The organism is Variovorax sp. P4_B11, assembly GCF_056402355.1.
Genome location: NZ_JBFUHO010000055.1, coordinates 1 through 46,531, shown reverse-complemented (window position 1 = coordinate 46,531; position 46,531 = coordinate 1). Strand labels below are relative to the sequence as shown.

The following is a 46,531-nucleotide window of genomic DNA, read 5'->3' as shown; positions in this document are numbered from 1 at the left end:
GCCCCTTGGCCCGGCAACGCGATCCCCGGAAATAGTGCGAACAGGCCCTAACGGTACAACAAGACGACGGCACGCGCTTCCATCGCCTTGCCCTCGCCCACCGGGCCCAGCTTCTCGGCGGTCTTGGCCTTGACGTTGACCTGCTCGACCGCGACGGCCAGCGCCGCGGCGACGCCCCGGCACATCGCCGGGATGTGCGGCGCGAGCTTCGGCGCCTGCGCGATCACGGTGCTGTCGACATTGCCGATCTGCCAGCCCGCAGCCCGCACGCGGCGCGCCGCCTCGGCCAGCAGCACCGACGAGTCGGCGCCGCGGAACTGCGGATCGGTGTCGGGGAAATGACGGCCGATGTCGCCCAGGGCGGCGGCGCCCAGCAAGGCATCGGTGATGGCGTGCAGCAGCACGTCGGCGTCCGAGTGGCCCAGCAGGCCGGTGCTGTGCGGGATCTCGACGCCGCCGAGGATCAGCTTGCGGCCGGCGACCAGCTGATGGACGTCCCAGCCCTCGCCGATGCGGAAGGAGCAGCCGCTCATGGCGCGCTCCTGCGGCTGCGAAGCACCGCCTCGGCCAGCGCGAAATCCTCGGCATAGGTGAGCTTGAAATTCTGCGCGCTGCCCGGCACCAGCAGCGGCGCCAGGCCGATCGCCTCGATCGCGCTGGCCTCGTCGGTCACGGCGTCGCCGCTGCGCTCCAGCGCATCGAGCAGCATGCCGATGCGGAACATCTGGGGCGTCTGCGCCAGCCACTTGTCGGCGCGGGTCGGGCTGCTCGCGACCCGGCCCTCGGGCGTGGCGACCTTCAGCGTGTCCGCCAGCCGGTGCGCCAGCAGGCCGCCGACGGCGTCGTGCTCGCAGGCCGCGATCAGCGCCTCGATCTGGCTTGGCGTGACCAGGCAGCGTGCGGCGTCGTGCACCAGCACCCAGTCGTGCGGGCCGGCGCCCAACTGCCGCAAGGCGCGCAGGCCATTGCGCACGGTCGCGGCGCGGCTGGCGCCGCCGACCCGCAGCAGGTGTTCGCCCTTGGCCGGGAAGCGCGGCAGCACGATGCCGACATCGGCATCGTCGGGCGCCACCGCGAGCGCCAGGCCGGCGAAGGTTCCGGTCAGCGCGCGAAAGGCCTCCAGCGTGTGCTCGACCATCGGCCGGCCGGCGATGCGCCGGTATTGCTTGGGGCCGGCGCTGCCGGCACGGCTGCCGGACCCCGCACAAGGGATCAGGACGTAAAGACGGGAAACGGGCATGGAGGAGCGACGAAGGCCAGCGGCAAAAGGTGAGCCATTCTAGAATCGGCCTATCGCACACCCCTCGCCAACCGGCGCGGGGTGTTCTGCATTTCCCGGGCACCTCATGGACCTCCCCCAACTCACGGCGGGCAAGCGCTTCACGCTGCCGCGCCCCCCGCTGTCGGCCGACGCGCTGATGCTGGCGCAACTGGCCGAGCGCGAGAAGGCGGCCGGCCGCGCGACCGCGATCTTCACGGCCGATGCCAACGACGCCCAGCGGCTGATCGATGAAATCGCGTTCTTCGCGCCGGAACTGCGCTGCGCGCTGTTTCCCGATTGGGAAACGCTGCCCTACGACAGTTTCTCGCCACACCAGGACTTGATCAGCGAACGGCTCGCGACGCTCTGGCGCATCAGCCAGAAGGAAGCCGACGTGGTGCTGGTCCCCGCCACCACCGCCCTCTACCGGCTGGCGCCGCCGGCCTTCCTGGCCGGCTACACCTTCCAGTTCAAGAGCGGCCAGAAGCTGCAGGATTCGAAGCTCAAGGCCCAGCTCACGCTGGCCGGCTACACCCACGTGACGCAGGTCGTGAGCCCGGGCGAGTACGCGGTGCGCGGCGGCCTGATCGACCTGTTCCCGATGGGCTCGCCGGTGCCTTTCCGCGTCGACCTGTTCGACGACGAGATCGACTCGATCCGCACCTTCGACCCCGACACCCAGCGCAGCCTGTACCCGGTGCCCGAAGTGCGCCTGCTGCCGGGCCGCGAGTTCCCGATGGACGACGATGCGCGGGCGCGCTTTCGCAGCCGCTGGCGCGAGCTGCTGGAAGGCGACCCGACGCGCAGCCGGATCTACAAGGACATGGGGCAGGCGGTCGCCACCGCCGGCATCGAGTACTACCTGCCGCTGTTCTTCGAAGAGACCGCGACCGTCTTCGACTACCTCGGGTCCGATGCCACGGTGGTGCTGCACGGTGACCTGGAGCCGGCCTTCCAGCATTTCTGGCAGGACACCGGCGAGCGCTTCCGGCTGGTGCAGGGCGACCCCGAGCGGCCGGCGCTGCCGCCCGAGGCGCTGTTCCTGAATGCCGAGCAGTTCTACCAGCGGGCCAAGCCGCACGCGCAGCTGGCGATCCGCGGCGAGGCCGCCGCCGATGCGCCGCCCTACGCCGAGTTCGACACCTTGCCGCCCTTCGCGGTGGTGCGCGGCGCCGACGACCCGCTGGTCAAGCTCAAGGAGCATATCCGCAGCACGCCGCATCGGGTGCTCGTGATCGCCGAGAGCAACGGCCGGCGCGAGAGCCTGCTCGACTTCCTGCGCGCCAGCGGCGTCGGTCCGCCCGCCTTCGACTCACTGGCCGAATTCGAGGCGCAGCCCGGCGAGAAGATCGGCATCGCCACCGCGGCGCTGGTGGCCGGCTTCGCCTGGCGCGAACAAGGCATCGACTTCGTCACCGAGACCGAGCTCTTCGCGACCGCGCCGGCCACGCGCCGGCGCAACAGGAAGCAGGAGCAGGTCAGCGACGTCGAGGCCCTGATCAAGGACCTGAGCGAACTGGCGATCGGCGATCCGGTGGTGCATTCGGCGCACGGCATCGGCCGCTATCGCGGGCTGGTCAACATGGACCTGGGCCAGGGCAAGGACGCCGAGGGCAAGCCCCTGCTGCAGGAGATGCTGCACCTGGAATACGCCGACAAGGCGACGCTCTACGTGCCGGTGTCGCAACTGCACCTGGTGAGCCGCTACACCGGCGTCAGCGCCGACGAGGCGCCGCTGCACAAGCTCGGTTCGGGCCAGTGGGAGAAGGCCAAGCGGCGTGCCGCCGAGCAGGTGCGCGACTCGGCCGCCGAACTGCTCAACATCTATGCCCGCCGCGCGGCGCGCGAAGGCCATGCCTTCCGCTTCTCGGCCGCCGACTACGAGGTCTTCGCCAACGACTTCGGCTTCGACGAGACCGCCGACCAGAAAGGCGCGATCCACGCGGTGATCCAGGACATGATCTCGCCGCAGCCGATGGACCGGCTGGTCTGCGGCGACGTCGGCTTCGGCAAGACCGAGGTCGCGCTGCGCGCCGCCTTCGTGGCGGTCACCGGCGGCAAGCAGGTCGCCTTCCTGGCGCCGACCACGCTGCTGGCCGAGCAGCACTACCAGACGCTGGTCGACCGCTTCGCCAAGTGGCCGGTGAAGGTCGCCGAGATGAGCCGCTTCCGCTCCGCCAAGGAGATCACCGCCGCCGCCAAGGGGCTGGCCGACGGCGGCGTGGACATCGTGGTGGGCACGCACAAGCTGCTTTCGCAGTCGGTCAAGTTCAAGAACCTGGGCCTCTTGATCATCGACGAGGAGCATCGCTTCGGCGTCCGCCACAAGGAGGCGATGAAGGCGATGCGCGCCGAGGTCGACGTGCTGACGCTGACGGCCACGCCGATCCCGCGCACGCTGGGCATGGCGCTCGAGGGCCTGCGCGACCTCAGCGTGATCGCCACCGCGCCGCAGCGGCGGCTGGCGATCAAGACCTTCGTGCGCAACGAGGGCACCGGCGTGATCCGCGAGGCGGTGCTGCGCGAACTCAAGCGCGGCGGCCAGGTCTACTTCCTGCACAACGAGGTCGAGACCATCGAGAACCGGCGCCAGAAGCTCGAGCAGATCCTGCCCGAGGCCCACATCGCGGTGGCGCACGGCCAAATGCCCGAGCGCGAACTCGAGCGCGTGATGCGCGACTTCGTGGCCCAGCGCTACAACCTGCTGCTGTGCTCGACCATCATCGAGACCGGCATCGACGTGCCGACCGCCAACACCATCGTGATGAGCCGCGCCGACAAGTTCGGCCTGGCGCAGCTGCACCAGCTGCGCGGGCGGGTCGGCCGCAGCCATCACCAGGCCTATGCGTACCTGATGGTGCCGGATATCGATGGCCTGACCAAGCAGGCGGCGCAGCGGCTCGATGCCATCCAGCAGATGGAAGAACTGGGCTCCGGCTTCTACCTCGCGATGCACGACCTGGAAATCCGCGGTGCCGGCGAAGTGCTGGGCGAGAACCAGAGCGGCAACATGATGGAGATCGGCTTCCAGCTCTACAACGAGATGCTGGCCGAGGCGGTGCGTTCGCTGAAGGCCGGCCAGGAGCCGGACCTGCTGGCGCCGCTCAGCGTGACGACCGAGATCAACCTGCATGCGCCCGCACTGTTGCCCGACGACTACTGCGGCGACGTGCACCTGCGGCTGTCCTTCTACAAGAAGCTGGCGACAGCCAAGACGCCGGACCAGATCGACACGCTGCTGGAAGAGATCGTCGACCGTTTCGGCAAGCTGCCGCCGCAGGGGCAGACGCTGATCGACGTGCATCGGCTGCGCGTGCTGGCGCGGCCCTATGGCGTGATCAAGGTCGATGCCGCGCCGGGGGTGATCCACATCACTTTCAAGAAAGACCCGCCGATCGACTCGATGAACATCATCCACCTGATCCAGAAGAACAAGCACATCAAGCTGGCGGGCAACGAGAAACTGCGCATCGAGCGCGAGCTCAAGGAACCGAAGGAGCGCGCGCAGATGGTGCGCGATGTGCTGCGCGCGCTGGGACAGCCGAAGCAGCACGAGGCGGCGGCCGCATGACCACGGCGGGCGCCCGCGCATGGACAGGCTCGCGCCGCGGTGCGCGCAGCGCGAAGGCGCTCCCGTGAACGGATCGCCCTGAACGCAATCGACGAGGCCGCCGATGCAATTCCTGAAACTCGCCCTCCTCGTGCTCGCGCTGGCCGTGGCGTTGTCGCTGCGGCCCTGGCGAATGCTGGCCGCCGGACGGCTGCTGGGGCCCGCATTGGCGACGCTGGCGCTGCTGCCCTGGGTGTGGGCGCTGCCGGCACTGCTGCATCCGATGCCGCTGTCGCTGCGCTGGTCGGGCGCCTGCCTGGTGCTGCTGATGCTGGGCTGGCCGCTCGCCGTGCCGGTGCTGCTCGCGGTCGCGCTGCTCGCCGGGCTGGTCGGCGAACTCGCGCCGGCCGACATGCTCTCGCTGGCCTTCTGGCAGGGGGTGTTGCCCGCGACCTTTGCGCTGGCGGTGGGTGGGGCGGTGCGCCGCTGGCTGCCGCGCAATCCCTTCGTCTACATCCTCGTGCGGGCCTTCATCGGCACCGTGCTGTGCGCCTTCGCGACGGCCTGGCTCTCGCAGCTTGCGCCTTCGGCCCGGCCGGCGGCACAGATGATCGATACCATGGCGACCAACGTCGCGCTGTGGCTCATGGCCTGGAGCGACGGCATCGTCACCGGCATGCTGGCGGCGGTGTTCGTCGCCTACCGCCCCGAATGGCTCGCCACCTGGTCCGACCGACACTATCTCTCCCGATCATGAACCCCGCCTCCGCCCCGTCCCTGCCGCCCGGCCTCACGATCCAGCGCTTCACGCCCCCGCTGGCGCTGGCCGACTTCAAGCTGATCGCGTTCGACATGGACTCGACCCTGATCAACATCGAGTGCATCGACGAGATCGCCGACGCGGTCGGAAAGAAAGCCGAGGTCGCGGCCATCACCGAGGCCACGATGCGCGGCGAGATCAAGGACTTCAAGGAAAGCCTGCGGCGCCGCGCGGCCCTGCTCAAGGGCGTTCCGGTCGACGCGCTGCAGCAGGTCTACGACCAGCGCCTGCGACTCAATCCGGGCGCCGAACGGTTGGTGGCGGCCTGCAAGGCCGCCGGGCTCAAGGTGCTGCTGGTGTCGGGCGGCTTCACCTTCTTCGCCAATCGCGTGAAGGAGCGCTTGGGGCTGGACTTCGCGCGCTCGAACCTGCTCGACGAGGCCGATGGCAAGCTCACGGGCCGCGTCGTGCAGCAGTCCTGGGGCGACATTTGCGACGGCGCGGAAAAGCGCCGCACCCTGCTCGAGGTGGCCTCGCTGCTCGGCATCTCCGCCGCCGAGACGATCGCCGTCGGCGACGGGGCCAACGACCTGCCGATGATGGCCGAGGCCGGCCTCTCGGTGGCCTTCCACGCGAAACCGAAGGTGCGCGAGCAGGCGATGGTGGCGATCGACGAAGGCGGGCTCGACCGCCTGCTCGAAGTGCTTCGGTAGACGACATGGCCGACGACAAGTCTCCTCTCCCCATCTCCGCGGTGCTGCATGCCGATCGCCGCGGCGGCGCCGAGCATGGCGCGATCCACAAGCCGATCCATACCTCGGTGCAATACGGCTTCGACCGGGTCGAGGACCTGATCGGCGTCTTCCAGGGCACGCGCAAGAACAGCTTCAGCTATGCGCGGCAAGGCACGCCGACCACGGCTGCGCTCGAAGCCAAGATCAGCCAGCTCGAACAGGGCCTCGGCAGCATCTGCTTCGCCAGCGGCATGGCCGCCCTGAGCGCCCTCTTCCTGACGCTGCTGCGTGCCGGCGACCACCTGGTGGCCAGCCGCTTCGTCTTCGGCAACACCAACAGCCTGTTCGGCACGCTGGGCGACCTGGGCGTGGCGGTCAGCAAGGTCGATGCCGGCTCGGTGGAGAAGGTTCGCGCGGCACTGCGGCCCGAGACCCGCATGGTGTTCGTCGAGACGATCGCGAACCCCGGCACGCAGATCCCCGACCTGGAGGCCATCGGCGCACTGTGCCGCGAGTGCGGACTGCTCTATGTGGTCGACAACACGATCACCTCGCCCGCCCTGTTCCGGCCGAAGAGCGTCGGCGCCGGCCTGGTCGTGAATTCGCTGACGAAGACCATCGCGGGACACGGCGCTGCGCTGGGCGGCGCCGTGACCGATACAGGCGAATTCGATTGGCAGGGCTACCCCAACATCGCGGCCAGCTACCGCGGCCTCGACCCGCGCCAGTGGGGGCTGCAGCAGATCCGCAAGAAGGGCCTGCGCGACATGGGCGGCACGCTGGCGCCCGAGCAGGCCCACCGCATCAGCCTGGGCGCCGAGACGCTGGCATTGCGGGTCGCGCAGACCAGCGCCACGGCCTGGGCGCTGGCGCGGTTCCTCGAGGCCCATGCGGCGGTCGCCAAGGTGCACTACCCGATGCTCGAAAGCCACCCGCAGCACGCGCTGGCGATCAAGCACTTCAAGGCCGGCTCCTGGCTGCTCGCCTTCGAGCTGCGCGACAGCGCGCGCATGCCGGCGGTGCTCGACCGGCTGCAACTCGCGATCAAGGCCACCGGCCTGGGCGACAACCGCACGCTGGTGATTCCGGTGGCGCCGACGATCTACTGGGAAGCCGGCCCCGCGGTGCGCGCCGAGATGGGCATCGCCGACGGACTGGTCCGGGTCTCGGTCGGGCTCGAAGCGGCCGACGAACTGATCGCCGATTTCGACCAGGCCCTGGGCGGCGGGCGCAGCGCCTGACCAATCGCCTCAGGGGAAGGCTCAAAGCGCCAGCCCGAGGCGCGCTCCCTGTCTTGACCTTTTCTACGTTGGCGCGCGATGCGATCGAAGCGTCGCGACGCCTGGCTTCTTCCACGTCGGAACGGCGCGTCCGGCCCGAAGACCTGGAGTGGTTGCCGAAGCAGCATTTCTTCCAACGAAGGATATAGCTGGAATTCAGAGAGATCCGTCTCGAACTGGATCGCGGGTGCCAGGGAGTACGCGCTCAAGCGGTAGGGTGCGTGGCGGGCAAGTATTGCAAAGCGAGCCCACTCACACATCACCATTCAGCGGAGGACTTTCATGGCACAGGACATCTTTCTGAAGCTCACCGGCATTGCTGGTGAAGCGCAAGACGCAACTCACACAAACGAGATCGAAGTCACGAACTGGGAATGGGCGATCCATCAAAAGTCGTCAATGCATTCGGGAAGCGGCGGAGGCGCCGGGAAGGCCACCGTCAGCGACCTGACTTTCGACCACCGCATCGACCGGGCCAGCCCCAACCTTCTCAAATTCTGCCTTACCGGCAAGCACATCGACGCAGCCACGCTCGTGGTTCGAAAGGCCGGCGGCATTCCCCTCGAATATTTCAAGATCACGATGGGCGATGTCATCGTGACGCGGGTCGCGCCGGTCGTTAAGGACACCATGCCCACGGGGATGGAGGAAGTCAGCCTATCTTTTGCACGAGTCGCACAGGAATACGTCATCCAAAACCCGCAGGGCGGCTCCGGTGGCACAGTGGCCGCCAGCTTCGATATTCAACAAAATCGCGAGGCCTGAGGGGGAACAATGTCGCTTTACATCACAAAAGCCGGCCACGTCTACGCGGATCGAATCAAGGTGAAGATCTTTTCAAGCATTGAGCGCGGAGACTTGAATCAAGTCAACGGCATCGTTGTACATCAAACGAACTCGCCTACTGCTTCGGCAACGTTCAATAGCTATGCAAACACCGGCGCGAATGGAGCACATTTCCTCATCGATAAGGACGGCACGATCTATCAGACTGCGTCGGTCTACAAGCGCGCGAATCACGTCGGAAAGCTCAAATCTCGTTGTCTCGCCGAACACACATGCAGACCGGCCGATCTCCAAATTGTTAAGCGATTGAAAGACAAGCCAACCCCACTTCATCGGCACGAGCAGAAGAAACCATATGCCGAGAGATACCCAAGCAACGTGGATTCGATTGGCATTGAAATCGTGGGAATGTCGCAAGGGCAAGGGCCGGACGAGAAAAAAGTTTACGAGAGCGTGACAGACGCGCAGAACAACTCGTTGGGATGGCTAGTGAGACAACTGGCTGACACGTGGAACATTTCCCTGCAGGAAGTATTCACGCACCCAACGGTGTCGCGAAAGAACCTTACGGAAGCGAGTACCGCAAAATGGCATTGAGGTTGAACCGCTACTGTCTCCTCCTGCTCGCGGCTTCGACCTTCGTAGATGCTGCGCCCCGAAAAGTCGCAGAGCTGACGATCAGCGAGACGGGGGCAACCGTAGACCCCGAAACTGCAGAAATGTGCAAAGGCTTCAGGCCCACCGCGCCTCAGATCAAACGCTACTTTCTGCGCGCGTATCCGGTCGAAAGCTATGTCATCACGACAGAGCGCTATTCCCCCTGCTACGCAAGCGGAAAGATCAAGTTCAGCGACAACAACATGGGGGAGTGGTGGCTTTTTTCAGGAGGCACCGCGACTATCAAGTGGAACAGAGGCGGTAGCGTCGACCTCTTGTACAAGCAGAAGAACGGTTGGCGCGACCCTTTTGCGGGCGGATACGGCCTTTGCGACAAAGAAGAATGCTGACTTGCCGCCGCGCCGCCAAAAGACGCATGCGCCGCGCCTCTCCCCTTTTCGTTCATACGCTGCGCATGCCTGACCTACCTCATAGAAGGCTTCAGAGCGCCGCGCCGAGCCGCGCGATGCCTTCGCGGATCTTCTCGACGTTGGCGGTCGCGAAGCTCAGCCGCAGCGTCGCGACGTCCGGCTTCTCGGCGAAGAAGGGCGCGCCGGGCACGAAGGCCACAAGCTTCTCGATCGCGCGCTTGGCGAGCACGTTGGCATCCGCCAACTTGCCGCCGGCACCCGTCAGGCGGGCCCAGAAGAACAGGCCGCCGCCCGGTTGCGTGAAGGTGACCGCGTCGCCCAGTTCGCGCTGCAGCGCATCGCCCATGGCGCGGGCGCGCTCCGCATAGACCTCGCGCACATGGGCCAGCGTGGCCGGCATGCGGCCGCTCTTGAGGTACTGCGCGGCGGTGGCCTGCGCGAAGGTGCTCGTGTGGGCGTCGCTGAACTGCTTGCACATGGTGGCCTTGGCGAGCAGCTCGGCCGGGCCGATCATCCAGCCGATGCGCAGGCCGGGGCTCAGCACCTTGCTGAGGCTGCCGCAGTGCGCGACCAACTCGCGGCTGCCCGGGACTTCCCGGGTCAGCGCCATGATCGACGGCGGCGGCGCCTGGTCGAAATAGAGGTCGCCGTAGGGATCGTCCTCGACGATCAGCGTCTGGTGCTTCACCGCCATCTCGAGCACCTTGCGGCGACGCTCCAGGCTCAGCATCGCGCCGCTCGGATTGCCAAAGGTCGGGATCAGGTAGACGAACTTCGGCTTGTGCTCGGCGATCAGCTTCTCGAGTTCGTCGGTGCGCACGCCGTCGGCATCGATCGGCGCGCTGATCAGCTGCGCGCCATAGAGGCGGAAGCACTGGATGGTCGCGAGGAAGGTCGGGCCTTCGACGATCACCTTGTCGCCGGGCGAAATCAAGGTCTTGCCCAGCAGGTCGAGCGCCTGCTGGCTGCCGGTGGTCACGATCAGGCCGCTCGGGTCGACCTCGACGCCCTTGGTCTTCATGAAGGCGGACAGCTGCGTGCGCAGCGGGTCGTAGCCCTCGGTGGCGCCGTACTGCAGGGCGCCGCCGGGCTCTTCGGCGAGCGCCTTGGCGCTGGCTTCCTTCAGGCCCTCGACATCGAACATCGCGCTGTCGGGAAAGCCGCCCGCGAAGCTGATGATGCCGGGCGTGCCCAGCAGCTTGAAGAGTTCGCGGATGGCGGAGGTTTCGACGTTGTCCAGGCGGGAAGCGAATTGCATGAGGGCCTTCTTCGGAGGTGTTGCAGAAGGCGATTGTCGCAGCCCCGACGTGCCTCACAGCGAGCGGCCCTGCGCCGGCCCCTACACTCCCCGCCACGATGAAGAAATCAGACATAGAGCCGTTCTTCGCCACGCTGCACGCGGCCAATCCGGTGCCCGAGACCGAACTCGAATACGACACGCCCTTCGAACTGCTCGCCGCCGTGCTGCTGTCGGCGCAGGCGACCGATGTCGGCGTCAACAAGGCGACCCGCAAGCTGTTCCCGGTCGCCCACACGCCGCAGGCGATCCTGGACCTCGGCGTCGAAGGCCTGGAGAGCTACATCAAGACGATCGGTCTCTACCGCAGCAAGGCGAAGCACCTGGTCGAAGCCTGCCGCATGCTGGTCGAGTTGCACGGCGGCGAGGTGCCGCGCACACGGGCCGAACTCGAAGCCCTGCCCGGCGTCGGTCGCAAGACCGCCAACGTGGTGCTCAACGTCGCCTTCGGGGAGCCCACGATGGCCGTCGACACGCACATCTTCCGGGTCGGCAACCGCACCGGGCTGGCCCCCGGCAAGACGCCGCTCGAGGTCGAGCAGAAGCTCGAGAAGCGGGTGCCCGAGGCCTACCGCCTGCATGCCCACCACTGGCTGATCCTGCATGGCCGCTACGTCTGCGTGGCGCGCAAACCGCTGTGCTGGCAATGCGCGGTGGCGACCTGGTGCGACTACAAGCCGAAGACGCCGGCACCCTGAGGATCAGACATCGAAGCTGACGAGGGCGCCGAAGGCGATCGGCTCGGACGGCCATTGGTCGGCGCGCTCGACCACGCGCACGCCGCCATGCAGCAGCCGCACCGCACGGATCACGCCGGCGTGCGTCACCCACACGGCATCGCGCCCGCCGTCGCGCCAGGCGTCGAAGGCGCCGGCGACACGCCGCATGAACTGGCGCGTGCTCTCGCCGCTGCCGCCGGCCCGGGTGTCGGCGAAGTCGCGGCTCCAGGCGTCGAGTTCGGCGCGATCGATCGCCGCCCAGGGCCGCTCTTCCCAGGCGCCGAGGTCCATCTCGGCCAGCCGGGGATCGGGCACCGCACGGAGCTCGGGCCGCAGCGCCGAGATCGCCTCGGCCAGCTCGCTGCAGCGCAGCAGCGGGGAGCAGGCCATGGCGGCGCCGGACGGCAGTTCGAAGGCCACTTGCGCGGCTGCCGCACGCGTCAGCTCGGGGCGCACCGGCACGTCGGTGCGGCCGTAGCAGAGGCCGTCGGCCGCGGTGGTCTTCGCATGCCGGATCAACAGCAGTTTCATGGCCGCCAGGCCAATGCCAGGTAGATTGCGAGTTCGCAGATCTGCTGCGTCGCGCCCAGCGCGTCGCCGGTGAAGCCATGGAGCCGGCGCCTGAAGAGGCGCGCCATCCAGAGTGCGGCCAGGGCGCACAGGCCGATGGCCGCCAGCCCCTGCCCGATGCCATGCGCCCCCATCAGCAACACGATCGCCGGCATCGACCACGCCAGGGCGACGAGCAAGGCGCCGATGCCGATCGCATCGGCCAGCGGCTTGGCCTTGCTCGCGCCGTTCGCATCGCCGACATAGGGCAGCCGGCGGATCAGGAACAAGGGGGCCAGCCGCGACAGCACATGGGCGCTCAGCAAGGCCAGCGCGGCGACGACCGGGCCCTGCGCCGCCAGCGCCGCCAGCAGCGCCACCTTGAGCCCGAGCGCCAGCACCAGCGCAATCGCACCGAAGGCGCCGATGCGCGAATCCTTCATGATCTCGAGCGCACGCAGGCGATCGCCCGACCCGCCCAATCCATCCGCCACGTCGGCCAGTCCGTCTTCGTGGAAGGCGCCGGTCATCAGCACGGTAGCGACGGTCGACAACAGGGCCGCCACGCAGGCGCCGGCCGGTCCGGGCAAGCCCGCCCGCAGCCCCAGGAAGACACCGGCCCCGACCGCGCCGACCAGCCAGCCGACGCCGGGAAAATGGGCCGCACTGGCACGCAGCATCGCCGGACTGAACCCGACCCAGGTGGCCAGCCCGCCGGTGACCGGAACCCGCGTGAAGAACTGCAGCGCCAGCAGGAAGTGGCGCACGCCGTTCACGCAGGCTCCCGCTGCGAGACTCCCGCCGATTCGAAGCTCGCCATCTCGCGCAGGATGCGGCACGCCGACTCGAGCAGCGGCCAGGCCAGCGCAGCGCCGGAGCCTTCGCCGAGCCGCAGGTCGAGCTGCAGCAAGGGTTCGAGCCGCAGGTGATTCAACAGCAGGCGATGGCCGGGCTCGGCCGATTCGTGCGCCGCCACGCAGCGCTGGACCACCTCCGGCCGCAGCGCCGCAGCGACCAGCACCGCGGCGCTGGCGATGAAGCCGTCGAGCACGATCACGCGACGCTCGTGCGCCGCCTGCAGCACCGCGCCGACCAGCGTGGCGATCTCGAAACCGCCGAAGGCCGCCAGCGCCTCCAGCGGCGCGGTGGCCGCCTCGTGCCGTTCGAGCACGCCGCGCAACACCTGGCGCTTGCGGGCCCGCCCGCCGGCGTCGAGCCCGGTGCCGGCACCGGTGCAGGCATCGATGTCCTGGTCCGCCAGGCGCGCCAGCAGCATCGCCGCCGCCGATGAATTGCCGATGCCCATCTCGCCAAGCAGGAGCGCATTGCCCGGCAGTCCGCGCACCACCGCCATGCCGTTGGCGATGGCCTCGTCGCATTGCGCGGCAGTCATCGCCGGGCCGATCGAGGCGTCGGCGGTGCCAGGTGCGATCTTGCGGATCAGCAGGCCCTCGGTCGGCGAGAAGTCGTGGCGCACGCCGCAGTCCACCACGGTCAGCGCCATGCCATGCTGCCGCGCCAGCACGCTGACCGCGGCACCGCCGGCAAGGAAGTTCTGCACCATCTGCCAAGTCACGTCGCTGGGATAGGCCGACACGCCGCGTGCGGCCAGGCCGTGGTCGGCCGCGCAGACCAGCATCTGCGGCTGCGCCAGCGCGGGCGCCTCGGTGCCGAGGACGAGGCCCAGCCGCAGGGCCAGCGCCTCGAGCCGGCCGAGGGCGCCGACCGGCTTGGTCTTGCCGTCGATCCGCTGTTGCAGGCGGGCAGCGAGTGCCGGATCTTCGAGGTTGTCGATGAAGGGAAGTTCAAGGGTCATTCGATCAGGGAGCGCAACAGGCCCGGTTCAAAGTGGGAATCGATGTGGTCCGCCAGGCCGTCGAAGACGGCGTCGAGCGTGCGCGCCGCGACGCCGAAAAGCGCCTGCAGCGCCGCCGGATCCTCGAACAGGCCGTGCAGGTAGAGCCCGAGCACGTTGCCGCCGCGGTTCTGCCAGGCCAGCTCGTCGGGCATCACGGCGACGGCACGGTCGCCGGCCGCCGCCATCGCGGGATGCTCGGCGGTCTGGCCGTGATGGATCTCGTAGCCGCGCACCGCGACCCCCGAGAGCGCCGCCCACGGTCCCCCCAGCGGGCCGAATGCGACGTCGCGGTGGCGCACGGTCTTGTCCTGCGCGAAGGTCGTGACCACCGGCAGCAGGCCGAGGCCCGGTCCGTTGCCATCGACGCCATGCGGATCGATCAGCGCCTCGCCCAACATCTGCAGACCGCCGCAGATGCCCAGCACCGCGCCACCGCTTGCCGCGTGCGCCGCCACCGCCCGGTCGAGGCCCTGGGCGCGCAGCCAGGACAGGTCGGCGCTGGTGTTCTTCGAGCCGGGCAGGACGATCCAGTCCGCGCCCGCCACGTCGGCCGGGCTGCGCGCCCAGCGCAGGCGCACGCCGGCGATGTTCTTGAGCGGCTGGAACTCGTCGAGATTGCTGATCCGGGGATAGACGACCACGGCGACGGTCCGCGTGACCTCGCCGCTGGACACGCTGCGGTCGTCGAACACGCCGTCTTCTTCCGGCAGCCCGTGCTGCCACCACATCGGCAAGGTGGCGACCGTGGACACCCCGGTCAGCGCCTCGAGCTGCTGCGGCGCCGGCGCCAGCAGCGCGGCATCGCCGCGGAACTTGTTGAGGACGAAGCCGGCGAGCAGCGCCCGGTCTTCTTGCGGCATCAGCGCCCAGGTGCCGTAGAGGTGCGCGAAGGCGCCGCCGCGATCGATGTCGGTGACCAGCAGGCAGCGCGCGGCGGCGTGGCGCGCCACGCGCAAGTTGACGATATCGCTCGCCATCAGGTTGATCTCGGCCGGCGAACCGGCGCCCTCGATGACCACGATGTCGTTCTCGGCACGCAGGCCGTCGAGCGCCTGCGCGATCTGCGGCCAGACCCGCTCGCTGCGCCCGCGCCAGGGCAGCGCCGTGAGTTCGGGGCTCACCTGCCCCATCAGCACCACCTGGCTGTGCGTGTCGCGCTCGGGCTTGAGCAAGAGCGGATTCATGCGCACATCGGGCTCGGCGCGCGCCGCCAGGGCCTGGAAGTACTGCGCGCTGCCGATTTCCCCACCCGCCACCACGCGCGCGTTGTTGCTCATGTTCTGCGCCTTGAATGGCGCCACCTGCAGGCCCTGGCGCGCATACCAGCGGCACAGGGCAGTGGCCAGCCAGCTCTTGCCGGCGCCGCTGGTGGTGCCGAGCACCATGACGCAGCGGGCCCGGTTGCCTGGCACATTGGAAATCATGAGCGCGATTGTGCTTTACGTGATCTTCCTCACGATCCCCGCGACCGGCTTGAAATGAATCCTAAAGCATTCATACAATTCACCCTTACCTTCGACGCCATGACAAAAAAAGGGGAACCACGGCGAATGCCAGACTTACGCGACATAGCGCTCACGGTCGAGGAGCGCGACAAGAATCAGTTTTTCTGGGTGATCCTCGAAGCCCGCCAAAGCGACGCCGCTGAAGCGATCCACTACAGCGGCATCTACTGCGCCGCCAACCCGCAGGCCACCTACGCGAATGCGCTCGTCATGGGCGCGCACCAGCTGCGCAAGCTGGCCGATCCCGACGGATGGGCGCACAGCGCCTTCCAGGGCCTGCCCCTCGGGCGCTGAACGAGCCCGGCCCTGGCCGCTCAGCGCGCCGCCACCTGCGCCTGCCGGTCACCCGGCGGCGCGAGCGTCACCGCCTGCGTCTGCCAGCTTCCGCCGAGCGCCCGGATCAGGCCCACCGTCGCCTGGTACTGCGCCGACTTCACCTGCAGCGCCTGGCGCCGGTTCTGCAGTTCGCTGCGCCGCGCATCGAGCAGGTCGAGCTGGCTGATCATGCCGTTGCGGTAGCGCGAATCGGACAGCGCGGTGGCGCGCGTCGCCGAGGCGACCGCCTTGGCCTGCACCCCCGACTGCTGGTCGAGGATGCGCAGCGACGACAGCTGGTCCTCGACCTCCCTGAAGGCCACCAGCACCTGCGACCGGTAGCTCGACAACGCGCCGTCGAGCTGGGCCGACGCGCTCTGCACGCCGGCCTCGCGGCGGCCGCCGTCGAAGACCGGCAACGCCAGCAAGGCGCCGATGCCCCAGGACCGGGCCGACCACTTCAGCAGGTCGCCGACGTCGGCGGAGGCGTAGCCGGCGCCGCCGGTCAGCGCGATGTCAGGGAACCACGCCGCCTGCGCGACACCGACCCGGGCCTGCGCCGCCAGCACCGACTGCTGCGCCGCCGAGATGTCGGGCCGGCGCGTCAGCACGGTGGCGGGCACGCCGGGCGGGATCGTCGGCAAGGCGGTGGACCACTCGGCGCTGCCCACGTCGAAGTCGGAGGCAAGGTCGCCGACCAGCACCGCCAGCGCATGCTCCAGCTCGGCGCGGCGGCGGTCCAGCGTCATCGCATCGGACTCGTTAGAGGCCACCTCGGTCTCGACCCGCACGACGTCGAGTTCGGCCACGTCCCCGGCGCGCTCGCGGCTCTGCGTCAGCCGCAGCGTGTCGCGGTAGGCCTCGACCGTGTCGCGCACCAGCGCGCGCTCGGCATCGATCGCGCGCAGCGCCAGGTAGGTCTGTGCCACCTCGGCCTGCACCAGCAGGCGCGTGCTCTGCAGCAGGCCGGCGCGCGCGTCGGCGTCGAGCCGCGCCGCATCGCTGGCGCGAGAGAGCTTGCCGAACAGATCCGCCTCATAGGAGAAAGCGGCACCGGCCGTGACCAGGGTCGAGGGCCGCGGGGTCAGATTGCGGTCCAGCCCGGCGCTGCGCACGCCGCCGGCGACCAGGCCGATCTGCGGCGCCCGGTCGGCGTCGGCGCTGCGCGCCACGGCCCGCGCCTCGGCCAGCCGGGCCGCGGCGGCCTGGATGGTGTTGTTGCGGGCATCGGCGCGCTCGATCAAGCGGTCGAGCACCGGGTCGTCGAAGCTGCGCCACCATTCGCCGCGCGGCTGCGCCTCGGCGGGCTGGGTGCGGATCCAGGCGCCTTGCGGGGCGGCGGCCTGCTCCTTGAACTGCGCCGGTGGCGTGAAAGTCGGCAGCTCGGCCGGCGCGCTCGCGCAGCCGGCCAGGACCAGTGCGGCGAGCAGAGGCAGCAGCGCGGCACGCCAGGGCCGGTCTTGGTTTTCAAGTCTTGCATTCATGATGGAAATTCCTTGGGGGCGCCGTGGCGCCTCAGTCGTGGTCACGCAGCGGTGCCGCGGGCGATGGGCGCAGTCCGCCGCCCGCGCCGCCGCCGGCTGGATGGTCGGCCGACACGAAGGCGTCGAGATGCGGCACCTCGCCATGCAGCTTGAGTGGGCGGTTGCCCGTGAGGCGCCGCAGCAGCACGTAGAACACCGGCGTCAGGAACAGGCCGAAGGCGGTCACGCCGATCATTCCGGAGAACACCGCGATGCCCATCGCCTTGCGCATCTCGGCCCCGGCGCCGGTCGACAGCACCAGCGGCAGCACGCCCATCACGAAGGCCATCGAAGTCATCAGGATCGGCCGCAGGCGCAGCCGGCTGGCCTCGATCGCCGCCTGCAACGGCGTGCGCCCGGCGAACTCCAGCTCGCGCGCGAACTCGACGATCAGGATCGCGTTCTTGGCCGACAGCCCGACCAGCACCATCAGCCCGATCTGCGTGAAGACGTTGTTGTCGCCGCCCGACAGCCACACGCCCGTCATCGCGGCCAGGATCCCCATCGGCACGATCAGGATGATCGCGGCCGGCAGGGTCAGGCTCTCGTACTGCGCCGCCAGCACCAGGAACACCAGCAGGATCGCCAGCGGGAACACCCACAGCGCCGAATTGCCGGCCAGGATCTCCTGGTAGGTCAGCTCGGTCCATTCGAAGCGGATGCCCGGCGGCAGCGTCTCGGCCGCGATGCGCTCGATCGCCGCCTGCGCCTGGCCCGAGGAGAAGCCCGGCGCCGGGCCGCCGTTGATGTCGGCCGCGAGAAAGCCGTTGTAGCGCATCGCACGCTCCGGCCCGTAGCTGGGCTGGATGTTCATCAGCGCCGACAGCGGCACCATCTCGCCGCTGGCCGAGCGCACCTTGAGCAGGCCGACGTCCTCGGCCCGCGCACGGTACGGCGCATCGGCCTGGACGCGCACGCTGTAGGTGCGGCCGAAGCGGTTGAAGTCGTTCGCGTAGAGGCTGCCGAGGTAGATCTGCATGGTGTCGAACACGTCGGTCACCGCGACGCCAAGCTGGCGCGCCTTGGTGCGGTCGATGTCGGCATACAGCTGCGGCACGTTGACCTGCCAGCTGGTGAACATGCCCGCGAGCTCGGGCGTCTGGTAGGCCTTGGCCATGAAGGCCTTGACCGCGCCGTCCATCGCCGCATAGCCCAGCGAGCCGCGGTCCTCGAGCTGCAGCTTGAAGCCGCCCGTGGTGCCGAGGCCCTGCACCGGCGGCGGCGGGAAGATCGCGATGAAGGCGTCCTGGATGCCCGCGAACTGCTGGTTGAGCTGCCCCGCGATGGCGCCGGCGCTGAGGTTCGCCGCCTTGCGCTGGTCGAAGTCCTTCAGGCTCACGAAGACGATGCCGGAGTTCGAGCTGTTGGTGAAGCCGTTGATCGACAGCCCCGGGAAGGTGATCGCATGCTCGACGCCCGGCTGCTTCATGACGATGTCGTTCATGCGCCGCGTGACCTCCTCGGTACGGTCCAGCGTGGCGCCGTCGGGCAGTTGCGCGAAACCGATCAGGTACTGCTTGTCCTGCGCCGGCACGAAGCCGCCGGGCACCGCCTTGAACAGGCCGAAGGTCAGCGCCACCAGCGCCAGGTAGATCACCATCATCAGCGCCTTGCGCGAGATGGCCCCCTTGACGCCGCTGCTGTAGCCCTCCGCACCGCGATGGAACAGCCGGTTGAAGGCGCGGAAGAAGCGGCCGAAGACGCGGTCCATGCCGCGCGTCAGCGCATCCTTGGGCGCATCGTGGCCGCGCAGCAGCAAGGCCGCGAGCGCCGGCGACAGCGTCAGCGAGTTGATCGCCGAGATCACGGTCGAGATCGCGATGGTCAGCGCGAACTGCCGGTAGAACTGCCCCGTGAGCCCGCTGATGAAGGCCAGCGGCACGAACACCGCCACCAGCACCAGCGCGATCGCGATGATCGGCCCCGACACCTCGCGCATCGCGCGGTAGGTGGCGTCGCGCGGACTCAGGCCGGCCTCGATGTTGCGCTCGACGTTCTCGACCACCACGATCGCGTCGTCGACCACGATGCCGATCGCCAGCACCAGCCCGAACAGGCTCAGCGCGTTGATCGAGAAGCCGAACAGGTGCATCACCGCAAAGGTGCCGATGACCGAGATCGGCACCGCCAGCAGCGGGATGATCGAGGCGCGCCAGGTCTGCAGGAACAGGATCACGACCAGCACCACCAGCGCGATGGCCTCCAGCAGCGTGTGGATCACCGACTCGATCGAGGCGCGCACGAACTGGGTCGGGTCGTAGACGATGCTGTAGTCCACGCCGTCGGGCATGTTCTTCTTGAGCTCGGCCATGGTGGCGCGGACGTCGTTCGAGATCTGGATCGCATTCGAGCCCGGTGCCGCGAAGATCGGCACCGCCACCGCGTCCTTGTTGTCGAGCAGCGAGCGCAGCGCATAGCTCGAGGCGCCGAGTTCGAGCCGCGCGACGTCGCGCAGCCGGGTCACGGCGCCATCACTGCCGGTCTTGATGATGATGTCGCCGAACTCCTCCTCGGTCTGCAGGCGGCCCTGCGCGTTGATCGAGATCTGCATGTCGACGCCCGGCAGGCCCGGCGAGGCGCCGACCACGCCGGCCGCCGCCTGCACGTTCTGCTCGCGGATCGCGCGCACCACGTCGCTGGCCGAGAGGCCGCGCTGCGCCACCTTCTGCGGGTCGAGCCAGACGCGCATCGAATAGTCGCCCGAGCCGAACAGCTGCACGTCGCCGACGCCCTGCACGCGCGCCAGCCGGTCCTTGACGTTGAGCACGGCGTAGTTGCGCAGGTAGGTCATGTCGTAGCGGCCGTTGGGCGACAGCAGGTGGACCACCATCGTCAGGTCGGGCGAGCTCTTGATGGTCGTGATGCCGAGCCGGCGCACCTCCTCGGGCAGCCGCGGCTCGGCCTGCGAGACGCGGTTCTGCACCAGCTGCTGCGCCTTGTCCGGATCGGTGCCGAGCTTGAAGGTCACGGTCAGCGTCATCAGGCCGTCGGTGGTCGCCTGGCTGCCCATGTAGAGCATGCCCTCGACGCCGTTGATCGACTCCTCAAGCGGCGTCGCCACGGTCTCGGCGATCACCTTCGGATTGGCGCCCGGGTAGTTGGCCCGCACGACGACCGAGGGCGGCACCACCTCGGGGTACTCGGAGATCGGCAGGCCGCGCAACGCGATCAGGCCCGCGATCAGCATCAGCACCGACAGCACGCCGGCAAAGATCGGCCGGTCGATGAAGAACTTGGATAGATTCATGATGAGGATTCCCCCGAAGAAACCGGGATCAGGATTTCGCGTCCGCCACGTGCTGGGTCGCCTGCGGCACTTCGGCCTTGGCGTCCATGGTCACGGTCTGGGGCGCCACCAGGGCGCCCGGCCGGATGTGCTGCAGGCCGTTGACGACCACACGCTCACCGGCCTTGAGGCCCTTGGTCACGACGCGCAAGCCGTTGACCGGCGCGCCCAGCGCGACTTCGCGGTACTCGGCCTTGTTGTCGGCGCCGACGACCATCACGAACTTCTTGTTCTGGTCGGTGCCGACCGCGCGTTCGTTCACCAGCAAGGCGGTGTCGTTGCGCGCCTGGCCCATGCGGATGCGGGCGAACTGCCCCGGGATCAGTGCGCCGTCGGTGTTGTCGAAGGCGGCACGAACCCGCACCGTGCCGCTCTTGGCATCGACCTGGTTGTCGATCAACTGGAGCTTGCCCTGGTAGGGCGTGCCTTCGCTGCCGGCGGTACCCATCTGCACCGCGATGCCCTCGATGCGGCCGCGCGCGCTGGCGCCGCCGGGCAGGTCCTTCAGGGCCCGCACCACGATCTGCTCGTCGGCGTCGAAGCTTGCATAGATCGGGCTGACCGACACCAGGGTGGTCAGCACCGGCGCGCCGGGGCCGGCGGCCACCAGGTTGCCCACCGTCACTTCGAGCTTGCCGGTGCGCCCGGAAACCGGGGCACGCACCTGGGTGTAGCCGAGGTTCAGGCGCGCGCTCTGCAGCGAGGCCTGCGCCGCGCGCAGGTTGGCCTCGGCCTCGCGGCCGGCGTTGCTGCGCTCGTCGAGCTCGCGCTGGGCGATCGCCTTCTCGTCCCACAGGCGGCGCGCGCGCTCCTGCTCGCTGCGCGTGAACGAGACCCGGGCCTGGGCCGAGGCCACCTGGGCTTCGGCGCGTTCCACTTCGGCCGCGTAGGGCGCCGGGTCGATGGTGATCAGCAGTTCGCCCTGCTTCACGAGCGCGCCTTCGCGAAAGTGCACGGCCTGCACCGCACCGGCGACCCGCGAGCGCACGTCGACCCGCTCGACCGCTTCGAGGCGACCCGAGAACTCGTCCCAGGTGTTGACTTCGGTCGCCGCCACGGTGGCCACCGAAACCGGCGTGGCGCGCGCCGCCGCGACGGTCGTGACGTCGTTGGCCTCGGCATGGAGGCTGTGGAAGCCGAGCGCCGCCGCGGCGATCGCCACCAGCGCCGTGACGCCGGTGACTGCCGGCCAGAGGCCGCGCCGGGCCGGGGAGGAATGTTGAGGCTTCGACATGATGAATGGTCCTTTTGGTGACTCTTGGAAAACACGGCGCCCTCCCGCGCGGGTGGCGCAGGACTGCGGGAAGAAAGTGTTGCGGGGCGCACGAAGCCCCCGGCGGCGTTGGCGCCCTTCGGGTCGAGGTGCCATCACCTCGGTCTTGGGAAAAGGCTCCGTCCGGCCGGAGCCCTCGGCACACGGTTCGCCGTGCGCCGTCGCTCAGAGCGGCGGCGGCGCCGCGCTGAAGAAGTCGCGAAAGTGCTTCTGCACCACCGCCTCGCAGGCTGCACAGCCCGAGCCTTCGGGCTCGTAGAGCGCTGCGGGCCAGTTCGCGGCGCCCGGCAGCACGCTGCTGGTGACCGCGATGCCGGCATCGCCGAGCCGCCGCGCGAAGCTCAGCGCCTCGTCGCGCATCGGGTCGTCCTGGCCGACCAGCACCAGGGTCCGCGCCACCTGAGCCAGCCTCAGCGACCCCCCGGGTACCGCATAGGGATGCGTGGCATTGACCGGCCGCTTGAGGTACTCCTGCCAGCCCGACGCCCACTTGCACTGCGTGGCGTCGCCGGTCGCCTTGCGCAGCGAAGCCGTGCCCGCGCAGGGATCCAGCATCGGCGACAGCAGGATCTGGCCGGCCAGCGGCGGGTGGGCCCGGTCGCGCGCCATCAGGGCCACCGCCGCCGCCAGGTTGCCGCCGGCCTCCTCGCCGGCGAGGAACACCTGGGCGCCCTTGCCCGCCAGCTTGACGCGCTGCTTGTAGAGCCACTCGAGCGCCGCGAAGCCGACCTCGATCGGTTCCGGGAAGGGTGCCTTGGGCGCCAGCGGATAGTCGAGCGAGACCACCACGGCCCCTGCACCCGCCAGCAGCCGCGCCACGCTGCGGCCGTTGTCGAGATCGCCGCAGACGAAAGTGCCGCCGTGGAAATGCAGCACCAGCGGCACCGTGGCGCCGCGCGGGCGCTGGCCATACAGGCGCGCCAGCACCGGTTCCCGGTCCGGCAGCTCGATGCGGATGTCGGTTTCGGCGCCCTGCACCGCGGCCGTGGCGGCTTCTGCGGCAGGTTGCTGAGTGGAACGGCTGGACATGGACGGCCTCGATGGATGGACGATGAATGGAATATAAGTCGGCACCGGAGGGCTTCAACGAGGTGCCGGACCCCACTCTGTTTCCATCCGGCTAACAATCGCGTCAGGTGCCCGTGTGAGAATCCCGCTCCCCCAGGCATCCGCCACCCCCCAGGAGCAGCATAAATGGATCAGATCCAGGGCATGCGGATTTTTGTCCGCGTCGTCGAAGCCGGCACGTTCACCCGCGCCGCGGATTCGCTCGGCCTGCCCAAGGGCACGGTCACCAAGCAGATCCAGGCGCTCGAGTCGCGCCTGCACGTGAAGCTGCTGAACCGGACCACGCGGCGCGTCACGGTCACGCCCGACGGCGCGGCCTACTACGAGCGCACCGCCCGGCTGCTGAACGATTTCGATGACATCGAGGCCAGCATGACCAATGCGCAGGCCAATCCCACGGGGCGGCTGCGCATCGACGTCGGCTCGTCGATGGCGCGGCTGGTGATCCTGCCGTCGCTCGCGACCTTCTGCGACCGCTACCCGGATATCCAGGTCGACGTCGGCGTCAGCGACCGCACGGTCGACCTGATCACCGACAACGTCGACTGCGTGATCCGCGGCGGCGATCTCACCGACCAGTCGCTGGTGGCGCGGCGCATCGGCAACCTGCCCTGGATGACCGTGGCCTCGCCGGCCTACCTGAAGCGCTACGGCGCGCCGCAGCATCCGTCAGACATCGAGAAGCGGCACCTGGTGGTGGGCTTCTTCTCGGGCAGCACGCGCCGCGTCTATCCGCACGAATTCCACCGCGGCGAGGAGCAACTCGAGATCGCCGGCCCCTACCGCGTCTCGGTCAACGACAGCAATGCCCACATGACGGCGGTGCTTGGCGGCTTCGGGCTGTCGCAGGTCATCACCTACATGGCCGAGCCCTACATCGCGAGCGGCGAATTGGTGCAGATCCTGCCCGAGTGGACCCGGCCGCCGCTGCCGGTGCACGTGGTGTATCCGCCGAACCGGCACCTGAGCGCCAAGGTGCGGGCTTTCGTCGACTGGGCGGCCGAGCTGTTCGCCAAGCACCCGCAGCTGCAACGGCTTTGATTCAGGGGCGTGCGGCGCGCCAGGCGCGCCGCAGCGCCTGCTGGCTGGCCGGCGGCAGCACGCCGAGTCGCACCCGCCCCGGCAGCCCGAACGATGCCATGTCGCGCAGCTTGATGCCTGCCTGCCTGAGCGCCGCGATGCGCGCCGGCGTGGGGGCGACATTCGGCTCGGCACCGAAGAAATTGGCCACGCTCGGCAGGCAGCGCCAGCCCAGCCAGTCGCACAGCGCCAGTTGCTCGGCCTTCCATGCGCGGAGCATGACGAGGCTCCCGGCCAGCCACTGCTGCGCCGCCTCGCCGGTCCAGGCCTCGAGCAAGGCCACGCCGTGCGCGCCCAGCGGCCAGGAAGGCGCGAGCCGGGCGAGGCGCGCCGGCATGTCCTGCGCCGCCAGCGGGGCGATCGCATAGGCCGCCCGGACGCCCGTCAGGCCCAGTGCCTTGTTGGGGGTCCAGAGCTGCCAGACGCGGTTGCGCTGCTCGCCGGACAGGGCCAGCACGCCCTCGAGGCGAAGCGGTTCGTAGGCGAGATCGAGCACGCAGGTCGAGCCGGCGCTCAACCGGTCCACCGATTGCGCCAGGTTCACCTGCGGCTGGCCCAGCGGGCTGCCGGGGTCGCAGCACCAGACCAGGTCAGCCGCGCCGCCGGCGGTCGCGGGCTGGAAATGCCAGGCCCTGGCGGCGCGCAGGTAGTCGCCGTAGCCGTGCGGCGGCAACTGGACCCGCCCGCCGCCGCCCTGCGACACGGCCGCCGTGACCCGGCCGATGAATTCGCTGGCACTCGCGGCGATCACGATCCTTCGCGCATCGACGCCATGAAAGCTCGCCAGCCGCTCGCGCAAGCCCAGGTAGTGCGGATCGGGATAGCGGCCGGCGTCCGCCGCCTGCAGCGCCTGCAGCGCCGCAGGGCACGGTCCGCTGGCATTGCCGTTGGTCGAGAAGTCGTGCGGCGCTGCGCCTTGGGCATCGGGCCCGCCATGCATCAGTTCGAAGATCTGGGAGGCGTTCATTGGAACGCCGTCGTCAGGCCGGCCCATGCAGCCGTCCCGCAGAGGCCCGCCAGCAGGACCGCGCGCGCGGCCCAGCGCGCCGCTTGCGCGGTGTCGGCGGCGCAAGCCGTTCGGCCCTGTGCGTTCAGTTCATAGATGCCGGGCTTGGCGAGGCGCACGCCCAGGCGCAGCGCCATCGCGGCCATGGGCCAGCCGCTGTTGGGCGACGCGGTCCGGCGCGCTTCGCGAAACACCGCCCTCACCACGCCGTCCGGCCCGTTGCCGGGCGAGCAGCACAGCAGCAGCAACGCCGTCAGTCGAGCGGGCAGCCACGACAGCAGGTCGTCGGCACGCGCCGCCCACTTGCCGGCCCACTCCCACTGCCGGCCTTCGCGCTCGCCGCGGTAGCCCCACATCGCGTCCGCGGTGTTGGCGAAGCGATAGAGCGCCGCGCCCGGCAAGCCGAGCAGCGCGAACCAGAACAGCGGCGCCACCAGCGAATCGTTGAGATTCTCGGCCAGCGATTCGATCGCGCTTTCGCGCACCTGGACCGCGTTCAGCGCCGACACGTCGCGGCTCACCAGCCTGGCCAGCCGCGTTCGGCCTTCGTCAAGCGAGCGGCCCAGCGCCGCCTCGACCGCCAGCACCTCGTCGCGCAGCATGCGCCAGGCGAGCAGCGGCTTGAGGGCGATGCCGGTCAGCAGGATGCCCGCCCAGATCGGCACCCGGCTCGCAGCCGCCGCGACCGCACAGGCTGCTGCGACGACCACCGCGGCGCCGACGCACCAGGCGATCGCACCGCCGGCAAAGCCTGCGAGCTTTCGCACCGGCGCACCGGCCGGCGAAGCGATGCACCGACCGATCCACCCCAGGTAGCGCCCGATCCAGACCACCGGGTGCCAGCGAGCAGGCGGCTCGCCGAGCCAGCGGTCGATCGCGAGTGCCAGCCAGAGGGCTCCGACCGCGCTCAATCCTCGATGCCCCGCTGCGCGGGGATTCCGGCCTTGAACGCATGCTTGACCATCAGCATCTCGGTCACGGTGTCGGCCAGCGCAATGATCTCGGGCGGGCAGCGGCGTCCGGTCAGCACCACGTGCACCTCCTTCGGCCGCATCCGCAAAGTCTCCAGCACGCCGTCGAGCGGCAGCCAGCCGTAGATCAACGGGTAGGTGATCTCATCCAGCACGACGAGGAAATGCTCGCCCGAGGCAATCGCAGCGCGCGCCCTCTCCCAGCCATCGCGCGCCAGCTGCGCCGAATGCGCCAGGTCCTGGCTCTTCCAGCTGAAGCCATCGCCCAGGCCTTCGATCGGAATGCCGAGCTGCTCGAACATCCGGTGCTCGCCGAAGCGCGCCGACGGCACCTTCATGAACTGGTAGATCTTCACGGCCTTGCCGCGGCCATGGGCCCGCAAAGCCAGGCCGAAGGCGGCCGTGCTCTTGCCCTTGCCATCGCCGGTGTTGACGATCACGAGACCGCGGCGCTCGCCCTCGGGCTTCTCGTACGGCTTCTCACTGGGCGGGGATTCGATGTGCATTGCGTTTCCTGCTGTGGTTCTCTTCTCTAATGCGGCACGGCCAGCCACTGGCCGGCCACGTGGTGAAGGGCGACACGATGGTCGAACACGGCCTCGAGCGCGCGATGGGTCGCGGCATCGCCGCAGGCGCCGTGGTGCAGCACCCGGCCTCCGGCCATCACGACCATGGCGTCGGCGGCGAGCGCGGCATTCAGCTCGTGCAGCACGCTGACCACGGTGCGGCCTTCGTCCACCAGCGCGCGCACCGTCCGCATCCAGTCGGCCTGGTGCGGCGGATCGAGGTTGGCGAGCGGCTCGTCCATCAGCAGCAGTTCGGCCTCGACCGCCAGCGCGCGCGCCAGCAGCACCCGCTGCCGCTCGCCGCCCGACAACTGGCCGAGTGGCCGGTCGCGCCATTCCCAGGCCTGGGTGCTGCGCAGCGCGCGCTCGACGGCCGCGCAATCGGCCTCGCTGGGCGCGGCCAGCCAGCGCTGGTGCGGCAGGCGGCCGAGCATCGCGACGTCGTAGACCATCAGGTCGTCGGCGCTGCCTTCGCCCGCCCCACCCTGGCCCAGCCAGGACAGCCGCCGCGCACGCGAACGTCCGGACAGCGTATTCAGCCGCTGCCCCTGCATCAGCACTTCGCCGCCATGCGCCAGCAGGCCGGCGAGCACCTTGAGCAGGGTCGACTTGCCGGCGCCGTTGGGTCCGACGATGCTGGTCCAGCGCCCTGCCGCCAGCGACAGATCGATGCCATGCAGCACCTCTGCGATGCCCAGCCGAGCCGTGACGCCGCGTGCTTCCAGCGCGGCCCGGTCCATCGCGGCCATCGGGCGGCTCACAACCCACCCCGCGCGCTGCGCCGGTGCATCAGCCACAGCAGGTAGCTGCCCCCGAGCACCGCGGTCAGCACGCCGACCGGCAGTTCCTGCGGCGCGACCAGCCAGCGTGCCAGCAGGTCGGCGGCCATCAGCAGCAGGCCGCCCATCGCGGTCGACAGCACGATCAGCCGCGCATGCGTGGTCTTCACCACCGATCGCACCAGATGCGGCGCCGCCAGACCGACGAAGGCGATCAGCCCGGTCTGCGCCACCGCGGCGCCGGTCGCCAGCGCCAGCACCGCGACCAGCGCGGCGCGCATCGCGCCCAGCGGCAGGCCGAGGCTGGCCGCCGTCGACTCGCCGAGCGCCAGGCCGTCGAGCACCGGCGCCAACGCCCAGGCGAGCAGCAGGCAGACCGCGCCGACCCCGCCCATGACGGCGCACGCGCCCCAGCCGACCAGGCCCGTGCTGCCAAGCATGAAGCCCTGGATGGCCTGGAGGATGTCGGTCGAGGCGATGGTCAGCAGGTCCTTGGCGGCGCCGAGCACGACGCCGACGATCACGCCCGCCAGCAGCAGCCTCAGTGTCTGCTGCACGCCGCGCGCCAGCAGCAAGGTCAGCAGCACCGCCAGAACGGCGCCGAGGAAGGCCGCTCCCGTGAGCCCGAGCCGCACCACCCACTGCGTGCTGGTCGGCGACAAGCCGAACAGCCAGAGCGCCAGCGCAACGCCGAGCGAGGCACCCGAGGCGCTGCCGAGCAGATAGGGATCGGCCAGCGGATTGCGGAACAGCCCCTGTGCGACCGCACCCGCCAGCCCCAGCAGCGCGCCCGCGACCCAGGCGCCGAGCGTGCGCGGCAGACGGATGTCGCGCACGATCTGCAGCGCCACGGGATCGACGGCCGCCGCCAGCAGGTTCTCGAAACCCGTGCTGCCGATGCCGGCGCCCAGCGCCAGCAGCGCCACGCCCGCCAGCAGCAGCGCAATGCCCAGCAGCAGTGCGCGACGATGCTCGCCCTTCACCGGCGCTCCTGCAGGCACTCGGCCATCAGGCGCGCCGCTTCCCCCATGCGCGGCCCGGGCCGGACCAGCACATCGGATTGCTCGGCCGTGAAGCGGCAGATGCGGCCCTCGCGCACGGCCTTGATGCGACCCCAGCCCGGCCGCTGCTCCAGCCCCTGGGCGCTGCGTTCGCCGACCATGATCAGGTCGGGATCGGCGCGCACCACGAACTCGGGATTGAGCTTCGGGAACGGACCCAGCGAGGGCGGCACGATGTTCTTCGCCCCGAGCCGCGTGAGAGTCTCGCCGATGAAGGACGCCTCGCCGGCCGCATAGGGAGCGCTGTTGACCTCGAAATACACGCGCGTGCGCTTCACGCTCTCGGGCAGCGACTGCGCCGCCGCCGACACGCTGGCGTCGATCTCGCGCCAAACCGCCCGCGGATCGCCTGCGCCCAGCACCTGGCCCAGCGCATCGAGCACGCGCCGGACATCGGCATGGTTCTTCGGCTCGAGCACCACCACCTTGAGCCCGAGCGCCTCGAGCCGGTCAGTGACGCGCGACGACTTCGCGAGCAGCACCACGTCGGGCTTGAGCGCGACGATGGCCTCGACGTTCGGGTCGATGCCGCCGCCGACCTGCGGCAGCCCCCGCACCGAAGCCGGCCAGTTCGAATAGCGGTCGACGCCGACCAGCCGGTCGCAGGCGCCGAGCGCGCAGACCGATTCGGTCAACGACGGCAGCAGGGTCACGATGCGCTGCGGCGGCTTCGGCAGCTCGACGCCGACGCCGCGTTCGTCGGTCACGACGATCGCCTGGGCAGCCAGCCCCAGCGCGCACAGGCAGGCGGCGAGCCACAGCCGGGCAAGGCCCCTCATGAGGCGTCCTTGATGCTCAGCGGCAGCCCGGCCGCCATCAGCGTGACGCGCTCGCAGGCCGCGGCGACCTGCTGGTTCAGCAAGCCCAGCGCGTCGACGAAGGCGCGGACCTCGCGGCCCAGCGGGATCACGCCGAGGCCGATCTCGTTGCCGACCAGCACCAGCGGCCCGGGCGCCTCATCGATCGCGCACAGCAACTCGGCGACCGCGCGATCGACCGGCAAGGGCGCGCGCGGCGCCCCGAAGGGCATCATCAGGTTGGTCAGCCACAAGGTCAGGCAATCGACCAGCACCAGCGTGCCGGGACCGCCGCGTTCGCGGATCGCCTGCGCCAGCGCCACCGGCTCCTCGACCGTGACCAGGGCAGGCACCCGCGCCGCCCGGTCCTCGCGGTGCCGGGTGACGCGCGCCAGCATCTCCTCGTCCAGGGCCCGCGCCGTGGCGACCAGCACCGCGCGGTGCGAGCAAGAGCGCGCCAGCCACGCCGCGGCCAGCTGCTCGCCGCGGCGCGACTTGCCGCTCTTCTGTCCCCCGAGGATCAGTTCGCGGCGGGCGATGCTCACTTCTTCGGTTGCCACCGCAGGGTCAGGTAGGCGCCGAATCCGGCCTGGTTGTAGCCAAAGGCCGTTTCGTAGTGTTCATCGGTCAGGTTGGTGATGCGGCCCTGCACCGTCCAGTCCTTGGCAAAGCGATAGTCCACATAGAGATCGATCGTGGTGTAGGAGGCGAGTGTGCGCGTATTGGCCGCGTCGTCAAAGCGGCTGCCCACGCTGAGCGCCGAGGCGCCGAGCTTCCAGGGTCCCGTGCTGTAGTCGATCGCCAGCGTCGCCTGGTCCTTCGCCCGGCGCGGCAGTTGCTTGCCAGTGACCTCGTTGCGCGGATCGAGCGAGTCGTAGCTTGCGTGCAATCCCAGCCCGTCGAACTGGCCGTCGTAGCTCAGCGTGCCGCCGGTGATGCGCGCCTCGGGAATGTTCTGCGGCAGCGTGGTGCTGGTGATGAAGCCCTGGATCTTGTTGTCGTAGCCCACCAGCTTGACGGTATGGGCACCCTGGGTCCAGGTGATGCTGGCATCGGTGTTCTTGCCCTCCTCGGGCTGCAGCGCCGGATTGCCGAAGCCCGGGTAGTAGAGCTGGTTGAACGAAGGTGCCGCGAAGCTGGTGCCCTGCGACAGGCTGACCCGCCAGTTCGGCGTGATGCGGTAGGCGTAGCCGGCGAACCAGGTGTCGTTGTCGCCGAACTGCGAATTGCTGTCGTGCCGCGCATTGACCTGCCAGCTGTGGGCGCCGGCATTGCCGTTCAGGCCGACGAAGCCGGAGTCGATGGTGCGATCGGTCACGGTGTACCGGGTGTCGCTGTTGACGTCCTGCTCGCGGCGCTCGAGGCCGGCCACCACGGTGCCGATCGAGGTCACGATGTCGTTCTGCCAGAGGTACTGGTTCTGCGTCGTGTCGAACAGGCCCGGCAAGTTGAACGGTGCCGCCACGATGGCGCGGCTGTAGTCCTCGCTGCGCGAGTATTGCAGCTGGGTGGTCCAATTCGACAGCACCCGGCCGGTGACACCGACATAGCCGTTCTCGGTCCGAAGGATGCCGCGCGTGTCGCGCCCCGGGCCGTCGTCGTAGTGGTTCAGGCCATCGGCATAGAGCATGCCGGCGTCGACCTTCCAGTCCGGATTGAACTGGTAGCCGAACGAGGCGTTGGCACCGGTCTGCGAGAACGGATCGCGGTCGGGGTTGAAGTTGCCGAACTGCACGTTGCGGTTGGTGGACGAGAAGCTGTCGACCAGGGTCCGCGTGAGGTCGAGCGAGTAGGTCGCCGCCCCCGAGGCGCCGCTGAAGCCGCCGGTGATCTGCTTGTAGTTGTCGCTGCCGATGGTGGTCGAGGCGCGCGGGTTGAATATCGTCTCGCCCGGCGCCGCCTTGCGCGTGAAGATCTGCACCACGCCGCCGACGCCGTCGCTGCCGTAGAGCGCCGAGGCCGGTCCCTTGACCACTTCGATGCGGTCGATCAGCTCGACCGGGATGTTGTCCCAGACCGGCGTGCCGAGGGTCGCCGAGCCGTAGCGCACGCCGTCGATCAGGAGGATGGTGTGGCGCGCTTCGGCGCCGCGGATGTAGACGCTGCTGCCCTTGCCCAGGCCGCCGGTGGCCGAGATCTGGACCCCGGCCATGCGGGCCAGGATTTCTGGCAGCGTGCGGCTCGCCTGCTGCTCGATCTGGGCCCGCTCGATGACCACCGTGTCCGACACCAGTTCGTCGGCACGGGTGGCGACGCGCGTGGCGGTCACCACCATTTCGTGCAGCGCAGGCGCGGCGGCCTCCTGGGCCAAGGCCGGTGCGGGCAGCCCGGCAACGCCGGCCATCAGGGAAGCGACCGCCAGCGAGACGGCATGGGCGCGCGGACGCGGCCACGGTGAAGCGCTGCGGGACACGCGCGTGGAAGAAACGCAGATTTTCATGGGAGCGACAAAGATCAATGCCCTTCGCCGGCTTCCCCGCCGGCGCTTGGACGTCATGGCCACCGTCATGCTTCTAGCCATGCGGCGGCCGCCTCGTTGGCCGGTATCCGGGCTGGCGGCACAACCCTCGCCGCCTTCCCAGGCACCTGTTTCAGGGCGCCCAGTGGCTGATTGACGAGGGCGGCATCCGAGGATGCCGGCTGCTTGACCGTTGCGGGGGCAGCGCAGGTTGAACCGGCCCGATGGGCTTCGCCTCCTGCTTCCCGTTGAACTGCGACGCGTGAACCGCGGCGCGAGCACCAACGCGCGGAATTGTAGGGTTTGTTGGCATAGGCCTTCCGGACTGCGATGAAAACGCAGCAGCGCCGGAAACTACAATCGCCCTCCATGCCTGCACCGAGCCGTATTGACCAGATCGCCGAGCGCGTCGAACGCCTGCTCGTGCGCCATGAGGAAGTACAGCGCACCAATGCGCTGCTCCAGGACCAGGTCGACGCGCTCACGCGCGAACGCGACACCCTCAAATCGCGGCTTGCCGCGGCGCGCACGCGGCTCGATGCCCTGCTCGACCAACTGCCCGCCGATCCCGGCCAAGACGCCAGCGCTCCCTGATGAAACAAATAGAAGTCCAGATCATGGGCCAGAGCTACCTGCTCGGCTGCCCCGAAGGCGGCGAAGCGCAACTGCGCGAAGCGGTCGAACGCGTCGATGCCGCGATGTGCAAGATCCGCGACGCCGGCAAGGTCAAGGCGCGCGACCGGATCGCGGTGCTGGCCTCGTTGAACCTGGCCTTCGACCTGGTGCAGCGCGAAGCCGCGCCGGCGCCGGCGCCTGCTGCAGCCCCTGACGCCACCGAAGAGGACGCCCGCGCCGCGCAACTGGTCCAGCGCCTCGACCAGGCCCTCGCTGGCGACGGACATTTGCTCTAGAACCATCTTGCCCCCAGGTCGGGCAGCGCGATTGAAAAGATTGCAGGTCCGCAGCACCGGCAGCGGGCGTAAAATACGCATCGTCTGCGGTGCGAAGCTGGGCTTTATATTTCCTTGTACCAATGCTCTACGGAGCGGGGCTTGGAACATCGCTTGGCGGGTGTGATCATCTCGCGTCAGATGAACCCGAAGCCTTGCTGACCTCGCCCACCTGAACCCTGGTTCAGGATGCGGGTCCGGCTCACACTCGCAGACACCTTTTCGATGACAGCCACGGCACCCGCGACGGGTGCCGTGGCTTTTTTCTGGAACCGTGCCAATGATGATCGAAATCCTGCTGATCGCCGAACTCGCCCTGCTCGGTGTCGGCACCGGATTCCTTGCCGGCCTGCTCGGCATCGGCGGCGGCATGCTGATGGTGCCGTTCATCACGATCATCCTCGGCCACCGCGGCGTCGCCGCCGACCTGTCGGTCAAGATGGCGATCGCGACCTCGATGGCGACCATCATCTTCACCTCGATCTCGAGCGTGCGGGCCCATCACAAGCGGGGCGCCGTGCGCTGGGACATCGTCAAGCGGCTGGCGCCCGGCATCGTAGCCGGCAGCCTGCTGGGCAGCCTGGGCGTCTTCAGCCTGCTCAAGGGCAGCGCGCTGGCGATCTTCTTCGCCCTCTTCGTCGGCTTCTCGGCCACCCGGATGTTCCTCGACAAGAAGCCCAAGCCGACGCGCCAGATGCCGGGCACCGCAGGCCAGTTCGGCGCCGGCGGCGCGATCGGTTTCATCTCCGGCCTGGTCGGCGCCGGCGGCGGCTTCATCAGCGTGCCCTTCATGACCTGGTGCAACGTCGCGATCCACAATGCGGTCGCCACCAGCGCCGCACTGGGCTTCCCGATCGCGGTCGCCAACGTGGTCGGCTACGTGGCCAGCGGCCACTCGGTGCAAGACCTGCCGGCAGGCTCCTTCGGCTACATCTGGCTGCCGGCGCTGGCCGTGATCGCCATCTGCAGCTTCGCCGTGGCGCCGTTGGGCGCGCGGGCCGCACACAAGCTGCCGGTCGGCAAGCTCAAGCGCGTGTTCGCGAGCATCCTCTACCTGCTGGCAGCCTACATGCTCTGGAAGGGGCTGCACGGCTGAGGTCGGCCGGCCGCGCATTCCCCCACGCTTGACCGGAATCAAGCCAGGCCGCGCGGCCCTTGTATTAAGCTCGTGCGGTCCAACCACAGGAGCATTCATGTTCAAGCGAATCCTGGTCGCCACCGACGGCTCCCCGCTCTCGAAGAAGGCCGTGGAGAGCGCCATCGCACTGGCCGCACGGAGCGGCGCCGAGTTGCTGGCGCTGACCGTGGTTCCGCGCTATCCGACCAACTACTTCGACGGCGCCGCGGTCTTCACGCCCGAAGACATCGGGCGCATCGAAAGGCAGTGGGCAGAATCGGCGCAAGCCACGCTCGACGAGATCGCCAAGCTGGCCGAGGCCAGCGGTGTCCGGATCCAGACCACGACGGTCAGCGGCGACCTGGTGGGCGAGGCGATCATCGCGGCCGCGAAGAAGCACGGCAGCGACACGATCGTGATGGCCTCGCACGGCCGCCGGGGCATCAGGCGCCTGCTGCTGGGCAGCGAGACCCAGCATGTGCTCACTCACTCGGACCTGCCGGTCTTGGTGCTGCGCTGAGTCCGGTTTATAAACGCCGCACGCGGTGCCTTCACCGCGCATCGAGAATCAATGAAAGAGGCCACGCATGAAGATCCTGATCGCCGTTGACGGCAGCGACCACACAACGAAGGCGCTGGACTACCTGGCGAAGCATCGCAACATGTTCATCGATGGCAACGAACTGGTGGTGGTGCATGTCTGCATCGGCGTGCCGGGCCATGTCACGCGCCACCTGAGCAAGGAAATCGTGCGCGACTACTACGCCGAGGAAACGGCCAAGGTCGTCGAGCCGGTCAAGGCCACGCTGGCGAGCTGCGGCATCACCAACTACACGGTCGACCAGCGCCACGGCCACGCTGCCGAAGAAATCCTCAAGGCCGCCAATGCCTGCGGCGCCGAACTGATCGTGATGGGCACGCACGGCCATGGCCTGCTGGGCCGGGCGCTGATGGGATCGGTCGCGACCAAGGTGGTGTCCGAGACCGACATCTCGGTGCTGCTGGTCCAGTAGGCGGGCCGGGCCGCTCCCGAGGCGGCACCCTTCTTCACCCCTCGCGCGCGAACAGCCCCTTGTGCTGCTCCCGCAGCAGCGCCTTCTGCACCTTCCCCATCGCGTTGCGCGGCAGCTCGGGCACCACGAAGCAGCGCTTCGGGATCTTGAAGTTGGCGAGCTTCGCCTTGAGCTCGGCAATGATCGCGTCGCCGTCGATCGAGGCACCGGCGCGGGCCGTCACGATGGCCACGCCGACCTCCCCGAAGTCGGCGTGCGGCACGCCGACGATGGCGCTCTCGGCCACCCCGGCCAGTTCGTTGATGTAGCCCTCGACCTCGGCCGGATAGACGTTGTAGCCGCCGCTGATGATCAGGTCCTTGCTGCGCCCGACGATCGTGACATAGCCCAGGCCGTCGACTTTGCCGACGTCGCCGGTCCTGAAGTAGCCGTCGGCCGTGAACTCTTCCCGGGTCTTCTCCGGCATCCGCCAATAGCCGGCGAACACGTTCGGGCCGCCGACCTCGATGTGGCCGATCTCGTCGGTCGGGCACGGCTCGCCGGCATCGTCGCGCACCCGCAGGCGCACGCCCGGCAAGGGGAAGCCGACCGTGCCGCCACGGCGCTCGCCCTGCAGCGGGCTGTAGGGGTTGGAAGTCAGCATGGCCGTCTCGCTCATGCCGTAGCGCTCGAGAATGGTGTGGCCGGTGCGCTCGCGCCAGGCATTGAAGGTGTCGATCAGGAGCGGCGCCGAACCGGAGATGAAGACCCGCATGTCGCGGCAGGCCTTCTTCGTCAGTCCGCGCTCGGCCAGCATGCGCACGTAAAGGGTCGGCACGCCCATGAAGACGGTCGCCTCGGGCAGTCGGGCGACGACGCGCGCAGGGTCGAAGCGGTTGAGCCAGATCATCTTGCTGCCGCTGATCAGCGCGCCGTGGATCGCGACGAAGAGCCCGTGCACATGGAAGATCGGCAGCGCGTGGATCAGCACATCGCCGCTGCGCCAGCCCCAGTAGTCCTTCAGCACCTCGGCGTTCGACGACAGGTTGCGATGCGTCAACATCGCGCCCTTGCTGCGGCCGGTGGTGCCGCTGGTGTAGAGGATGGCGGCGAGATCGTCCTCGCTCTTCAGGGCGACATCGTGCCGGTCGCTGCAGCGGGCGGCCGCCTCGAGCAGCGTGCCGCTGCGGTCGTCGTCGAGCGTGAAGAGATGGCGGGTGCCCGCGGCGGTCGCGATCGGGCCGACCCACGAGGCGTTGGCGCTGCTGCAGACCACCACGGCCGGTTCGGCGTTGCCGATGAAGTACGCGATCTCGGCGCCCCGGTAGGCGGTGTTGAGCGGCAGGAAGACATAGCCCGCGCGCAAGGTCGCCAGGTACAGCATCATGGCCTCGACCGACTTCTCGACCTGGACCGCGATGCGGGCGCCCTTCTCGAGGCCCAGCGCCTCCAGCAGGTTGGCGATCATCGCGCTGGCGCGATCGAGGTCGCGCCACGAATAGAACAGGCCGTCGTCGGTCTCGACCGCGATGGCATCGAGATCGGAAGGGAAAGCCGCGCGCAGCACGGCGAAGAGATTGGCGTTGGGAGTGTCGGTCATGGGGATCTCAAAAGACGGGCGGCCGCTTGGCGAGGAAGGCGGCGATGCCTTCGCGATGCTCGGCGGAGTCGGCGTAATCGTAGGCGCCGGCGATCAGCGGCGCGACCGCCTGCTGCGCGCCGGCCTGCCGCAGCGCGGCGAAGGTCGCCTTGTTGAGGCGCGCGGCCGCTGGCGCCAGCGTCGCGATGCGCCGGGCATGCGCCAGCACCTCCGCTGCCAGTTCGGCGTCAGGCAGCACGCGCAGCAGGAAGCCGGTGTCGCAGAGGCGCTGCGCCCCGTGGACGCCGGCCGCCAGCAGCATGTCGCGCGCCAGCACGTCGCCGATCGCGCCCTGCACCAGCGCTGCCTCGCGCGGCGCCATCGGGAAGCCGAGCTTGGCGATCGGTGCGCCGAACCTCGCCGACGCAGCGGCCAGGCGGATGTCGCAGCAGCTCGCGATTTCGAGTCCGGCACCCATGCAGGCGCCCTCGATGCGGGCCAGCAGCGGCAGTTCGCAAGCCAGCATCGCTGCCAGCGCGGCCCAGACCTCGTCCTCGTGGAACGCACGCAGGCTGGCGGCGTCGAAGCGGAAGGACGGGTATTCCGAGATGTCGCCGCCGGCGCAGAAGGCGCCGCCCTCGCCGCCGACGACGACACAGCGCAGCGCCGGCACGTGGCCCAGCCGCTCGAAGACGGCTCGCAGTTCGCGCCACATGCCGCGCGTCATCGCGTTCAGCCGGCCGGGGTTCTGCAGGGTCACGAAGGCCAGCGGCCCCTCGATGCGCAAACCGATCGACGCCGTCATTCGAGCCCCCACGCTCGGCACTTCGTGTCCTCGCTGCCCCCCGAGGGGGCGCGAGCTTGCTTGGGGCGGCCCGGCACGGCGCTCATTCGAGCCCCCACGCTCGGCACTTCGTGTCCTCGCTGCCCCCCGAGGGGGCGCGAGCTTGCTTGGGGCGGCCCGGCACGGCGCTCATTCGAGCTTGGCCCCCGAGGCCTTGACCACCGCGGCCCAGCGCTTGATCTCCGAATTCACGAAGGCGCCATAGGCGGCCTGGGTGAGGTTCGGGATCTCCGAGCCATTGTTGGCCCAGATCGCCTTCAGCTCGTCGGTGGCGAGCGCCTTCTTCATGTCGTCGACGATCCTCGCCTGCACGTCGGCGGGTGTGCCCTTGGGCGCCCAGAGGCCGTACCAGGTCGTCACGGTGTAGTCGGGCAAGCCCACCTCGGCCGCGCAGGGGACGTCCGGGAAGGCCGCATTGCGCTTGCCGCCGGCGACCATCAGCGCCTTGATCCGGCCGGCCTTGATGTGCTGGGCCGACGAGCCGAGCCCGTCGAACATGACGTCGACGTTGCCGGCGATCAGGTCCTGCAGCGCCGGCCCGGCGCCGCGGTAGGGAATGTGCGTGATGTAGGTGCCGGTCTGCAGCTTGAACAGCTCGCCGGCCAGATGGTGCGAGGTGCCGGCGCCGGCCGATGCGTAGTTGAGCTTGCCCGGGTTCTGCTTGGCGTTGGCGACGAAGGCCTTGAGCGTCGCCTCGGTGATCCGCTTCGGGTTCACCACCACGACCTGCGGCACGTTGGCCAGCAGCAGCAGCGGCACGAAGTCCTTCTCGAGGTCGTAGTCGAGCCTCGGATAGATCGACGGCGCGATCGCGTGATGCACCGCGCCCATGAAGAGCGTGTAGCCGTCCGGCGCCGCCTTGGCGGCGATGCTGGCGCCGAGGGTGCCGCCGGCGCCGCCGCGGTTGTCGATCACCAGCGTCTGCCCGGTGAGCCTGCTGAACTGCGCCGACAGCGGCCGCGCGAAAGCGTCGGTGCCGCCACCGGCCGGGAACGGAACGACCATCGTCACCGGCCGGGTCGGCCAGTTCGATTGCGCCCGCGCGCTGCCCGCGAGAACGGCAGCGCTCGCTGCCGCCAGGCGCAGCACGTCGCGCCGTTGAAAACCTGGACCCATCGCTTGTCTCCTGTACTTGTCTGGCAGTCTTGCGCCGGGGCCTGCTGCGCGCCGATTCGGAACGGCCCCTTTTTTTTCTCAGCCCTTGAGGAACAGGTCGTCAATACCGCCCGAGACCGCCACCCTGCCCTGCGCGAGCAGGGTGCGGTGCTTGTCGAGCCGCTTGAGATCGTAGAGGTAGTTGACCATCAGGCCGTAGGACTGCCTGAGCCCCTTCGGCGACGGATCGCCGGCCCAGTTGAGACGCTCCACCCGCGCCCCGTTGCCGAGATGGAAGCGCGCCACCGGATCGACCGGCTTGCCGTCGACCGTGGCGCGGCCGAGGTACTCGGCGGCCGCATTCAACAGCAGCTGGCGCACCGGCGACCTGGCGTCGAGCGCGTTCGCGTCGTCGGCGGCGGCGAGGAAGCGCTCGGCCGTCGGCGGCAGCGAGCCGATGCCGAGGCCCAGCTCGGCCGCGCGCTTCTCGTCGAGCCGCTCGAGCAGCTCGGCGGCGTGCTTCGCCAGCCAGCCGCGAAAGCCCGGGATCGGCGACAAGGTCGCGAAGGTCTTCAGCCGTGGCAGTTCCTCCTGCAGCGTCTCGACCACGCGCTTGATCAGCGAGTCGCCGAAGCTGACGCCCCGCAATCCGGTCTGCGTGTTGCTGATCGAGTAGAAGATCGCGGTCGTCGCCTTGTCCGGCCTGACCAGCGCCGCGGCCTCGTCGAGCAGCGGCACGATGCCCTCGCTGATGCGGTCGACCAGCGCCACCTCGACGAAGATCAGCGGCGTATTGGGCAACCGCGGATGGAAGAAGCCATAGCAGCGGCGGTCGCTGTCGAGCCGGTTCTTGACGTCGGCCCAGCTCTTGATGTCGTGCACCGCCTCGTACTGGATCAGCTTCTCGATCAGCGAGGCCGGCGAGTCCCAGCTGATGCGCCGCAGGTCGAGGAAGGCCATGTCGAACCAGGTCGAGAACAGGTGCTCGAGCTCGGCGTCGAGCGGCAGCAGCCGGCGGTCGCCCTTCAGGTGCGGCAGCAGCTCGGCGCGCAGGTCGACCAGGAAGCGCATGCCGTCGGCGTCGATCGCGAAGCGCTGCAGCAGCCGCGCGCGCGGCGAGGCCAGCGCGCGCCGCAACCCGATCTCGGCCTGGCCCTCGTCCGGCGTGCCGACCGCCGCCTCGTGCCGGTCGCGGGCGCTGTTGAGCTTTTGCACGTCGGGCGCGAAACGTTCGCTCATGAGCAGCCAGATGTCGCGCCGTTGGTCGAGTTCGCGGGCGCCATACCACTGCACCACCGCGTGCGCGCGGCGCCCGGCCTCGACCTCGCTGATACGGGGATCGAGCACCGCCTGCAGTTCGACCAGTGCACGCCGCAGCGCGCGCGGTGCCAGCGCCTCGCCCGGTCGGCGCAGCGTGGCCTCGAGCCGCTCGGCGAGCGGGCGCGGGCCCGCCGCGCCCTTCTTCGCCCGGGTGGCATCGGCGGCCGGGTTCGCGCCGTCGGGCGAATGTCCCGGACGCAGCAGCGAGACGCCGCGCGTGATCCAGTCGCCGGCATTCATGAGATCAGCTTCGCCTTCTGTTGCAGCGCGACTGCCCGCAGGGCCTCGCGCTGGCGGTTCAGGTGGGTGCGCATCGCCGCCTCGGCGCCGTCGCTGTCGCGCGCCTTGAGCGCGGCGAACACCGCGAGATGCTCGGACAGGCTCTGCTCGAGCCGTCCCGGCGCATGCAGCTGCTGCTGCCGCGCCAGCCTGAGGATCTTGCGCAGGTCGCCGATCACCTGCGCCAGCCAGCGATTGTCGGCCAGCATGATGATCGCCTCGTGAATCGCGAAGTTGGTCGCGTAGTAGTCGTTGATGCGCCGGGTCCGCGCATGCCTGGCGAGCCGGTCGTGCAGCGCCTCGAGCGCTTCGAGGTCGGCATCGCTGGCGTTGCGCGCGGCCTCCCAGGCGCAGCGGCCTTCGAGCAGCGCGATCACCGGGAAGATCTCGTCGAGGTCGCGCTGCGTGACCTCGGCGACGAAGCAGCCCCGGCGCGGCTCGTGCCGCAGCAGCCCCTCGGCCGTCAGCACCTTCAGCGCCTCGCGCAAGGGCGTGCGCGAGATCTGCAGCCGGTCGCAGACCGCGGCCTCGTCGATGAAGGCGCCCGGCGCCAGCACGCCGCCGAAGATCTCTTCGCGCAGCGTGGCGGCGACTTCATGGTGCAAGGAGTTCTGGACCAGGCGCATGTTCCGGTTGTCGTAATTACGCGTAATTATGGGAACTCGCCGACTTGCGCGCAATGCCGCCCGGGGTCGGTGGATTCCCGGGCGCTGCCGGGATGCGGCCGATCAACCGCGCACCGCGCCGGCCGCCGCCGCAGGCCGCGCGCTGGCATAGAGCCAGAGGCCGAAGGCGATCATCGGCACGCAGAGCCACTGGCCCATGCTCATGTTGAGCGCCAGCAGGCCCAGGAAGTCGTCGGGCTCGCGGAAGTACTCGGCGATGAAGCGCATCAGGCCGTAGCCGATCAGGAACACCGCCGAGACGCGCCGTTCGCCGCGGTCCTTGCGCGCGTAGAGCCACAGCAGCGCGAACAGCAGCAGGCCCTCGAGCAGGAACTGGTAGACCTGCGAGGGATGGCGCGGCAGCATCGAGCCGCTTTGCGGAAACACCATGCCCCAGGGCAGGTCCGGGCTGCTGAAGCGGCCCCAGAGTTCGCCGTTGATGAAATTGCCGACTCGTCCCGCGGCCAGCCCAGTCGGCACGCAGGGGGCGACGAAATCCATCACCTGCCAGAACGGCCGGGCGCGCGAACGCGCGAACCACACCATCGAGGCGATCACGCCGAGCAGCCCGCCATGGAAGCTCATGCCGCCCTGCCAGACGAACAAGATCTCGAGCGGATGCGTGAGGTAGTAACCCGGCTTGTAGAACAGGCAGTAGCCCAGCCGGCCACCGACGATGACGCCCATCACACCCAGGAACAGGATGTCTTCCACATCCTTGCGGGTCCAGGCGCCCGGGCCGGTGACCGAACGGAAGGGTTCGTGCCGAAGGCGGCGGGTGCCGAGGAAATAGAACAGTGCGAAGGCGGCCAGATAGGTCAGGCCATACCAGTGGATGGCGACCGGGCCGAGCTGCAGCGCGATGGGGTTGATCTGCGGGTACATGAGCATGGGGAGATTGTGCCGCCCCGCGCCGCGGTCCCGAATGCGAACGCTTCTGATACCCACAACCATGCAGACTGCCGGCACGGGGTCATCGACCCCGCCGCCGCCCCATCGCCGCGATACTCCTGGGTTCCAAGAACAACAAGGCACAGGCTCATGCAGGGAAATCCTCAAGTCATCGACTACTTCAAGCAACTGGTTCGCGGCGAACTCGCCGCCCGCGACCAGTACTTCATCCATTCGCGCATCTACGAGGACCAGGGCTTCGGCAGGCTGTACACGCGGCTCGACCACGAGATGCAGGAGGAAACCCAGCACGCCGACGTACTGATCCGGCGCATCCTGATGCTCGGCGGCCTGCCCGACATGCGGCCGAAGGAATTCACGCCCGGCCTGAGCGTGGCCGAGATGTTGCGGAAGGACCTGGCGACCGAGTACGAGGTGCGCGAGGCGCTGCAGCAGGGCATCGCGCTGTGCGAAAGCGCCGGCGACTACGTCAGCCGCGACCTGCTGCTGGCCCAGTTGAAGGACACCGAAGAAGACCATGCCTATTGGCTCGAAAAGCAGCTCGGCCTGATCGACAAGCTCGGCCTCGAAAACTACCTCCAGTCCCAATCGGAAGCCTGAGGGCGCTCAGCCGCCCTCCTCCATGCGCTCGCGCACGAAGGCGACGAAGCGGTCCAGCGCCGGATGGGCCTCGTCCTCTTGCCAGACCAGGCTGGTTTCGCACAGCGGCACGGCAGGCGGCCGCTTCCTGCCGCGCGCACCCGCGGCGTCGGGCGTGCGATAGACCACGCCGGTGCGGCGGAACTGCATCACGCTCTCGGGCGCCCAGGCCAGGCCGAGCCCTGCCGACACCAGGTTGACGATGGTCTGCATCTGGATCGCCTCCTGCGCCACGACCGGCAGTCGGCCCGCCGCGTGGTAGAGCCCGAAGACCGCGTCGTGCAGCGAGGGCGCGATGCGGCGCGGGAAGATCACCAGCGGCTCGCCGAGCACCGCCTCCCACGGCAACTGCGCTGCAGCGGCCAGCGGGTGGTGCTCGGGCAGTGCCAGCACCAGCGGCTCGACCGCCACCCGCAGGTGGCTGAGGCCCGGTGGCGCGAAGCCCGGCGAATGCAGCATCAGGCCGGCGTCGATGGCACCGCGCTCCAGGTCCCGCAGCTGCACGTCGCCGGTGGCCTCGACCAGTTCCAGCACCACCTGGGGACTGTGTTCGCGGAACGCCCGCACCCAGCCCGGCAGCTGGTCGAAGCCGATGGTCGAGACGAAGGCCAGCCGCACCCGGCCGACCTCGCCGGCCGCCGCCGCGCGGGCCCGCGCCGGTAGCGCCTGCGCGCGCGCCAGCAGTTCGCGCACCTCGGGCAGCAGCGCCTCGCCGGCCGCCGTCAGCGCCACCCGGCGCCGCGTGCGGTCGAACAGCAGCACCCCGAGCGTCTTCTCGAGCTGGGCGATGGCCTGCGTGACCGGCGGCTGCGTCATGTGCAGGCGCACGGCGGCCCGGCCGAAATGAAGCTCTTCGGCGACGGCCACGAACTGGCGCCAGGCGCGCAGGTCGATCAGCGTTTCTTTCATATGCCAAGCATATCAATAGCACCGAAAAATAGGATTGGAAGCAATCAATCAATCGTCCGATACTTGGCGTCCCCCGATCACGAACGCGAGAAGCACGATGGACACGAAACCGATCAAGATCAACCGCCGCAGCGCCAACATCGTCGAAGGCAAGAGCCGGGCGCCGAACCGCTCGATGTTCTATGCCATGGGCTACCAGGAAGGCGATTTCAAGAAGCCGATGGTCGGCGTCGCCAACGGCCACAGCACCATCACGCCCTGCAACTCGGGCCTGCAGAGGCTGGCCGATGCGGCCATCGAGGGCATCGAGGAAGCCGGCGGCAACGCGCAGGTCTTCGGCACCCCGACCATCTCCGACGGCATGGCGATGGGCACCGAGGGCATGAAGTACTCGCTGGTCAGCCGCGAAGTGATTTCCGACTGCATCGAGACCTGCGTCGGCGGCCAGTGGATGGACGGCGTGCTGGTGGTCGGCGGCTGCGACAAGAACATGCCCGGCGGCCTGATGGGCATGCTGCGCGCCAATGTGCCGGCGATCTACGTCTACGGCGGCACCATCCTGCCAGGCCGGTACAAGGGCCAGGACCTGAACATCGTGAGCGTGTTCGAGGCGGTCGGCCAGAATGCCGCCGGCAACCTGAGCGACGAGGACCTGCGCGAGATCGAAATGCGCGCGATCCCGGGCACCGGCTCCTGCGGCGGCATGTACACGGCCAACACCATGAGCTCGGCCTTCGAGGCGCTCGGCATCTCGCTGCCCTACTCCTCGACCATGGCGAACCCGCACGAGGAAAAGGCCAACTCGGCCAAGGAATCGGCCAAGGTGCTGATCGAGGCGATCAAGAAGGACATCAAGCCGCGCGACATCGTGACCAAGAAGGCGATCGAGAACGCGGTGGCCGTCATCATGGCCACCGGCGGCTCGACCAACGCGGTGCTGCACTTCCTGGCCATCGCCCATGCGGCCGGCGTGGACTGGTCGATCGATGACTTCGAGCGCATGCGCAAGAAGGTGCCGGTGCTGTGCGACCTGAAGCCCAGCGGCAAGTACCTGGCGGTCGACCTGCACCAGGCCGGCGGCATCCCGCAGGTCATGAAGGTGCTGCTCAACGCCGGCCTGCTGCACGGCGACTGCCTCACGATCAGCGGCCAGACCATCGCCGAAGTGCTGAAGGACGTGCCCGACCAGCCTGCTGCCTCCCAGGACGTGATCCGCCCGATCGGCCATCCGATGTACGCCGAAGGCCACCTCGCGATCCTCAAGGGCAACCTCTCGCCCGAAGGCGCGGTGGCCAAGATCACCGGCCTCAAGAACCCGGTCATCACCGGCCCGGCGCGCGTCTTCGACGACGAGCAGTCGGCGCTGCAGGCGATCCTCGACGGCAAGATCAAGGCCGGCGACGTGATGGTGCTGCGCTACCTCGGCCCCAAGGGCGGCCCGGGCATGCCCGAGATGCTGGCACCTACGGGCGCGCTGATTGGCGCCGGCCTTGGCGAGAGCGTCGGCCTGATCACCGATGGCCGCTTCTCGGGCGGAACCTGGGGCATGGTGGTCGGCCACGTGGCACCCGAGGCGGCGGCCGGCGGCACCATCGCCTTCGTCAACGAGGGCGACTCGATCACGATCGATGCGCACGAACTGAAGCTCGAGCTCAATGTGCCCGAGGCCGAGATCGCCAGGCGCCGCGAAGGCTGGAAGGCGCCTGCCCCACGCTACACGCGCGGCGTGCAGGCGAAATTCGCGTTCAATGCGTCAAGCGCAAGCTCCGGCGCCGTCCTCGACAAGTATTGAGCTCGCCCCCAGGTTGCCCCGCACTTCGTGTCGGGGCGCCCACCCCCTGCCGGGGGGCAACACCAGCGGCCCGGCAAAGCCGGTTCCGCGGTGGCGCTGTTGCTCGCCCCCAGGTTGCCCCGCACTTCGTGTCGGGGCGCCCACCCCCTGCCGGGGGCAACACCAGCGGCCCGGCAAAGCCGGTTCCGCGGTGTTTCTGGTGAAGAGCGCGTTGGAAGCGCCGCTGCGGCTCAGCGCCGCTTTCGGTTTGACCGGCTGTTGAGCATGCCGAGGTTGCTGCGCTGCCGATCGATCCGGTCCTGGCGGCGCTGGTTCTCCTTCTCGACCACCTTGCGCTTGGTGTAGCCGGACGCATCGGCCCAGGCCCACCACACGACCGCCAGTGCGAACGGGATCAACACGACCCACCAGCTCCAGGCGGCGACGAAGCCGATCTCGAAAAACTTGAGAGCCACACCGAACAGGCCCAGCAACAGAAACCACATCGCGAACTTCTCCGTTGAGTGAGAGCGCGCCGGGCGAAGCGGTGCACCGCCCTGCCTACAATCGCGTTGGATCGACTTTAACGCACCCACGCATCGGCAACCCCATGAATAAATCGCTTCTGGTCGTTGCGGCCAGCTTCCTCTGCGCCGCGCCTGCCCTGGCCGACCTGGCCCTGGCGACGTCCAAGAACTGCATGAGCTGCCACGCGGTAGACCGCAAGGTGCTGGGGCCGTCCTTCAAGGACGTGGCCGCGAAGTACAAGGACAGCAAGGGCGCGGCCGACATGCTGGCAGCCAAGATCGTGAAGGGCGGCTCGGGCGTCTGGGGGCCGGTGCCGATGCCGGCCAACAACCAGGTCAACGAAGCGGATGCCAAGAAGCTCGCGGCCTGGGTCCTGTCGACCAAGTAGCCGAACCGCCAGCGGGCATCAACTCAGACCGGCGCCAGGGCCGCCCCAAGGCGGTCTGCGCCCCTCGGGGGCAGCGAGTACACGGAGTGACGAGCGTGGGGGCTCTCAGACGGCAGGCGGCATGCCGGCGGCGGCCGGCAGCGCGGCCGTGCGGCGATCGAAGCGGTCCTCGAGCTGGCCGATGTGGGCCGCGATGGTGTTGTCGGTCTGCTCGGCGCGCGACCGCGCCGTGGCTTCGAGCTGCTCGATGCGCGCCAACAGCGCCGCGTGGCGCTCGGCATTGCGCGCCGCATGGGCGTTTTCCTGGGTCTCCAGGAAGTTGCGCAGCTCGGTGAAGCGCGAGGCCTCGGCCTTGTCCGCGAGATCGCGCTGGGCCTGCATCTCCTTGGTGTGCCGACGGGTCTCGAACAGAATCGAGCTCTGCAGGTAGACCACGTAGGCAACGAAGAAGATGCCCAGCAGTGCGGTCAGCCCGAGCATGATCAGCCCGAAGGGCGCTGTCACCTGCATGAAGCCGATCGACATCAGCGTCGGCGAGGCCAGCAGGCTCCAGTTCAAGGCCGCCAGTGCCGCGATCAGCAGCACCACGACCAGCAATACAGCAGTTCTCAATCCCATTTTTCTTTTCCCTGAAGTTGATTGGACTGCCGCTGCGCGACCGGCACGAGGCGCTCAATAGGCCTGGCCGAGCTGCTCCAGAATGGCCGGATTCTCGAGCGTCGAGGTGTCCTGGGTGATGGCCTCGCCCTTGGCGAGACTGCGCAGCAGCCGACGCATGATCTTACCGCTGCGTGTCTTCGGAAGATTCTCTCCGAAGCGGATATCTTTCGGTTTTGCAATGGGGCCGATCTCCTTCGCCACCCAATTGCGCAGCTCGGCCGCGATCTTGCGCGCTTCCTCGTCGCTGGCCGGGCGGCCGCGCTTCAGGACGACGAAGGCGCAGACCGCCTCGCCGGTCAGGTCGTCGGGCCGGCCCACCACCGCCGCCTCGGCCACCAGGTCGGTCTTGGCCACCAGCGCCGATTCGATCTCC

At 69.0% G+C, this 46,531-nt stretch carries 47 protein-coding genes and 1 riboswitch; of the genes, 18 read left to right on the top strand and 29 right to left on the bottom strand.

Annotated features, from left to right (window positions below; translation table 11 throughout):
- Window positions 1-47: 47 nt before the first annotated feature.
- Together ispF and ispD are read right to left on the bottom strand one after the other, a co-directional pair.
- On the bottom strand, window positions 48-533 hold the full coding sequence (gene ispF / locus AC1DYD_RS32380; RefSeq protein ID WP_478176839.1) for a 2-C-methyl-D-erythritol 2,4-cyclodiphosphate synthase: 486 nt from the start codon (window positions 531-533) through the stop codon (window positions 48-50).
- The gene (gene ispD, locus AC1DYD_RS32375; RefSeq protein WP_478176838.1) at window positions 530-1,240 is read right to left on the bottom strand and encodes a 2-C-methyl-D-erythritol 4-phosphate cytidylyltransferase; all 711 of its coding nucleotides are present in this window, start codon (window positions 1,238-1,240) and stop codon (window positions 530-532) included. Before ispD ends, ispF begins: the two co-directional genes overlap by 4 nt.
- A 106-nt stretch (window positions 1,241-1,346) precedes the next feature.
- On the opposite strand from ispD, the gene mfd reads away from it, so the two are divergent.
- The 7 genes from mfd to AC1DYD_RS32340 all read left to right on the top strand — a co-directional run bounded on the left by mfd (window position 1,347) and on the right by AC1DYD_RS32340 (window position 9,378).
- Window positions 1,347-4,832 (top strand): transcription-repair coupling factor, encoded by a 3,486-nt coding sequence (gene mfd, locus AC1DYD_RS32370; protein ID WP_478176837.1) that lies wholly within the window; start codon window positions 1,347-1,349, stop codon window positions 4,830-4,832.
- Window positions 4,833-4,935: 103 nt separating this feature from the next.
- On the top strand, window positions 4,936-5,568 hold the full coding sequence (locus AC1DYD_RS32365) for a hypothetical protein (protein WP_478176836.1): 633 nt from the start codon (window positions 4,936-4,938) through the stop codon (window positions 5,566-5,568).
- Window positions 5,565-6,284, top strand: a complete 720-nt coding sequence (gene serB, locus AC1DYD_RS32360; RefSeq protein WP_478176835.1) for a phosphoserine phosphatase SerB — start codon at window positions 5,565-5,567, stop codon at window positions 6,282-6,284. The genes AC1DYD_RS32365 and serB overlap by 4 nt, the downstream gene beginning before the upstream one ends.
- Window positions 6,285-6,289: 5 nt before the next feature.
- Window positions 6,290-7,546, top strand: a complete 1,257-nt coding sequence (locus AC1DYD_RS32355) for a cystathionine gamma-synthase family protein (protein WP_478176834.1) — start codon at window positions 6,290-6,292, stop codon at window positions 7,544-7,546.
- Window positions 7,547-7,867: 321 nt separating this feature from the next.
- The gene (locus AC1DYD_RS32350; RefSeq protein ID WP_478176833.1) at window positions 7,868-8,350 is read left to right on the top strand and encodes an Hcp family type VI secretion system effector; all 483 of its coding nucleotides are present in this window, start codon (window positions 7,868-7,870) and stop codon (window positions 8,348-8,350) included.
- 9 nt (window positions 8,351-8,359) lie between these two features.
- On the top strand, window positions 8,360-8,968 hold the full coding sequence (locus AC1DYD_RS32345; RefSeq protein WP_478176832.1) for a peptidoglycan recognition protein family protein: 609 nt from the start codon (window positions 8,360-8,362) through the stop codon (window positions 8,966-8,968).
- A complete protein-coding gene (locus tag AC1DYD_RS32340) occupies window positions 8,959-9,378 on the top strand; it encodes a hypothetical protein (protein ID WP_478176831.1) in 420 nt (139 codons plus the stop codon). Before AC1DYD_RS32345 ends, AC1DYD_RS32340 begins: the two co-directional genes overlap by 10 nt.
- Window positions 9,379-9,469: 91 nt before the next feature.
- On the opposite strand, the gene AC1DYD_RS32335 is transcribed toward AC1DYD_RS32340, so the two are convergent.
- Window positions 9,470-10,657, bottom strand: coding sequence for an aminotransferase-like domain-containing protein (locus tag AC1DYD_RS32335; RefSeq protein ID WP_478176830.1), 1,188 nt, complete (start codon window positions 10,655-10,657; stop codon window positions 9,470-9,472).
- A 98-nt stretch (window positions 10,658-10,755) separates the two neighbouring features.
- Here AC1DYD_RS32335 and nth point away from each other — a divergent pair, with 98 nt between their 5' ends.
- Window positions 10,756-11,394, top strand: a complete 639-nt coding sequence (gene nth / locus AC1DYD_RS32330) for an endonuclease III (RefSeq protein ID WP_478176829.1) — start codon at window positions 10,756-10,758, stop codon at window positions 11,392-11,394.
- 3 nt (window positions 11,395-11,397) lie between these two features.
- On the opposite strand, the gene AC1DYD_RS32325 is transcribed toward nth, so the two are convergent.
- Genes AC1DYD_RS32325 through AC1DYD_RS32310 form a run of 4 tightly spaced genes read right to left on the bottom strand, consistent with a single transcriptional unit; the run spans window position 11,398 to window position 15,246 of the window.
- The gene (locus AC1DYD_RS32325) at window positions 11,398-11,946 is read right to left on the bottom strand and encodes a histidine phosphatase family protein (RefSeq protein WP_478176828.1); all 549 of its coding nucleotides are present in this window, start codon (window positions 11,944-11,946) and stop codon (window positions 11,398-11,400) included.
- Window positions 11,943-12,740, bottom strand: a complete 798-nt coding sequence (locus tag AC1DYD_RS32320) for an adenosylcobinamide-GDP ribazoletransferase (protein ID WP_478176827.1) — start codon at window positions 12,738-12,740, stop codon at window positions 11,943-11,945. Before AC1DYD_RS32320 ends, AC1DYD_RS32325 begins: the two co-directional genes overlap by 4 nt.
- Window positions 12,737-13,780, bottom strand: coding sequence for a nicotinate-nucleotide--dimethylbenzimidazole phosphoribosyltransferase (gene cobT / locus AC1DYD_RS32315; protein ID WP_478176826.1), 1,044 nt, complete (start codon window positions 13,778-13,780; stop codon window positions 12,737-12,739). Before cobT ends, AC1DYD_RS32320 begins: the two co-directional genes overlap by 4 nt.
- Window positions 13,777-15,246: a cobyric acid synthase gene (locus tag AC1DYD_RS32310; RefSeq protein ID WP_478176825.1), complete on the bottom strand. Its 1,470-nt coding sequence runs from the start codon at window positions 15,244-15,246 to the stop codon at window positions 13,777-13,779. The genes cobT and AC1DYD_RS32310 overlap by 4 nt, the downstream gene beginning before the upstream one ends.
- A gap of 126 nt (window positions 15,247-15,372) precedes the next feature.
- Here AC1DYD_RS32310 and AC1DYD_RS32305 point away from each other — a divergent pair, with 126 nt between their 5' ends.
- Window positions 15,373-15,621 (top strand): hypothetical protein, encoded by a 249-nt coding sequence (locus AC1DYD_RS32305; RefSeq protein ID WP_478176824.1) that lies wholly within the window; start codon window positions 15,373-15,375, stop codon window positions 15,619-15,621.
- A 20-nt stretch (window positions 15,622-15,641) separates the two neighbouring features.
- Here the strand turns inward: AC1DYD_RS32305 and AC1DYD_RS32300 are convergent, their stop codons facing one another.
- The 4 genes from AC1DYD_RS32300 to AC1DYD_RS32285 all read right to left on the bottom strand — a co-directional run bounded on the left by AC1DYD_RS32300 (window position 15,642) and on the right by AC1DYD_RS32285 (window position 22,753).
- Window positions 15,642-17,126: an efflux transporter outer membrane subunit gene (locus tag AC1DYD_RS32300; protein WP_478176823.1), complete on the bottom strand. Its 1,485-nt coding sequence runs from the start codon at window positions 17,124-17,126 to the stop codon at window positions 15,642-15,644.
- Window positions 17,127-17,157: 31 nt separating this feature from the next.
- Window positions 17,158-20,412, bottom strand: a complete 3,255-nt coding sequence (locus AC1DYD_RS32295; RefSeq protein ID WP_478176822.1) for an efflux RND transporter permease subunit — start codon at window positions 20,410-20,412, stop codon at window positions 17,158-17,160.
- Window positions 20,413-20,440: 28 nt separating this feature from the next.
- Window positions 20,441-21,685: an efflux RND transporter periplasmic adaptor subunit gene (locus AC1DYD_RS32290; protein WP_478176821.1), complete on the bottom strand. Its 1,245-nt coding sequence runs from the start codon at window positions 21,683-21,685 to the stop codon at window positions 20,441-20,443.
- A 204-nt stretch (window positions 21,686-21,889) separates the two neighbouring features.
- On the bottom strand, window positions 21,890-22,753 hold the full coding sequence (locus tag AC1DYD_RS32285; RefSeq protein WP_478176820.1) for an alpha/beta hydrolase: 864 nt from the start codon (window positions 22,751-22,753) through the stop codon (window positions 21,890-21,892).
- 165 nt (window positions 22,754-22,918) lie between these two features.
- Between AC1DYD_RS32285 and AC1DYD_RS32280 the strand changes: the two genes are divergently transcribed.
- Window positions 22,919-23,833, top strand: a complete 915-nt coding sequence (locus AC1DYD_RS32280) for a LysR family transcriptional regulator (RefSeq protein WP_478176819.1) — start codon at window positions 22,919-22,921, stop codon at window positions 23,831-23,833.
- Between the two features lies 1 nt (window position 23,834).
- Here AC1DYD_RS32280 and AC1DYD_RS32275 read toward each other — a convergent pair whose 3' ends face one another.
- Genes AC1DYD_RS32275 through AC1DYD_RS32240 form a run of 8 tightly spaced genes read right to left on the bottom strand, consistent with a single transcriptional unit; the run spans window position 23,835 to window position 31,492 of the window.
- Complete coding sequence (locus AC1DYD_RS32275) at window positions 23,835-24,839, bottom strand: aminotransferase class I/II-fold pyridoxal phosphate-dependent enzyme (RefSeq protein WP_478176818.1); 1,005 nt, start codon at window positions 24,837-24,839, stop codon at window positions 23,835-23,837.
- Window positions 24,836-25,789, bottom strand: coding sequence for an adenosylcobinamide-phosphate synthase CbiB (gene cbiB / locus AC1DYD_RS32270; protein WP_478176817.1), 954 nt, complete (start codon window positions 25,787-25,789; stop codon window positions 24,836-24,838). The genes AC1DYD_RS32275 and cbiB overlap by 4 nt, the downstream gene beginning before the upstream one ends.
- Window positions 25,786-26,355 carry a cob(I)yrinic acid a,c-diamide adenosyltransferase gene (gene cobO, locus AC1DYD_RS32265; RefSeq protein WP_478176816.1) on the bottom strand — a complete coding sequence of 190 codons (570 nt, stop codon included), beginning with the start codon at window positions 26,353-26,355 and terminating at the stop codon, window positions 25,786-25,788. The genes cbiB and cobO overlap by 4 nt, the downstream gene beginning before the upstream one ends.
- A 26-nt stretch (window positions 26,356-26,381) precedes the next feature.
- The gene (locus AC1DYD_RS32260; protein WP_478176840.1) at window positions 26,382-27,155 is read right to left on the bottom strand and encodes an ABC transporter ATP-binding protein; all 774 of its coding nucleotides are present in this window, start codon (window positions 27,153-27,155) and stop codon (window positions 26,382-26,384) included.
- A 17-nt stretch (window positions 27,156-27,172) separates the two neighbouring features.
- Complete coding sequence (locus AC1DYD_RS32255; protein WP_478176815.1) at window positions 27,173-28,177, bottom strand: FecCD family ABC transporter permease; 1,005 nt, start codon at window positions 28,175-28,177, stop codon at window positions 27,173-27,175.
- On the bottom strand, window positions 28,174-29,034 hold the full coding sequence (locus AC1DYD_RS32250; protein ID WP_478176814.1) for an ABC transporter substrate-binding protein: 861 nt from the start codon (window positions 29,032-29,034) through the stop codon (window positions 28,174-28,176). Before AC1DYD_RS32250 ends, AC1DYD_RS32255 begins: the two co-directional genes overlap by 4 nt.
- A complete protein-coding gene (locus tag AC1DYD_RS32245; protein WP_478176813.1) occupies window positions 29,031-29,597 on the bottom strand; it encodes a bifunctional adenosylcobinamide kinase/adenosylcobinamide-phosphate guanylyltransferase in 567 nt (188 codons plus the stop codon). Before AC1DYD_RS32245 ends, AC1DYD_RS32250 begins: the two co-directional genes overlap by 4 nt.
- Entirely contained in the window at window positions 29,594-31,492 is a 1,899-nt protein-coding gene (locus tag AC1DYD_RS32240) for a TonB-dependent receptor domain-containing protein (protein WP_478176812.1), read from the bottom strand. Before AC1DYD_RS32240 ends, AC1DYD_RS32245 begins: the two co-directional genes overlap by 4 nt.
- Before the next feature lie 81 nt (window positions 31,493-31,573).
- A riboswitch (cobalamin riboswitch) is annotated at window positions 31,574-31,810 on the bottom strand.
- A 69-nt stretch (window positions 31,811-31,879) separates the two neighbouring features.
- Here AC1DYD_RS32240 and AC1DYD_RS32235 point away from each other — a divergent pair.
- From AC1DYD_RS32235 to AC1DYD_RS32215, 5 genes are all read left to right on the top strand, one after another.
- A complete protein-coding gene (locus AC1DYD_RS32235) occupies window positions 31,880-32,104 on the top strand; it encodes a DUF904 domain-containing protein (protein WP_286367563.1) in 225 nt (74 codons plus the stop codon).
- Entirely contained in the window at window positions 32,104-32,421 is a 318-nt protein-coding gene (locus tag AC1DYD_RS32230) for a cell division protein ZapA (protein WP_478176811.1), read from the top strand. Before AC1DYD_RS32235 ends, AC1DYD_RS32230 begins: the two co-directional genes overlap by 1 nt.
- A 319-nt stretch (window positions 32,422-32,740) precedes the next feature.
- Window positions 32,741-33,556, top strand: a complete 816-nt coding sequence (locus AC1DYD_RS32225; RefSeq protein ID WP_478176810.1) for a sulfite exporter TauE/SafE family protein — start codon at window positions 32,741-32,743, stop codon at window positions 33,554-33,556.
- A gap of 97 nt (window positions 33,557-33,653) precedes the next feature.
- Entirely contained in the window at window positions 33,654-34,097 is a 444-nt protein-coding gene (locus AC1DYD_RS32220; RefSeq protein WP_478176809.1) for a universal stress protein, read from the top strand.
- 67 nt (window positions 34,098-34,164) lie between these two features.
- Entirely contained in the window at window positions 34,165-34,590 is a 426-nt protein-coding gene (locus AC1DYD_RS32215) for a universal stress protein (protein ID WP_478176808.1), read from the top strand.
- Between the two features lie 34 nt (window positions 34,591-34,624).
- On the opposite strand, the gene AC1DYD_RS32210 is transcribed toward AC1DYD_RS32215, so the two are convergent.
- The 6 genes from AC1DYD_RS32210 to lgt all read right to left on the bottom strand — a co-directional run bounded on the left by AC1DYD_RS32210 (window position 34,625) and on the right by lgt (window position 41,242).
- Window positions 34,625-36,169 carry a malonate--CoA ligase gene (locus AC1DYD_RS32210; RefSeq protein WP_478176807.1) on the bottom strand — a complete coding sequence of 515 codons (1,545 nt, stop codon included), beginning with the start codon at window positions 36,167-36,169 and terminating at the stop codon, window positions 34,625-34,627.
- 7 nt (window positions 36,170-36,176) lie between these two features.
- Window positions 36,177-36,953, bottom strand: coding sequence for an enoyl-CoA hydratase/isomerase family protein (locus AC1DYD_RS32205; protein ID WP_478176806.1), 777 nt, complete (start codon window positions 36,951-36,953; stop codon window positions 36,177-36,179).
- A gap of 168 nt (window positions 36,954-37,121) precedes the next feature.
- A complete protein-coding gene (locus AC1DYD_RS32200) occupies window positions 37,122-38,108 on the bottom strand; it encodes a Bug family tripartite tricarboxylate transporter substrate binding protein (RefSeq protein ID WP_478176805.1) in 987 nt (328 codons plus the stop codon).
- A gap of 78 nt (window positions 38,109-38,186) precedes the next feature.
- Entirely contained in the window at window positions 38,187-39,647 is a 1,461-nt protein-coding gene (locus AC1DYD_RS32195) for a malonyl-CoA decarboxylase (RefSeq protein WP_478176804.1), read from the bottom strand.
- Entirely contained in the window at window positions 39,644-40,312 is a 669-nt protein-coding gene (locus AC1DYD_RS32190; RefSeq protein WP_478176803.1) for a GntR family transcriptional regulator, read from the bottom strand. Before AC1DYD_RS32190 ends, AC1DYD_RS32195 begins: the two co-directional genes overlap by 4 nt.
- A gap of 102 nt (window positions 40,313-40,414) precedes the next feature.
- A complete protein-coding gene (gene lgt / locus AC1DYD_RS32185) occupies window positions 40,415-41,242 on the bottom strand; it encodes a prolipoprotein diacylglyceryl transferase (protein ID WP_478176802.1) in 828 nt (275 codons plus the stop codon).
- Window positions 41,243-41,392: 150 nt separating this feature from the next.
- On the opposite strand from lgt, the gene bfr reads away from it, so the two are divergent.
- Window positions 41,393-41,863 carry a bacterioferritin gene (gene bfr / locus AC1DYD_RS32180; RefSeq protein ID WP_478176801.1) on the top strand — a complete coding sequence of 157 codons (471 nt, stop codon included), beginning with the start codon at window positions 41,393-41,395 and terminating at the stop codon, window positions 41,861-41,863.
- 6 nt (window positions 41,864-41,869) lie between these two features.
- Here bfr and AC1DYD_RS32175 read toward each other — a convergent pair whose 3' ends face one another.
- Window positions 41,870-42,811 (bottom strand): LysR family transcriptional regulator, encoded by a 942-nt coding sequence (locus tag AC1DYD_RS32175; protein WP_478176800.1) that lies wholly within the window; start codon window positions 42,809-42,811, stop codon window positions 41,870-41,872.
- A gap of 97 nt (window positions 42,812-42,908) precedes the next feature.
- Between AC1DYD_RS32175 and ilvD the strand changes: the two genes are divergently transcribed.
- On the top strand, window positions 42,909-44,603 hold the full coding sequence (gene ilvD / locus AC1DYD_RS32170) for a dihydroxy-acid dehydratase (protein ID WP_478176799.1): 1,695 nt from the start codon (window positions 42,909-42,911) through the stop codon (window positions 44,601-44,603).
- Window positions 44,604-44,833: 230 nt separating this feature from the next.
- On the opposite strand, the gene AC1DYD_RS32165 is transcribed toward ilvD, so the two are convergent.
- Complete coding sequence (locus AC1DYD_RS32165; RefSeq protein WP_478176798.1) at window positions 44,834-45,088, bottom strand: TIGR04438 family Trp-rich protein; 255 nt, start codon at window positions 45,086-45,088, stop codon at window positions 44,834-44,836.
- A gap of 104 nt (window positions 45,089-45,192) precedes the next feature.
- Between AC1DYD_RS32165 and AC1DYD_RS32160 the strand changes: the two genes are divergently transcribed.
- Window positions 45,193-45,498: a c-type cytochrome gene (locus AC1DYD_RS32160; RefSeq protein ID WP_478176797.1), complete on the top strand. Its 306-nt coding sequence runs from the start codon at window positions 45,193-45,195 to the stop codon at window positions 45,496-45,498.
- A gap of 105 nt (window positions 45,499-45,603) precedes the next feature.
- Here the strand turns inward: AC1DYD_RS32160 and AC1DYD_RS32155 are convergent, their stop codons facing one another.
- Together AC1DYD_RS32155 and AC1DYD_RS32150 are read right to left on the bottom strand one after the other, a co-directional pair.
- Entirely contained in the window at window positions 45,604-46,116 is a 513-nt protein-coding gene (locus AC1DYD_RS32155) for a LapA family protein (protein WP_478176796.1), read from the bottom strand.
- 54 nt (window positions 46,117-46,170) lie between these two features.
- The coding region (locus AC1DYD_RS32150; RefSeq protein ID WP_478176795.1) for an AMP-binding enzyme at window positions 46,171-46,531 on the bottom strand (361 nt) is incomplete at its 5' end.

Bases quoted from the DNA above. Each gene is read 5' to 3' on its own strand.
- mfd (WP_478176837.1), top strand. From the start codon at position 1,347: ATGGACCTCCCCCAACTCACGGCGGGCAAGCGCTTCACGCTGCCGCGC.
- AC1DYD_RS32260 (WP_478176840.1), bottom strand. From the start codon at position 27,155: ATGGACCGGGCCGCGCTGGAAGCACGCGGCGTCACGGCTCGGCTGGGC.
- AC1DYD_RS32230 (WP_478176811.1), top strand. From the start codon at position 32,104: ATGAAACAAATAGAAGTCCAGATCATGGGCCAGAGCTACCTGCTCGGC.
- AC1DYD_RS32335 (WP_478176830.1), bottom strand. From the start codon at position 10,657: ATGCAATTCGCTTCCCGCCTGGACAACGTCGAAACCTCCGCCATCCGC.
- AC1DYD_RS32280 (WP_478176819.1), top strand. From the start codon at position 22,919: ATGGATCAGATCCAGGGCATGCGGATTTTTGTCCGCGTCGTCGAAGCC.
- lgt (WP_478176802.1), bottom strand. From the start codon at position 41,242: ATGCTCATGTACCCGCAGATCAACCCCATCGCGCTGCAGCTCGGCCCG.
- AC1DYD_RS32155 (WP_478176796.1), bottom strand. From the start codon at position 46,116: ATGGGATTGAGAACTGCTGTATTGCTGGTCGTGGTGCTGCTGATCGCG.
- AC1DYD_RS32355 (WP_478176834.1), top strand. From the start codon at position 6,290: ATGGCCGACGACAAGTCTCCTCTCCCCATCTCCGCGGTGCTGCATGCC.
- AC1DYD_RS32365 (WP_478176836.1), top strand. From the start codon at position 4,936: ATGCAATTCCTGAAACTCGCCCTCCTCGTGCTCGCGCTGGCCGTGGCG.
- AC1DYD_RS32295 (WP_478176822.1), bottom strand. From the start codon at position 20,412: ATGAATCTATCCAAGTTCTTCATCGACCGGCCGATCTTTGCCGGCGTG.
- AC1DYD_RS32240 (WP_478176812.1), bottom strand. From the start codon at position 31,492: ATGAAAATCTGCGTTTCTTCCACGCGCGTGTCCCGCAGCGCTTCACCG.
- AC1DYD_RS32195 (WP_478176804.1), bottom strand. From the start codon at position 39,647: ATGAATGCCGGCGACTGGATCACGCGCGGCGTCTCGCTGCTGCGTCCG.
- AC1DYD_RS32310 (WP_478176825.1), bottom strand. From the start codon at position 15,246: ATGATTTCCAATGTGCCAGGCAACCGGGCCCGCTGCGTCATGGTGCTC.
- AC1DYD_RS32220 (WP_478176809.1), top strand. From the start codon at position 33,654: ATGTTCAAGCGAATCCTGGTCGCCACCGACGGCTCCCCGCTCTCGAAG.
- AC1DYD_RS32300 (WP_478176823.1), bottom strand. From the start codon at position 17,126: ATGAATGCAAGACTTGAAAACCAAGACCGGCCCTGGCGTGCCGCGCTG.
- AC1DYD_RS32200 (WP_478176805.1), bottom strand. From the start codon at position 38,108: ATGGGTCCAGGTTTTCAACGGCGCGACGTGCTGCGCCTGGCGGCAGCG.
- serB (WP_478176835.1), top strand. From the start codon at position 5,565: ATGAACCCCGCCTCCGCCCCGTCCCTGCCGCCCGGCCTCACGATCCAG.
- AC1DYD_RS32340 (WP_478176831.1), top strand. From the start codon at position 8,959: ATGGCATTGAGGTTGAACCGCTACTGTCTCCTCCTGCTCGCGGCTTCG.
- AC1DYD_RS32290 (WP_478176821.1), bottom strand. From the start codon at position 21,685: ATGTCGAAGCCTCAACATTCCTCCCCGGCCCGGCGCGGCCTCTGGCCG.
- ispD (WP_478176838.1), bottom strand. From the start codon at position 1,240: ATGCCCGTTTCCCGTCTTTACGTCCTGATCCCTTGTGCGGGGTCCGGC.
- ispF (WP_478176839.1), bottom strand. From the start codon at position 533: ATGAGCGGCTGCTCCTTCCGCATCGGCGAGGGCTGGGACGTCCATCAG.
- AC1DYD_RS32190 (WP_478176803.1), bottom strand. From the start codon at position 40,312: ATGCGCCTGGTCCAGAACTCCTTGCACCATGAAGTCGCCGCCACGCTG.
- AC1DYD_RS32210 (WP_478176807.1), bottom strand. From the start codon at position 36,169: ATGACCGACACTCCCAACGCCAATCTCTTCGCCGTGCTGCGCGCGGCT.
- AC1DYD_RS32225 (WP_478176810.1), top strand. From the start codon at position 32,741: ATGATGATCGAAATCCTGCTGATCGCCGAACTCGCCCTGCTCGGTGTC.
- ilvD (WP_478176799.1), top strand. From the start codon at position 42,909: ATGGACACGAAACCGATCAAGATCAACCGCCGCAGCGCCAACATCGTC.
- cobT (WP_478176826.1), bottom strand. From the start codon at position 13,780: ATGACCCTTGAACTTCCCTTCATCGACAACCTCGAAGATCCGGCACTC.
- bfr (WP_478176801.1), top strand. From the start codon at position 41,393: ATGCAGGGAAATCCTCAAGTCATCGACTACTTCAAGCAACTGGTTCGC.
- AC1DYD_RS32205 (WP_478176806.1), bottom strand. From the start codon at position 36,953: ATGACGGCGTCGATCGGTTTGCGCATCGAGGGGCCGCTGGCCTTCGTG.
- AC1DYD_RS32165 (WP_478176798.1), bottom strand. From the start codon at position 45,088: ATGTGGTTTCTGTTGCTGGGCCTGTTCGGTGTGGCTCTCAAGTTTTTC.
- AC1DYD_RS32285 (WP_478176820.1), bottom strand. From the start codon at position 22,753: ATGTCCAGCCGTTCCACTCAGCAACCTGCCGCAGAAGCCGCCACGGCC.
- AC1DYD_RS32350 (WP_478176833.1), top strand. From the start codon at position 7,868: ATGGCACAGGACATCTTTCTGAAGCTCACCGGCATTGCTGGTGAAGCG.
- nth (WP_478176829.1), top strand. From the start codon at position 10,756: ATGAAGAAATCAGACATAGAGCCGTTCTTCGCCACGCTGCACGCGGCC.
- AC1DYD_RS32305 (WP_478176824.1), top strand. From the start codon at position 15,373: ATGCCAGACTTACGCGACATAGCGCTCACGGTCGAGGAGCGCGACAAG.
- AC1DYD_RS32235 (WP_286367563.1), top strand. From the start codon at position 31,880: ATGCCTGCACCGAGCCGTATTGACCAGATCGCCGAGCGCGTCGAACGC.
- AC1DYD_RS32160 (WP_478176797.1), top strand. From the start codon at position 45,193: ATGAATAAATCGCTTCTGGTCGTTGCGGCCAGCTTCCTCTGCGCCGCG.
- AC1DYD_RS32175 (WP_478176800.1), bottom strand. From the start codon at position 42,811: ATGAAAGAAACGCTGATCGACCTGCGCGCCTGGCGCCAGTTCGTGGCC.
- AC1DYD_RS32275 (WP_478176818.1), bottom strand. From the start codon at position 24,839: ATGAACGCCTCCCAGATCTTCGAACTGATGCATGGCGGGCCCGATGCC.
- AC1DYD_RS32325 (WP_478176828.1), bottom strand. From the start codon at position 11,946: ATGAAACTGCTGTTGATCCGGCATGCGAAGACCACCGCGGCCGACGGC.
- AC1DYD_RS32250 (WP_478176814.1), bottom strand. From the start codon at position 29,034: ATGAGGGGCCTTGCCCGGCTGTGGCTCGCCGCCTGCCTGTGCGCGCTG.
- AC1DYD_RS32215 (WP_478176808.1), top strand. From the start codon at position 34,165: ATGAAGATCCTGATCGCCGTTGACGGCAGCGACCACACAACGAAGGCG.
- cobO (WP_478176816.1), bottom strand. From the start codon at position 26,355: ATGCACATCGAATCCCCGCCCAGTGAGAAGCCGTACGAGAAGCCCGAG.
- AC1DYD_RS32345 (WP_478176832.1), top strand. From the start codon at position 8,360: ATGTCGCTTTACATCACAAAAGCCGGCCACGTCTACGCGGATCGAATC.